The 56,533-nt window shown below is 60.1% G+C and carries 53 protein-coding genes (1 of these 53 running past the window's edge); 36 read left to right on the top strand and 17 right to left on the bottom strand.

From position 1 onward, the window contains the following. Positions 1–38 precede the first annotated feature (38 nt). On the bottom strand, positions 39–797 hold the full coding sequence (locus FHR87_RS04215) for an RsiV family protein (RefSeq protein ID WP_183165477.1): 759 nt from the start codon (positions 795–797) through the stop codon (positions 39–41). Between the two features lie 218 nt (positions 798–1,015). Here FHR87_RS04215 and FHR87_RS04220 point away from each other — a divergent pair, with 218 nt between their 5' ends. The 8 genes from FHR87_RS04220 (at position 1,016) to FHR87_RS04255 (ending at position 10,101) form a co-directional block, all read left to right on the top strand. Beyond that, positions 1,016–1,633: an NUDIX domain-containing protein gene (locus FHR87_RS04220; protein WP_183165478.1), complete on the top strand. Its 618-nt coding sequence runs from the start codon at positions 1,016–1,018 to the stop codon at positions 1,631–1,633. Beyond that, complete coding sequence (locus FHR87_RS04225; protein WP_183165479.1) at positions 1,630–2,076, top strand: DUF1249 domain-containing protein; 447 nt, start codon at positions 1,630–1,632, stop codon at positions 2,074–2,076. The genes FHR87_RS04220 and FHR87_RS04225 overlap by 4 nt, the downstream gene beginning before the upstream one ends. Before the next feature lie 202 nt (positions 2,077–2,278). Continuing rightward, positions 2,279–3,094 (top strand): 3',5'-cyclic-AMP phosphodiesterase, encoded by an 816-nt coding sequence (cpdA, locus tag FHR87_RS04230; protein WP_183165480.1) that lies wholly within the window; start codon positions 2,279–2,281, stop codon positions 3,092–3,094. An 85-nt stretch (positions 3,095–3,179) separates the two neighbouring features. Further along, on the top strand, positions 3,180–3,800 hold the full coding sequence (locus tag FHR87_RS04235) for a YqiA/YcfP family alpha/beta fold hydrolase (RefSeq protein ID WP_183165481.1): 621 nt from the start codon (positions 3,180–3,182) through the stop codon (positions 3,798–3,800). Positions 3,801–3,816: 16 nt separating this feature from the next. Further along, a complete protein-coding gene (gene parE / locus FHR87_RS04240; protein ID WP_183165482.1) occupies positions 3,817–5,703 on the top strand; it encodes a DNA topoisomerase IV subunit B in 1,887 nt (628 codons plus the stop codon). Further along, positions 5,700–6,686 carry an esterase-like activity of phytase family protein gene (locus FHR87_RS04245; RefSeq protein WP_338021220.1) on the top strand — a complete coding sequence of 329 codons (987 nt, stop codon included), beginning with the start codon at positions 5,700–5,702 and terminating at the stop codon, positions 6,684–6,686. Before parE ends, FHR87_RS04245 begins: the two co-directional genes overlap by 4 nt. Positions 6,687–6,783: 97 nt before the next feature. Beyond that, positions 6,784–9,036, top strand: a complete 2,253-nt coding sequence (gene parC, locus FHR87_RS04250; RefSeq protein ID WP_183165483.1) for a DNA topoisomerase IV subunit A — start codon at positions 6,784–6,786, stop codon at positions 9,034–9,036. Between the two features lie 336 nt (positions 9,037–9,372). Beyond that, positions 9,373–10,101 (top strand): PqiC family protein, encoded by a 729-nt coding sequence (locus tag FHR87_RS04255; RefSeq protein ID WP_183165484.1) that lies wholly within the window; start codon positions 9,373–9,375, stop codon positions 10,099–10,101. Between the two features lie 25 nt (positions 10,102–10,126). Here the strand turns inward: FHR87_RS04255 and FHR87_RS04260 are convergent, their stop codons facing one another. Continuing rightward, positions 10,127–11,662, bottom strand: coding sequence for a histidine kinase (locus FHR87_RS04260; protein WP_183165485.1), 1,536 nt, complete (start codon positions 11,660–11,662; stop codon positions 10,127–10,129). Positions 11,663–11,764: 102 nt separating this feature from the next. On the opposite strand from FHR87_RS04260, the gene serB reads away from it, so the two are divergent. Next, positions 11,765–12,994, top strand: coding sequence for a phosphoserine phosphatase SerB (serB, locus tag FHR87_RS04265; protein ID WP_183165486.1), 1,230 nt, complete (start codon positions 11,765–11,767; stop codon positions 12,992–12,994). An 80-nt stretch (positions 12,995–13,074) separates the two neighbouring features. On the opposite strand, the gene FHR87_RS04270 is transcribed toward serB, so the two are convergent. The 3 genes from FHR87_RS04270 to rhdA all read right to left on the bottom strand — a co-directional run bounded on the left by FHR87_RS04270 (position 13,075) and on the right by rhdA (position 16,993). Then, a complete protein-coding gene (locus FHR87_RS04270; RefSeq protein WP_183165675.1) occupies positions 13,075–15,135 on the bottom strand; it encodes an EAL domain-containing protein in 2,061 nt (686 codons plus the stop codon). A 173-nt stretch (positions 15,136–15,308) separates the two neighbouring features. Beyond that, positions 15,309–16,169, bottom strand: coding sequence for an archaetidylserine decarboxylase (gene asd / locus FHR87_RS04275; RefSeq protein ID WP_183165487.1), 861 nt, complete (start codon positions 16,167–16,169; stop codon positions 15,309–15,311). Positions 16,170–16,177: 8 nt separating this feature from the next. Beyond that, entirely contained in the window at positions 16,178–16,993 is an 816-nt protein-coding gene (gene rhdA / locus FHR87_RS04280) for a thiosulfate sulfurtransferase (protein WP_183165488.1), read from the bottom strand. 231 nt (positions 16,994–17,224) lie between these two features. Here rhdA and motA point away from each other — a divergent pair, with 231 nt between their 5' ends. Then, positions 17,225–18,076, top strand: coding sequence for a flagellar motor stator protein MotA (gene motA / locus FHR87_RS04285; protein WP_183165489.1), 852 nt, complete (start codon positions 17,225–17,227; stop codon positions 18,074–18,076). Between the two features lie 5 nt (positions 18,077–18,081). After that, positions 18,082–19,089, top strand: coding sequence for a flagellar motor protein MotB (gene motB / locus FHR87_RS04290; RefSeq protein WP_183165490.1), 1,008 nt, complete (start codon positions 18,082–18,084; stop codon positions 19,087–19,089). A 37-nt stretch (positions 19,090–19,126) separates the two neighbouring features. Here motB and rsgA read toward each other — a convergent pair whose 3' ends face one another. Continuing rightward, the gene (rsgA, locus tag FHR87_RS04295; protein WP_183165491.1) at positions 19,127–20,158 is read right to left on the bottom strand and encodes a small ribosomal subunit biogenesis GTPase RsgA; all 1,032 of its coding nucleotides are present in this window, start codon (positions 20,156–20,158) and stop codon (positions 19,127–19,129) included. A 118-nt stretch (positions 20,159–20,276) separates the two neighbouring features. Between rsgA and orn the strand changes: the two genes are divergently transcribed. After that, the gene (orn, locus tag FHR87_RS04300) at positions 20,277–20,819 is read left to right on the top strand and encodes an oligoribonuclease (protein WP_183165492.1); all 543 of its coding nucleotides are present in this window, start codon (positions 20,277–20,279) and stop codon (positions 20,817–20,819) included. A gap of 8 nt (positions 20,820–20,827) precedes the next feature. On the opposite strand, the gene FHR87_RS04305 is transcribed toward orn, so the two are convergent. Next, positions 20,828–21,469, bottom strand: coding sequence for a Rossmann-fold NAD(P)-binding domain-containing protein (locus tag FHR87_RS04305; RefSeq protein WP_183165493.1), 642 nt, complete (start codon positions 21,467–21,469; stop codon positions 20,828–20,830). Then, positions 21,460–23,103, bottom strand: a complete 1,644-nt coding sequence (locus FHR87_RS04310; protein ID WP_183165494.1) for a C13 family peptidase — start codon at positions 23,101–23,103, stop codon at positions 21,460–21,462. The genes FHR87_RS04305 and FHR87_RS04310 overlap by 10 nt, the downstream gene beginning before the upstream one ends. A 169-nt stretch (positions 23,104–23,272) precedes the next feature. On the opposite strand from FHR87_RS04310, the gene FHR87_RS04315 reads away from it, so the two are divergent. The 10 genes from FHR87_RS04315 (at position 23,273) to FHR87_RS04360 (ending at position 33,442) form a co-directional block, all read left to right on the top strand. Further along, positions 23,273–23,635, top strand: coding sequence for a CidA/LrgA family protein (locus FHR87_RS04315; RefSeq protein WP_183165495.1), 363 nt, complete (start codon positions 23,273–23,275; stop codon positions 23,633–23,635). Next, on the top strand, positions 23,632–24,348 hold the full coding sequence (locus tag FHR87_RS04320; protein WP_183165496.1) for an LrgB family protein: 717 nt from the start codon (positions 23,632–23,634) through the stop codon (positions 24,346–24,348). Before FHR87_RS04315 ends, FHR87_RS04320 begins: the two co-directional genes overlap by 4 nt. 11 nt (positions 24,349–24,359) lie before the next feature. After that, positions 24,360–24,947 (top strand): LON peptidase substrate-binding domain-containing protein, encoded by a 588-nt coding sequence (locus FHR87_RS04325; protein ID WP_183165497.1) that lies wholly within the window; start codon positions 24,360–24,362, stop codon positions 24,945–24,947. 115 nt (positions 24,948–25,062) lie between these two features. Then, the gene (locus FHR87_RS04330; RefSeq protein WP_183165498.1) at positions 25,063–25,515 is read left to right on the top strand and encodes a hypothetical protein; all 453 of its coding nucleotides are present in this window, start codon (positions 25,063–25,065) and stop codon (positions 25,513–25,515) included. An 843-nt stretch (positions 25,516–26,358) separates the two neighbouring features. After that, entirely contained in the window at positions 26,359–28,638 is a 2,280-nt protein-coding gene (locus tag FHR87_RS04335) for a FepA family TonB-dependent siderophore receptor (protein WP_183165499.1), read from the top strand. A 66-nt stretch (positions 28,639–28,704) separates the two neighbouring features. Continuing rightward, on the top strand, positions 28,705–30,219 hold the full coding sequence (locus FHR87_RS04340) for a class I SAM-dependent methyltransferase (RefSeq protein ID WP_183165500.1): 1,515 nt from the start codon (positions 28,705–28,707) through the stop codon (positions 30,217–30,219). Next, positions 30,210–31,163, top strand: a complete 954-nt coding sequence (locus FHR87_RS04345; RefSeq protein WP_183165501.1) for an alpha/beta hydrolase — start codon at positions 30,210–30,212, stop codon at positions 31,161–31,163. Before FHR87_RS04340 ends, FHR87_RS04345 begins: the two co-directional genes overlap by 10 nt. Positions 31,164–31,191: 28 nt before the next feature. Further along, positions 31,192–31,500: a DUF3649 domain-containing protein gene (locus FHR87_RS04350; RefSeq protein WP_420826719.1), complete on the top strand. Its 309-nt coding sequence runs from the start codon at positions 31,192–31,194 to the stop codon at positions 31,498–31,500. Next, on the top strand, positions 31,500–33,107 hold the full coding sequence (locus FHR87_RS04355) for a PepSY-associated TM helix domain-containing protein (RefSeq protein ID WP_183165503.1): 1,608 nt from the start codon (positions 31,500–31,502) through the stop codon (positions 33,105–33,107). The genes FHR87_RS04350 and FHR87_RS04355 overlap by 1 nt, the downstream gene beginning before the upstream one ends. Beyond that, the gene (locus FHR87_RS04360; RefSeq protein WP_183165504.1) at positions 33,107–33,442 is read left to right on the top strand and encodes a DUF3325 domain-containing protein; all 336 of its coding nucleotides are present in this window, start codon (positions 33,107–33,109) and stop codon (positions 33,440–33,442) included. Before FHR87_RS04355 ends, FHR87_RS04360 begins: the two co-directional genes overlap by 1 nt. A gap of 95 nt (positions 33,443–33,537) precedes the next feature. Here the strand turns inward: FHR87_RS04360 and FHR87_RS04365 are convergent, their stop codons facing one another. Next, a complete protein-coding gene (locus FHR87_RS04365; protein WP_183165505.1) occupies positions 33,538–34,857 on the bottom strand; it encodes a phosphatase PAP2 family protein in 1,320 nt (439 codons plus the stop codon). Between the two features lie 132 nt (positions 34,858–34,989). On the opposite strand from FHR87_RS04365, the gene FHR87_RS04370 reads away from it, so the two are divergent. From FHR87_RS04370 to lipA, 12 genes are all read left to right on the top strand, one after another. Continuing rightward, on the top strand, positions 34,990–36,255 hold the full coding sequence (locus FHR87_RS04370) for a glutamate-5-semialdehyde dehydrogenase (protein WP_183165506.1): 1,266 nt from the start codon (positions 34,990–34,992) through the stop codon (positions 36,253–36,255). Then, complete coding sequence (gene nadD / locus FHR87_RS04375) at positions 36,255–36,899, top strand: nicotinate-nucleotide adenylyltransferase (RefSeq protein WP_183165507.1); 645 nt, start codon at positions 36,255–36,257, stop codon at positions 36,897–36,899. The genes FHR87_RS04370 and nadD overlap by 1 nt, the downstream gene beginning before the upstream one ends. Positions 36,900–36,919: 20 nt before the next feature. Continuing rightward, positions 36,920–37,279 (top strand): ribosome silencing factor, encoded by a 360-nt coding sequence (rsfS, locus tag FHR87_RS04380; RefSeq protein WP_183165508.1) that lies wholly within the window; start codon positions 36,920–36,922, stop codon positions 37,277–37,279. Positions 37,280–37,288: 9 nt separating this feature from the next. Next, positions 37,289–37,756 carry a 23S rRNA (pseudouridine(1915)-N(3))-methyltransferase RlmH gene (rlmH, locus tag FHR87_RS04385; RefSeq protein ID WP_183165509.1) on the top strand — a complete coding sequence of 156 codons (468 nt, stop codon included), beginning with the start codon at positions 37,289–37,291 and terminating at the stop codon, positions 37,754–37,756. A 44-nt stretch (positions 37,757–37,800) separates the two neighbouring features. Next, on the top strand, positions 37,801–39,690 hold the full coding sequence (gene mrdA, locus FHR87_RS04390; protein ID WP_183165510.1) for a penicillin-binding protein 2: 1,890 nt from the start codon (positions 37,801–37,803) through the stop codon (positions 39,688–39,690). Between the two features lie 2 nt (positions 39,691–39,692). After that, the gene (gene rodA / locus FHR87_RS04395) at positions 39,693–40,838 is read left to right on the top strand and encodes a rod shape-determining protein RodA (protein ID WP_183165676.1); all 1,146 of its coding nucleotides are present in this window, start codon (positions 39,693–39,695) and stop codon (positions 40,836–40,838) included. A gap of 47 nt (positions 40,839–40,885) precedes the next feature. Beyond that, positions 40,886–41,893 carry a lytic murein transglycosylase B gene (gene mltB, locus FHR87_RS04400; RefSeq protein ID WP_420826720.1) on the top strand — a complete coding sequence of 336 codons (1,008 nt, stop codon included), beginning with the start codon at positions 40,886–40,888 and terminating at the stop codon, positions 41,891–41,893. Then, complete coding sequence (locus tag FHR87_RS04405) at positions 41,890–42,888, top strand: septal ring lytic transglycosylase RlpA family protein (protein ID WP_183165511.1); 999 nt, start codon at positions 41,890–41,892, stop codon at positions 42,886–42,888. Before mltB ends, FHR87_RS04405 begins: the two co-directional genes overlap by 4 nt. A 52-nt stretch (positions 42,889–42,940) precedes the next feature. Next, the gene (locus tag FHR87_RS04410; RefSeq protein WP_183165512.1) at positions 42,941–44,098 is read left to right on the top strand and encodes a D-alanyl-D-alanine carboxypeptidase family protein; all 1,158 of its coding nucleotides are present in this window, start codon (positions 42,941–42,943) and stop codon (positions 44,096–44,098) included. A gap of 66 nt (positions 44,099–44,164) precedes the next feature. Next, the gene (locus tag FHR87_RS04415) at positions 44,165–44,440 is read left to right on the top strand and encodes a DUF493 domain-containing protein (protein WP_420826721.1); all 276 of its coding nucleotides are present in this window, start codon (positions 44,165–44,167) and stop codon (positions 44,438–44,440) included. After that, complete coding sequence (gene lipB, locus FHR87_RS04420; RefSeq protein ID WP_420826722.1) at positions 44,440–45,096, top strand: lipoyl(octanoyl) transferase LipB; 657 nt, start codon at positions 44,440–44,442, stop codon at positions 45,094–45,096. Before FHR87_RS04415 ends, lipB begins: the two co-directional genes overlap by 1 nt. Further along, positions 45,086–46,063 (top strand): lipoyl synthase, encoded by a 978-nt coding sequence (lipA, locus tag FHR87_RS04425; RefSeq protein ID WP_183165513.1) that lies wholly within the window; start codon positions 45,086–45,088, stop codon positions 46,061–46,063. The genes lipB and lipA overlap by 11 nt, the downstream gene beginning before the upstream one ends. Positions 46,064–46,170: 107 nt before the next feature. Here the strand turns inward: lipA and FHR87_RS04430 are convergent, their stop codons facing one another. The 5 genes from FHR87_RS04430 to leuS all read right to left on the bottom strand — a co-directional run bounded on the left by FHR87_RS04430 (position 46,171) and on the right by leuS (position 52,200). After that, positions 46,171–47,478 (bottom strand): lytic murein transglycosylase, encoded by a 1,308-nt coding sequence (locus FHR87_RS04430; protein WP_183165514.1) that lies wholly within the window; start codon positions 47,476–47,478, stop codon positions 46,171–46,173. Positions 47,479–47,539: 61 nt separating this feature from the next. After that, a complete protein-coding gene (gene arfA, locus FHR87_RS04435) occupies positions 47,540–47,704 on the bottom strand; it encodes an alternative ribosome rescue factor ArfA (RefSeq protein ID WP_183165515.1) in 165 nt (54 codons plus the stop codon). 114 nt (positions 47,705–47,818) lie between these two features. Continuing rightward, on the bottom strand, positions 47,819–48,847 hold the full coding sequence (gene holA, locus FHR87_RS04440) for a DNA polymerase III subunit delta (RefSeq protein WP_183165516.1): 1,029 nt from the start codon (positions 48,845–48,847) through the stop codon (positions 47,819–47,821). 22 nt (positions 48,848–48,869) lie between these two features. Then, positions 48,870–49,478, bottom strand: a complete 609-nt coding sequence (locus FHR87_RS04445) for an LPS-assembly lipoprotein LptE (protein WP_183165517.1) — start codon at positions 49,476–49,478, stop codon at positions 48,870–48,872. A gap of 40 nt (positions 49,479–49,518) precedes the next feature. Further along, positions 49,519–52,200, bottom strand: a complete 2,682-nt coding sequence (gene leuS / locus FHR87_RS04450) for a leucine--tRNA ligase (RefSeq protein WP_183165518.1) — start codon at positions 52,198–52,200, stop codon at positions 49,519–49,521. Positions 52,201–52,476: 276 nt separating this feature from the next. Here leuS and FHR87_RS04455 point away from each other — a divergent pair, with 276 nt between their 5' ends. Together FHR87_RS04455 and FHR87_RS04460 are read left to right on the top strand one after the other, a co-directional pair. Next, positions 52,477–52,887: a TFIIB-type zinc ribbon-containing protein gene (locus tag FHR87_RS04455; RefSeq protein ID WP_246335780.1), complete on the top strand. Its 411-nt coding sequence runs from the start codon at positions 52,477–52,479 to the stop codon at positions 52,885–52,887. 62 nt (positions 52,888–52,949) lie between these two features. Then, entirely contained in the window at positions 52,950–53,726 is a 777-nt protein-coding gene (locus tag FHR87_RS04460; protein ID WP_183165520.1) for a YdcF family protein, read from the top strand. Positions 53,727–53,729: 3 nt separating this feature from the next. Here FHR87_RS04460 and lnt read toward each other — a convergent pair whose 3' ends face one another. From lnt to ybeY, 3 genes are all read right to left on the bottom strand, one after another. Further along, positions 53,730–55,262, bottom strand: coding sequence for an apolipoprotein N-acyltransferase (lnt, locus tag FHR87_RS04465; protein WP_183165521.1), 1,533 nt, complete (start codon positions 55,260–55,262; stop codon positions 53,730–53,732). A 116-nt stretch (positions 55,263–55,378) separates the two neighbouring features. Further along, entirely contained in the window at positions 55,379–56,218 is an 840-nt protein-coding gene (locus FHR87_RS04470) for an HlyC/CorC family transporter (protein WP_183165522.1), read from the bottom strand. 20 nt (positions 56,219–56,238) lie between these two features. After that, positions 56,239–56,533, bottom strand: partial view of an rRNA maturation RNase YbeY gene (gene ybeY / locus FHR87_RS04475; RefSeq protein ID WP_183165523.1) — the 3' portion only. 188 nt of this gene lie beyond the right edge of the window; only the last 295 of its 483 coding nucleotides appear in the window; its start codon lies off the right edge, out of view — the gene reads right to left on this strand; it ends in the stop codon at positions 56,239–56,241.

Raw genomic sequence — 56,533 nt, forward strand, 5'->3', positions numbered from 1 at the left:
CAGTGTATGCGTACATGGCCGAGGTTTGATGAAGCTGCTTAGCCATCCCCCCCCCTATATTCCGACCGTATCACGCCTTCCAGCTTCGCGTAGGGGATGTTCAGCTCCGGGTGGCCGTCGGCGTAGGGGGCGATGGTGGCGACGTCGTATTTGAGCTGCACATGGTTGCGCAGCAGGGCGATGTTGAGCGTGCGCTGGAAGGGCCAGGTTTCCAGGAAGGTAAGTGCCTGGTCGGCATGGTTTTTCCGTACCCATTCGCGGTGGGCTTGCTGGACGATGCGCCAAAATTTGCCTTCTGTGCCGGGAACCAGCATGTCCTGCAGTTTCAGTTCGCGATTCTGTTCCAGTTGATAGTTGATGAAGCCGCGGCCGGGGTGGCCGTGGGCGCCGCCTTCGAACAGGTAGCTGGAGAGTTCGATCACCAGTACCTGGCCATGCCAGTCGCGTACTTTGGCTTGCAGCCAACTGCCCCAGCCGGGTTCGGCGCTGGTCAGGAAGCCGTTCTGGTAGACCGTCAGGGTCGCCGGGATCGGGTCTTCCGGGGCATAGCGGGTCATGCTGCGCAGGCGCTCGTCGATCAGCCGGTCTAGTGCCGGTTCGGTGGGGAACTGCAGCAGGTCCAGGTTCACCAGCGCGCAGTTATCATCCTGGCAGCCGTCTTTTTTCTTTTCGACGAGGCTGCGGCGGAACTCGACGGGAGGGGGATCTTCCGGGGTCAGGCTCTGGCAGGCACTGAGCAGGGTGATGATTGCCAGAACGGCCGTTCCGGCGAGATTTCTTGATGGCCTCGATGGCATGGGGCTTGCCTTGAATCGGAAAAACGAGTTTGAGTAGCAGTGATCCTTCCGCTTCGCAGCGGACCGGTCAAGTGTTTCGAGGTAAATCGCTTGATCGACGGGGCTGCACCGGAGCGGGTAGCGCGCTAGGATGATACCGACAGGCCGCTTGTTCCAGAACGGCTATTGTCTCAATTGCCTGTGCGCTGTTTTGGCGCAATTACAAAAAGCGAGTACCCATGAGCGATACCTTCAAGCCTGCTGCGGACGATGTACAAATTCTGCAACGCGAAGAATGCTTCAGCGGTTTTTATCGTCTTGATCTTCTGCGTCTGCGCCACCGGCTGTTCAACGGTGACATGGGCAAGCCGATCAGTCGCGAGGTGTTCGTTCGCCATGATGCCGTTTGCGTGCTGCCCTACGATCCCATTCGGGATTGTGTGGTGTTGAATGAGCAATTCCGGATCGGTCCATTGGGCAAGACAGACAATCCCTGGATGATCGAGATGGTGGCCGGACTGATCGACAAGGACGAGCTACCCGAAGCGGTTGCCCATCGCGAGGCGAGCGAAGAGGCCGGGCTGGAGCTGAGCGCGCTGTGGCCGGTATCGGTGTACTTTCCTTCGCCGGGTGGCAGCAATGAACAGGTGCACCTGTTCGTCGGCCGCTGCGACAGTGACGGCGCTGGTGGTGTATTTGGCCTGGAGGAGGAGGGCGAGGATATTCGCGTCCACGTCTGGACGTTCGATCAGGCGTTGCAGGCGGTGCGTGATGGCGTCATCGCCAACGCCGCGAGCATCATTGCCTTGCAGTGGCTGGCGCTCAATCGCGAGGAAGTGAGGAGAACCTGGACATGAAGCAGGTTCGTGAACGCTATCGGGTCGATCTGCTGGGGCTGCAGTGCGCCTGCGAAGCCAATTATATGCACCTGATGCGCCTGTTACCCGGCATGCGTAACAAGCCTGAGTTGCGGCGCATCGCCCTCAGTCAGGGTGACCTGCAGTTGGGTGTGCTGGCGCTGGAGGTGCTGGAAGCCTGTCCCTACACCACTACGCTGCAAGTGCGCCACGAGCATTGCATGTCCTGGTTGCCGGTGCCGAAGATGGAGGTGCGCGTCTATCACGATGCGCACATGGCCGAAGTGATCAGTGCGCAGAATGCCCGTCGCCTGCAGGGGCTCTATCGCTATCCGAATGTGCAGATGTACCAGCCGGACGAGAAGACCCAGCTCAATCTCTTCCTCGGTGAATGGCTGAGTCACTGCCTGGTGTTCGGGCATGAGCTGGAGCCGGTAATCTAGCCGGTCGTTGCAAACTACTGCGCTCAGCCAGCCATTTGGACGATTCCCTTTTTCCCCGGTCTATTGCTCAGTCAACACTGCTGTGAGCGTATTTTTTCGGAGCGAACGTTTGTAAATGTGACACACGTCCGCCTGGCCTGTTTACCCAGCGTATTCACCCGGGAATAATTTGTCCGACTGGTTATCTTTGGGGAGAAGCATTGTGCCGGATTCGGCCATTGGAAGGGTCGATCATGCGCTGGAGGTGGTGCAGCTTACCGATAGCCATTTGTTCGGTGAGCCGCAGGGGCAACTGTTGGGGCTCGATACCTACGATAGTCTGCAGCGAGTGATTGAGCTGGTGCTGGCAGAGCGTTCACGCATCGATTTGGTGCTGGCGACCGGGGATCTGTCGCAGGATGGTTCGACAGACTCCTATCGTTACTTTCGCCAGTTGAGCGAGCGGATCGCGGCGCCGGTGCGCTGGTGTCCCGGCAATCATGACCAGCGGGAAAACATGCACGAAGTCGCGCGAAGTTCCGGGTTGATGAATCCGGTCCTGGATCTGGGCAACTGGCGGATCGTCCTGCTCGACTCGCTGATACCCGGCAAGGTGTTCGGTCGCTTGCACGCTGCTCAGTTGGCACTGTTGGACAAGACGCTGGGCGAAGCGCCGGAGCGCCATTGCCTGGTCTGCTTGCATCATCATCCCGTCGTTATCGGCAGCCGCTGGATGGACAGGCTCGGTCTGCGTAACGCTGCTGCTCTTTTCGACATACTGGCGCGCCATGCGCAGGTTCGAGTGTTGCTCTGGGGGCACATTCATCAAGCGTTCGACCAGGTACGCGACGGCTTGCGCCTGCTCGCTTCGCCATCCACTTGCGTACAGTTCGAACCGGGCAGCAAGACTTTCCAGGTTTCCAGCCAGGCACCGGGGTATCGCTGGCTACGCCTGTATGAAGATGGCCGCCTGGATACGGGCGTGTCGCGGATTACGGGGTTCGAGTTCCAGGTCGGCGCGGACATCAAAGGTTACTGACCGATATCCTGCTGCTGGTCCGTTGCGCTTGCGGCTGCGGGCCCCGGTCTGTAGCCTTCCCGCTTCCGTTGCCCCGCAGAGTCCAATGTCCAGCGCGCAGCCTTCCATCCTTTATATCCATGGCTTCAACAGCTCGCCGCATTCGCTGAAGGCGCGCCAGCTCGGCGCTGTGCTTGCGCGATTGGGGCTGGAGGAGTATTGGCGGGCACCCGCGCTGGACAACTGCCCGCGCCAGGCGATCGGCCAGTTGCAGGCGTGCATCGCCGAGCTGGGGCAGCCATTGCTGGTTGGGAGCTCGCTAGGCGGTTACTACGCGACCTGGCTGGCCGAGCGCCATGGCTTGAAGGCATTGCTGATCAATCCGGCGGTCAACCCGCATCTGCACCTGTTTGAAGGACGCCTGGGGCCACAAACCAATTACCATACTGGCGAACGCTGGGTGCTTACCAAGGCGCATGTGACCGCCCTGGCTGCGCTGGCCATAGCTCCCCCCCGCGACTCCAGACGCTACCAGGTCTGGCTGCAGACCGGTGACCAGACGCTGGATTATCGTGAGGCCCTGGCGTTCTATCAGGGCTGTACGCTGCATATCGAGCAGGGCGGCGACCACGCTTTCCAAGGGTTTGCCGAGCGCTTGCCGCTACTTTTGAGCTTTGCCGGCTTCGCACCGTCGCTCTGGCGAGCTATCGACTTTTCCGCTTTGTAAGGACCGACGAGGCGCCATGTCCTATACCGCAGAAGCCATCGAAGTCCTTTCCGGACTCGACCCGGTACGCAAGCGTCCGGGAATGTACACCGACACCAGCCGCCCGAACCATCTGGCGCAGGAAGTCATCGACAACAGTGTCGACGAGGCGCTGGCCGGGCACGCCAGCGCCGTGCAGGTGATCCTGCATCCGGACAATTCGCTGGAGGTCGTCGATGATGGCCGTGGCATGCCGGTCGACATTCATCCGGAAGAAGGCGTTTCCGGTGTGGAGCTGATCCTCTCCAAGCTGCACGCCGGTGGCAAGTTCTCCAACAAGAACTATCAGTTTTCCGGTGGCCTGCATGGTGTCGGCATCTCGGTGGTGAACGCGCTATCCACGCGCGTAGAGGTGCGCGTCAAGCGCGAAGGCAGCGAATACCGCATGGCGTTCGCCGATGGCTTCAAGGCCAGCGAGCTGGAAACCATCGGCACTGTCGGCAAGCGCAACACCGGTACCAGCGTGCACTTCTGGCCGGACCCGAAGTATTTCGATTCGCCGAAGTTTTCCGTCAGCCGCCTCAAGCATGTGCTCAAGGCCAAGGCCGTGCTCTGCCCCGGTCTCTCGGTCAGTTTCGAGGATCGCGGCAGCGGCGAGAAAATCGAGTGGCATTACGAAGATGGCCTGCGTTCCTACCTGGCCGAAGCCGTTGCAGAATTTGCCCGTCTGCCAGACGAGCCCTTCATCGGCAGTCTGGCTGGCAGCCGGGAAGCGGTGGACTGGGCGTTGCTCTGGCTGCCGGAAGGTGGCGATGCAGTGCAGGAAAGCTACGTCAACCTGATCCCTACTGCCCAGGGTGGCACCCATGTCAACGGTTTGCGCCAGGGGTTGCTGGATGCCATGCGCGAGTTCTGCGAATTCCGCAATCTGCTGCCGCGCGGCGTGAAGCTGGCACCGGAAGATATCTGGGAGCGGATCGCCTTCGTTCTGTCGATGAAGATGCAGGAGCCGCAGTTTTCCGGACAGACCAAGGAGCGCCTGTCGTCCCGCGAGGCGGCGGCCTTCGTCGGTGGGGTGGTCAAGGATGCTTTCAGTCTCTGGCTCAATGCCAACCCGGATCGCGGCTTGCAACTGGCGGAGCTGGCCATCAGCAATGCCGGCCGCCGGCTCAAGGCGAGCAAGAAGGTCGAGCGCAAGAAAATCACCCAGGGGCCGGCGTTGCCCGGCAAGCTGGCCGATTGTGCCGGCCAGGACCCGCTGCGCGCCGAGCTGTTCCTGGTCGAGGGGGATTCAGCCGGGGGCAGCGCCAAACAGGCCCGCGACAAGGAGTTCCAGGCGATCATGCCGCTGCGCGGGAAGATCCTGAATACCTGGGAAGTGGATGGCGGCGAGGTACTGGCCAGCCAGGAAGTACACGATATCGCCGTGGCCGTCGGGATCGATCCCGGTTCCAGTGACCTTACCCAACTGCGCTACGGCAAGGTGTGCATCCTGGCCGATGCCGACTCCGACGGGCTGCACATCGCTACGTTGCTTTGCGCATTGTTCGTCCGGCACTTCCGGCCGCTGGTGGAGGCCGGGCACGTTCATGTGGCCATGCCGCCCCTCTACCGCATCGATCTAGGCAAGGAAGTACATTACGCCCTGGACAAAGCCGAGCGCGACGGCATCCTTGAACGTCTTCTTGCCGAGAAAAAGCGCGGCAAGCCTCAGGTCACCCGCTTCAAAGGATTGGGCGAGATGAATCCCTTGCAACTGCGCGAAACCACCATGGACCCCAACACCCGGCGACTGGTGCAATTGTCCCTGGACGATTTCGAGCAGACTCGCGAAATCATGGACATGCTGTTGGCCAAAAAGCGCGCCGGTGACCGCAAGAGCTGGCTCGAGAGCAAGGGCAACCTGGCCGAGGTCATGGTGTGATTCGGATACTGGCATGTTGCTGTCTGCTGGTCGCATCATTCTGGGCGGCCGCAGCCGCAACAGCGCCCGCCGAGCTGAAGCTGCTTGATGAGCATCCTGTGGCAGGCATGGTTGGCGGCAACCTGTCCGGCCTGGCCCTTTGCGGCGGCACTCTGATGGCCGTGTCGGACCGGGACGATGATCGCCTCTACCGGCTGGATACACGAGAAACCCTGTGGCAGGCGACGGCGGAACCCTTCGTTGCTCCGGCACCGCCCGCTACTGATCTGTCCTGGCGTATTCGTCTGCTGAGTTGGGTTGCTGGTTTCGTCCGCGGCGGCTGGCTGGATCTGGAGGGAATCACCTGCGATGCGGCGGGCAACCGCTATCTGCTTAGCGAAGCCTATATTAGCGTGCTACGGGTCGATCCGGCGGGGCATGCCGAATGGCTCGAATTGCCCGATTACCTGCTTGCTCAAGCCCAGGCCAGGAAACTGCTGCTGGCATTCAACGCCCTGTATGAAGGGCTCGCCATCGATCCGCAGGGTGAGCGCCTCTGGCTGGCGGCCGAGCGCCAGCAGCGTGGATTGTTGCGGGTGCAATGGCAGGGTGATCGCTGGCAGTGCCATGGCCGTTGCGTACTGCTGTCCGAGAGCAAGCGGCAGTTACCGCCGCCCATTTTGGGCAAGACCTCCTGGCAAGCCGACTTCAGTGATCTGGTTTTTTTCAGCGGCAAGCTATTCACTTTAGAACGTGCGGCCCACCTGGTCTGCCGGCGTGATGCCGGCACGGGGCGCGCCGAGCGCTGCTGGTCTTATGCCGATACCGCCATGGCCGAACCGCGCCGCTACGCAGAATTCAATGGCGCCGAGGCTCTGTGGATCGATGCCGACGGGGCCTGGGTCGGCGTAGATAACAATGAGAATAGGCGCAACGACGGTGAAGATCGCCCGATAGTCTGGCACTTCGCCGTGCCTGATGGCGGCTGGGGAGCCAGGCTGTGAGCCTTTTGCCGAGGCCTGGCATGAGTGCCGCGAAATCCATCGAATTCATCCTGTGCGCCGGTACCCGGGTATCGCGCCAATACGCCACGGAACGACCATGAGCCCATCTCCGCAGCTGAGCCTGGAAGGCGTGGAGCGCCGCTCCCTTGCCGACTTCACCGAACAGGCCTATCTCAACTATTCCATGTACGTGATCATGGATCGCGCCCTGCCGCATATCGGTGATGGCCTCAAGCCAGTGCAGCGGCGCATTATCTATGCCATGAGTGAACTGGGCCTGGACTTCGAGGCCAAGCACAAGAAGTCGGCACGCACCGTCGGCGATGTGCTTGGCAAATACCATCCGCACGGCGACTCGGCCTGCTATGAAGCGATGGTGCTGATGGCCCAGCCCTTCTCCTACCGTTATCCGCTGGTGGACGGCCAGGGTAACTGGGGGGCGCCGGACGATCCCAAATCGTTCGCTGCCATGCGCTATACCGAGGCGCGGCTGTCACGCTATTCCGAGGTACTGCTGGCCGAGCTGGGGCAGGGCACGGTGGACTGGACGGCCAATTTCGATGGCACCCTGGATGAACCGGCGACTCTGCCGGCGCGCCTGCCGAATCTGCTGCTTAACGGTACCACCGGCATCGCGGTGGGCATGGCTACCGATGTACCACCGCATAATCTGCGCGAAGTGGCCGCAGCCTGCGTACGTCTGCTGGACGAACCGCAGGCGACGGTGGCGCAGCTCTGCGAGCATATGCCGGGGCCGGATTTTCCCACCGAAGCGGAAATCGTCACACCGCGCGCCGATCTGCTGAAGCTCTACCAGACGGGACGTGGCTCAGTACGCATGCGGGCTGTCTATCGGGTAGAGGATGGCGATATCGTCATCACCGCGCTGCCGCATCAGGTTTCCGGCGCCAAGGTGCTGGAGCAGATCGCCGCGCAGATGCAGGCGAAGAAGTTGCCGATGGTAGCCGATTTGCGCGACGAGTCGGATCATGAGAACCCCTGCCGTATCGTCATCATCCCGCGCTCCAACCGTGTCGATGCCGACGAACTGATGCCACACCTGTTCGCCACCACCGATTTGGAATCCAGCTACCGGGTCAACACCAACGTCATCGGCCTGGATGGCAAGCCGCAGGTCAAGGATCTGCGCACCCTGCTCGGCGAATGGCTGCAATACCGTATCGGTACCGTGCGCCGGCGCCTGCAGTTCCGCCTGGACAAGGTGGAAAGGCGCCTGCATCTGCTGGAGGGCTTGCTGATCGCCTTCCTCAACCTCGATGAAGTGATCCGCATCATTCGTACGGAAGACCAGCCCAGGCCGGTATTGATGCAGACCTTCGGTCTCACCGAGACCCAGGCTGACTATATCCTCGATACTCGTTTGCGCCAGCTGGCACGCTTGGAGGAAATGAAAATCCGTGGCGAGCAGGACGCCTTGGCCAAGGAGCGCGAAAAGCTGCTGGCGCTGCTCGGCAGTGAGCTCAAGCTGAAGAAGCTGGTGCGCAAGGAATTGCTGGACGACGCGAAAACCTATGGCGACGACCGGCGTTCACCGATCGTCGAGCGGACCGAAGCGCGGGCACTGGCGGAAAACGAACTGTTGCCGGCTGAACCTGTGACCGTGGTGCTCTCGGAAAAAGGCTGGGTGCGTTGCGCCAAGGGCCACGAGATCGATGCTGCCGGGCTTTCCTACAAGGCTGGAGACGGGCTCAAGGGTACGGCGCCCGGGCGCTCGAACCAGTTGGCCGTTTTCATTGACAGCACTGGGCGCAGTTACTCGCTGGCGGCGCACTTGCTGTCCTCGGCCAGGGGGCAGGGGGAACCCCTCACCGGGCGCCTGACGCCACCGCCGGGAGCCACTTTCGAATGCGTGCTGATGCCGGATGACGACGCTTTCTACGTGATTGCTTCCGATGCAGGCTACGGCTTCATCGCCAGAGGTGCGGATCTGCATGCACGCAGTAAGGCCGGCAAAGCCTTGCTGAGCCTGCCGGCAGGGGCTCGAGTCATGGCACCGAGGCTCGTTGCCGAACCTGAGCGGGATTGGCTGGCAGCCATCACGAACGATGGCCGGCTTTTGGTGTTCCGGATCGCCGACCTGCCGCAACTAGCCAAGGGTAAAGGCAACAAGATCATCGGTGTTACGGGTGAGCGGGTGGCCGGTCGCGAGGAATTCCTGCTCGATCTGGCTGTACTGGCCGAAGGTGCGACCCTGACCTTGCAAGCCGGCAAGCGCGTTCTCTCCCTCAAGCCCGCTGACCTGGAACACTATCAGGGCGAGCGGGGGCGGCGTGGTAACAAGCTGCCGCGAGGCTTCCAGCGCGTGGATGCCTTGGTAGTGAATCTATGACTGGTAGCGAAGCCCAGGGTCAGGTAGGCTCCGGGCGGCCTTTCTTGTCTTGATGATCAATGTATGACCGCTGGATATAGACCGGCCATACAGGAGTAAGTTCCGATCACTGGACAAACCAAGCGACAAAATTCGATGGTCCGGCATAATCCGAAGCAGGATAATCAACGAATTACTTGATATGGCTTGACTGGTAACGTTGTCTTGGCACTACAAGTTGCCCAGCCATATCCCGAGGCGAACACGCTGTTCAGCATGGCCTCGCCGCGAATCCTCGAAAAGCTTTCGAGCATGTGCCAATAACTTTCATTCTTGGCGAGCAATGGTGATTTTCTCATGCGCTTTTCGCATCTGGCCGTAATGGGTCTTGTTGGTGTATTCAGCTTGACCGGGTGCGTATTTTTTCCGCAGGAGCAGCTTTATCAGCTGCAACCAACCACCGCTACAGAACTGCCCCGCTCGGGAACAGGCGTGGAGGTTCTGCTAGGCCCTTTCAAGCTAGCCGATTATCTACAGCGGGAAACGCTGGTTCAGCGTCAGGGAGATGGCACGCTGGTCGTCAACGATAAGGCCCGCTGGGCGGGGGATCTGCAAAAGGACATGGCCCAGTTGATACTGCGCCAACTGGCCAGCGATCTCGACAGCAGTCGCCTGGTGCTGTACCCGGACGATACTGGCTTCAAGCCGGAACTCCAGATAACGCTGGAAATCAGTCGCTTGGATTCGGGGCCTGAGCAGCCTGCCGTGCTGGAAGCCCAGTGGCGCTTGCTCGACAGCCGGGGCGAGATGCAGAACGGCCGGATTCTGCACTTGCGGCAAAACCATGACGGCTCGCTGAGCGATCAGGTGCATGCCCAGGGTTTGTTGCTGCAACAACTGAGCGATCAGATCGCCAGCTCTACTCGACCGCTGGTAGCAAGGCTGGAGGCCGAGAAAGCACGGGCGGCAAGAGCAGCAAAGGAGCAGGCGGCACTGGCTGCCACCCGCAAGAAAGAGAAGGAAAAGATATTCAAACTACCTGCTTCGGTTCCGATTCGCACCGATATGGAAGTCTTTCGTTTCTGATTCTGGCCCGCGAGCGGGCCATCCATCAGGCTCGCAAATGTTCTTCCTGCAGGTGCGCCAACTGCCGTTCCAGCAATCCGGGGTAGGGGTCGCAGAGGCTTTCGACGCAGCAGGCACCTGTCGGTTTGGCGACGGGACGGGTGCGTACCCGCTGGCGAATCAGACTGTCCTCGGCTACCAAACGCTCCACCAGTAGCAGATTGTGGCTGTGCTGGGCCAGTGTCAGTGCGGATTGCGCGGGCTCACTGAGCAGCAGGTCGATCTGGCTCAGGGCTCCCAGGCCTTCACCCTGGGTCAGCCCGAGCTGCAGTTGCAGGGTCACTCCGTTGTTCATGCCCATTTCCGCCTGCAAGCCATGGTTGAGCGAGCGCAACAATTCACCGCAGCACAGGGCGTGGGTCAGGTAGTTCTGCTCATTGCCGCGCTGGTGAAATAGCATCAGGCTGCTGCCATCTCTGAGGGTATGCAGCTTGGCCCGATAGAGTTGGGCGACCTGTTCCAGATAGTCGGCATGACGTTGCAGCAGATCCAGTTGCCGGGTACGGGCGAGATGCCCGGACGGATCCTGGACCACGAGCCGCACGGCCAGCACGGCGCTTTTGTCGGAAGGGTGGGCTGTTGCTGTGGTTGGAGTGATTCGTTCTGTCGTATCACGCAGGCCGGCCGGCGAAGAGGGGTGATCGATATCGGCGGCGGACAGATCGAAATCCAGATCGTCTTCGTCGAGCGTTTGTTCGGCGCGCAGCGAATGCGACTGTTGCGTACGGGAGTGCCGTGGCTCGTCGTTTTTATCGGAAGTGCCGGTTGCCGACATCTCTTCCTGGCCGAAATCCGGCTCGATATCCTGGCGTGCCGCGGATTTCGCGGGTGCCAGGCGTAATTGCAGCTGGCGCGCTAGTTCGCCTATCTCGTCCTGGCGTTCGGTACTCGGTGCTGGATACTTCGGATCGCGCAGCCACAGGCGCAACTGCAGTAACGGCATGCTGATCTTGCGCCCCAGGCGCACGCTCAGCCACAGCGAGAGAATCAGCAGAGCCAGCATGAGTAGCCCCAAGTTTTGCTCGCTGACGGTCACCGGTTGCTGGAACTGCTGCATGTCGAGATCGATGCTCAGGCGGCCTTCCGGCACATCCTGGATGACGATAGGCGCAGCATACGAACCCTGGTTGTCGTCGCCCAGGATGCTCCGCCGGGGCGTCACGGTGCCGGCTTCGGCGAGCAGGCGGTTGTCCTTGCCATGAATGGCCGCATGGGCCACCAGCGGATTCTCCACCAGATCGGTCAGCAAGATGTTCAGGCTCAGCAGATCCTTGGCGACCAGCAGTTCGCTGGCCGAGTTCGTCGTCTGCTGCAAGAAACTCTGGCCAAGTGCATCGGCATGCTGGCGCATGGCGTACTTGAATTGCATGCCCATCGACCAGGCATGGATGAGCAAGGCGAGCACAACCAGCAACAGGGTATGGCAAACGATGCGTAAAACCAGCGGTAGGCGCCGTTGGCGCAGGGCACGATAGGGCATGAGGATGATGTTGTCGGGTCTGACCGATGCGGGCCGCTTCATGGAGCGTGGCTCTTTTGAAGTGGGATTGCGTTGCAGTATAGCGAGCAGCCAGTGGCTGGCAAAGCGGGTAGAATCATCAGCTTTTAATAAGGGAGTTGCGCCTTGCGCGAAATTGTCCTGATTAACATCACCGGGGAGGATCGCCCCGAACTGACCGCAGCCATTACTGGCATCCTGGCTGAGGCCCGGGCGAACATCCTCGATGTCGGCCAGACGGTACTGCATAAGGTTGCGTCGCTCGCCATCCTGGCGGAAGTTCCCGACTGCATCGACGAATCGCCACTCCTGAAGAAAGTGCTGTGTGTCGCCCATGAATTGGGCATGCAGGCACATTTCACGCCGTTTTCCGCTGCCGATTACCGCCAATGGATGGATGCTCAAGGCAGGTCTCGGCATATCATCACGCTGCTGACCCGGCAGATGACGGCGGAACAGTTGCAGCAGGCCAGCGCTGTGGCTACCCGCCATGGCCTGCATATCGAGCGCATCGAGCGCCTGTCCGGCCCCGTGATCGCAGGCTCTGCCGAGGCCGGCCGCACGGGCTGCGTCGAGCTTACGGTGTGCGGCGAACCGGCCGATCCGCTGACCATGCGGACCGAATTCCTCCAGGTGGCGCAGGAGTCGCAGGTCGATATCGCTTTCCAGAGCGATTCACTCTTGCGCTGCAATCGTCGCCTGGCCGTCTTTGATATGGATTCGACGTTGATCGAGGCCGAAGTGATCGACGAGCTGGCCAAGGTAGCCGGTATCGGCGAGCAGGTGGCGGCGATTACCGAACGGGCGATGCGCGGCGAGCTGGATTTCCAGGCCAGTTTCAGGGAGCGCCTGGCTCTGTTGAAAGGGCTGCCGGAGACGGCCCTGGCCGAGGTCGCGGCCAGCCTGCGGCTGACCGAGGGCGCCGAGCTGTTGTTCGCCGAGCTGCGCCGGCTCGGTTACAAGACGGCGATTCTTTCCGGTGGCTTCAATTATTTTGCCCGTCAGGTGCAGCAGAAGCTGGGCATCGATTATGTGTTTTCCAACGAGCTGCAAATCGTCGATGGCAAGCTGACTGGCGTGGCCGTGGAGCCGATTGTCGATGCCCAGCGCAAGGCTGATTTGCTGTGCAAACTGGCGGAGCAGGAAGGCCTGTGCCTGGAACAGACCGTCGCCGTCGGCGACGGCGCCAACGACCTGCCGATGCTGGGATTGGCTGGGCTCGGTGTGGCCTTCCGGGCCAAGCCGCTGGTCAGGCAGTCGGCCAGGCAGGCGATTTCCACGCGAGGGCTGGACGGTATTCTCTATCTGCTCGGGTATCGGGACCGCTACCGTGATTTCGATAAAGACTGCCGATGACCGTGTGGGCGGGCCTGCCGTTGGTCAGGTTCGCCTTTGCGCTTGCGGCTTTCGACAGGTATGGCCGATCTGGCCGGCGGTCATCGATTTTCGGCACCGAAGTCATAGTTCATCGAATGACTGGGTTCCTGTAGGTAATATCCCTGGATGTAGTTGACGCCGGACTGCCAGAGCGTAGTCAGGACGGTAGCGCTTTCGACGCAGGGAACAATGCTCCGCTTGCCCTGTTCATGCAGGCTGCCCAGCAGGTTCTGCAAGGCTTCCTTGTTCTCGGGGTTCGCCAGGTCCTGTATGTAGGCACTATCGATTTTGACGAATTCGACCGGCAGGTGCCTGAGGGTATTGAAGGGATTGAACTCCCGGCCGAAGTGACTCAGCGTGATCCGGCAGCCGAGCTTCACCAGGCTTTGTACCAGGGTTTGTACTTGCCTGAGATAGGTTGTCGCATCTGCTTCGTCTATCTGGAATACCAGTGATGAGGCAGTCGGTTGCACATTGTTCAACTGATCTTCCAGCCAGCCCGGAAACGTCTGGTCCTGCAGGCTGGCGCCGGATAGGTGCAGAAACAGCTGAGGGTCATGTCCCTTGGATAGCTGCTCTGCCAGATGCTGGAGCGAATGGCGGATTACCCAGCGATCGATGGTCGTGAGCATGCCGGTTTCACTGGCTGCGTCGAGGAATTCGGCCGGAGATATTTCATCTCCTTGCGGATTGATCAGGCGCAGCAGTACTTCGTAGCGTTCGCGCTCGTCGTCGCCACGAAGGCTGATGATCGGCTGGAAGAGCAGGCGGAATGCGTTGCTCTCCAGGGCCTGCTGGACTATCGCCTGGAGGTTGCCGCGACTGGCTGCGGCCGCGAGCTCATGGGCCGGATCGTAGCGCATGAGCGCATTTCCCGCCGCCTCATCACAGCAGCGATAGGCACGATCGAGGGCTTCCTGGAGGCAGGTATTCGTCTTGTCCAGCCCGGCAACGCCGATACTCAGGGTGATCTGTATCGTACGGCCGGATATGTCGAAGAGATGGCCTTCGACCTTTTTCAGCAGTTCCTTGAGTATCGGCTCTGCCTGCCGGGTGGAGGTATCCGGTTGCAGGAAAGAGAACAGATCATCGCCGAAACGGCCCAGCAAGATCTGTTCGGGAACATGCTTGCGCAACAGCCCGGCCAGGGCAGCAAGCAGCGAATCGGTATCGCGCATACCGATTCTGGACTGCAGTGCGCAGAAGCGGTCGATGCGAATGAGCGCCAGGGTGATTGCGTGATTCTGGGCAAGCGCTTGTTGCGCCACGTCGATGAAACCATTGCGAGTAGGCAGGTCGGTTACTGGATCCCGCTTGTCGCCGATCGTCGGCGGTTGCTCTTCCAGTGTCGCTGCGTTGTCTGCATGCGGACGAATCACGATCTGAGTGCAGGGTTCGCCGTCGTAGTGGGCCGAGGAAAAGTGCATCCTGACCGTGGGTCGGGTACCGTCTGCCCTGATGACGGCACACGCCAGCTCGCCGGTATTTTGCTTGCCGCTCTGGTTTTTCAGGTGCTGCTTGATTTCCCGGTGGGCTTCCGGCGCGATCAGGTCAATTACCGGCGTGCCTGCCAGTTCTTCGGTATCCAGGTGGCCGAACAGCTCCAGATAGGTGCGATTGGCATGGATATGCATGCCGTCATGGACATAGGCGATGGCATCTACGGAGCTTTCCAGCAGTAGTTGGCAACGTGCCCTGGCTTCCTGCAAGGCTTGCTCGGCGGCGTGACGAGCCCGGTATTCTGCCAGATTGGCCAGTTCACGGTTGGCTACCAGAATCAGACGTTCGTCCTCTCCCCTGGGGAGCGCATCTTGCGCGCCTTGCAGCAAGGCACCGGTGATGAGTTCGGGGTCGTTGCTGGCAGCAAGTTCTATCAGCGGAGTCTCTTGTGTGGCATGCCGGACCTGGCGGATGGCCTCGGCAGCGGCGATATCCTCGCAGCTGGTGACGAGGATCAGATCCCAGTCTTGCCGGAGTGCCTGCTCCAGTTCCGCTCCCGAAGTCGAGCGCTGTACTCGGGTTGCATAACCGGCGTTACGAAACAGGCCTGCCAGCCGCTCTGCCTCATTCTGAGAGTCTTCGACGATCAGCAGGCGCAGGGGTTTTTTATCCAAGGTAATTACGCGCCTGGCCGGAAAAATCCATGGGTGCCGGAAATCTACAAGCACTTGCGCAGTGAGTCAAAGCCTTCGCTCTGGCTTGCCAGCTTGTCTGGCAAGGGTGTGATCGGTGTCTCTTGCCATGCCTTTCGGTTCGCTGCAATTCGGGGTGACATGGCACAAGGCACCCTGTTTCACCGGCTGGTATGTCCCATGCCTTCGCCCATGCGGACGGGTTCGAGAGTCGCCAGTTTTTCGGCCCAGGCCACTTGCTCGGCGCCGAATAGCAAAATGACCGTCGAACCGAGCTTGAAGCGACCCATCTCCGCGCCTTTTTCCAGGTGAATCGGCGCTCGTGCAGCTTCATCGTAGCGGACGCTTTTGAGGATGCGCCTGGGCGGTGTGACCAGCCCGGCCCAGACGGTCTCGATGCTGGCGACGATCATCGCCCCCACCAGCACCATGGCCATCGGGCCGTGCTCGGTATCGAATAGGCAGACGACTCGTTCGTTGCGGGCGAACAGTTCCGGGACATTATCGGCGGTCACCTGGTTGACCGAGAAGATGCGTCCAGGGACGTAGACCATTTCGCGCAGCGTGCCTGCCAATGGCATGTGTACGCGGTGGTAATCCTTGGGTGACAGGTAGATCGTGGCGAAGCTGCCGCCCATGAAGGGCTCGGCGAGTCGGTGATCGCCGCCGAGCAGGTCGGTCAGGCCGAAACTGTGTCCCTTGGCCTGGAAGATGCGCCCCTGCTCGATACGGCCGATCTGGCTGATCGCGCCATCGCAAGGATTGAGGACGGCGCCGGGCGTTTGATCCAGCGGTCGGGCATCTTCCTTCATGGGGCGGGTGAAAAAGGCATTGAAGTGTTCGTAGCCGTCGGCATCCTCGATCAGGGCTTCATGCATGTTTACCCGGAAGTAACGGATGAATGCCCTGATGAGGATGTTCTTCAGCCAGCGTACCCGGCATTCTGCCAGGCCGCCGACCAGGCGCGAGATCAAGTGGTGGGGAAGCACATATTGGCTGAGGATGAACAAGCGATCTTTCATGCAGGGGGTCATTGCTCGATGGGTGTGTCGGCCATATTACCCCATTCGCCCCAGGATCCGGCGTACCCCTTGACTCGTGGATAGCCGAGGGCCTTGGCCACCAGGTAGGTGAAACCCGAGCGGTGGTGCGTCTGGCAGTGGGTGATGATTTCCTTGTCCGGCGTGATGCCGAGGCTTTGCAGCTGTTGTGCGATATCCGTGCGGATGCGCATGGCGCGAGCCGGGTCCATGCCGGCGGTCCATTCGAAATTGATCGCACCGGGGACATGTCCGCCGCGGGCGGCCAGTACCTTTTCCCCTCGGTATTCCTGTGGCGAGCGGGCATCCCAGATCGCCAGGTCGGCGGCGCCGAGGCGTGTCTGCAGGTATTCGCGGGTCGCAGTGGGCTGCTCGTGCAGGGTCAGCGGTACGCTGGAAGCCACGGCAGGCGGGACTTCCTGGCTGAGTGGACGATTTTCGGCGAGCCAGGCATGCAGCCCACCGTTCAGATAGTGGTAGTGGCGGTGGCCGATTACGTCCAGCAGCCAGATGAAGCGTCCGGCCCAGCCGCCGCCTTCGTCGTCGTAGACGACATAGACGGCTTCGGGGCGATGGCCAAGGGCGCCGAACAGCGCTTCGAGGTTTTCCCGGGAGGGCAACAGCCCGGGTGCCGGAGGCTGGCCCAGCTGGGTTTGCTTGGGGTCGACGAAACGTGCGCCGGGAATATGCCCTTCTGCGTAGCGGGCAGCGCTGGTCAGGTCGACAAGAATGAGTTCGGGAGCATCGAGACGTTCGGCCAGGGCGGCAGGCTCGATAACCAGTGGCAGATCGGAAAAGACGGACACGGCAGGCCTCTGTTCAGTCTTGCTGAAAGTAATCGGAGTGTAGCTAAAAAATCGGGCCGGGAGTTTGCCGCCATCGCTCAAGACGCGTTCGAGCCATTACGCGATTCGGGCGAAAAGCTACCCATGAGATTCGCCGATAGCGGCGTTCGGTCAGCTTTTCATCGGAATGCTCTTCAGTCTGGCGCACAGCGACCGATAACGCAGGGATATCGTTCGAGTCGGGTAGTCCGGATGGCAAAAATCATAGGCATCATCGTCATATTCGCTGCGGTGCTGGGCGGCTATGTGCTTTCCCATGGCAAGCTTGGCGCGCTGATCCAGCCTTTCGAGGTCATGATCATCGGCGGCGCTGCGCTTGGCGCTTTCCTGCAGGCCAATCCTGGCAGCACTTTCATGCAGGTCTTCAAGAAGTCGTTGAAAATGTTCGGCCACCGTTTCAGCCATGCCTTTTATCTGGAGGTGCTGAAACTGATCTACGACATTCTCAACAAAAGCCGTCGCGAAGGCATGATGGCCATCGAAGTGGATATCGAAGACCCCAAGGCCAGCCCGATCTTCAGCAAATATCCCACTATCCTGCAGGACGAGCGGATGATGGCTTTCATCTGCGATTACCTGCGCATCATGTCTTCCGGCAACATGGCTCCCCACGAGTTGGAGGGGTTGTTCGACATGGAGCTTGCGAGCCTCAAGGAAGAGTTGGAGCATCCTGCTCACGCTGTCACGCGGATTGCCGACGGCCTGCCCGGATTCGGCATCGTCGCAGCGGTACTGGGGATCGTGGTAACCATGGCGCTACTCGGTCAGGTAGAACAAGCCGAACTGGGCGTGCATGTGGCGGCGGCATTGGTGGGGACCTTCCTGGGGATTCTGGCGGCCTACGGCTTTTTCGGCCCCCTGGCGACCTGCCTTGAGCACGATGCCAGGGAGGAGCTCAATCTGTACGAGGCGATCAAGGCCAGTCTGGTGGCTTCCGCTTCGGGCATGCCGCCGACGCTGGCGGTGGAGTTCGGGCGCAAGGTGCTGTTTCCAGCCCACCGCCCGAGCTTCAGTGATGTCGAACAGGCAATGCGTGGCAACTGACGGCCATGGACAATACGCAACCGATCATCGTCAAACGTATCAAGCGCTATGCTGCAGGCCACCATGGCGGCGCCTGGAAGATTGCCTTTGCCGATTTTGCTACGGCGATGATGGCTTTCTTCCTGGTGCTCTGGCTGATGTCTGCGACGACTCCCGAGCAGAAGAAACTGATTTCCGGTTATTTCCAGGACCCCATCGGCTTCAGCGAAAGCGGCTCGCCCTATGTCATCGATCTGGGTGGCACGCCGGTTCCCGCGCCGGATCGTACGCTCAACCCGCAGGCCGATGTGCCAAGTACGGGCCAGTCGCTGGATACACGCAATGCCGAAGCCATTGCCGAAAGGCTCGAGCGTGAAAGACTGGATCTGGTCTTGCAGGAATTGCAGAACAAGATCAACGAAGATCCTGAACTGAAGAAGTTCAAGGATCAGATTCTCATGGATATTTCCCGGGATGGCTTGCGGATCCAGATCCGCGACGCGGCCAATCGGCCGATGTTCGCGCTGGGCAGTGCCCAGCTACAGCCTTATTTCGAGGACATTCTGCTGGCCATGGTGGATACCCTCAAAGGGGTTGCGAACAAGATCAGTATCAGTGGCCATACGGACGCCAAGCCCTATGCCGGCAACGGCCAGTTCGGCAACTGGGAGCTGTCTGCCAACCGGGCCAACGCTGCGCGCCGGACGCTGGTGGCCGGTGGTTACCCGGATGCGCAGATCGCCCGTGTCGTAGGCTACTCATCCACGGTGCTGTTCGATCGGCAGGATCCGTTGAGTGCAGCCAACCGGCGCATCGAAATCCTGGTGCTGACCAAGAAGGCGCAGGAGTCCATCGAAGGCGATTCATCCAGGCCGGATGCGTTGCAGCCAGGCAACCCGTCTCCTGCCGTTCCCGCCAAGCCCGCAGCGGGATCGGTTCGACCGGGAGAGGCCGGGCCACTGTCGGCGACGCAACTGCGGGAGCAACTGGACATCTTCGAGGATGGCGTGCTGAATATGCAGGAGCAGCAATAGCCGTGCGCCTGCGGTACGAGATAATCGTTCTGCAGCCTCAGTATTCCGTTTGCGGCAGGCTACTGAGGATATGCCGATAGCTTTCCATGCGTTGAGGATGGATGCGGCCTTGCTCCAGCGCTTTGAGCAGGGCGCAGCCGGGTTCATGCTCGTGATGGCAATCACGGAAGCGGCAGCGCCCGAGCAGATCGTCGAACTCGCGAAACCCCGCCTCGATTTCGGCGCGGGTCACATGTCCCAGGCTGAATTCGCGAATTCCGGGGGAGTCGATCAGCTCGCCGCCTCCGGGAAAGTGGAACAGCCGCGCCGTCGTCGTGGTATGGGTGCCTTTGCCGGTCAGCTCCGACAGGGCGCCCACGCGGGTATCCAGGCCTGGCAGCAGGCTGTTGACCAGCGATGACTTGCCTACCCCGGATTGACCGACGAAGACGCTGACATGCCCGTCCAGTCGAGCCTTGAGCTCATCCATGCCGCTGCCTTGCCGGGCCGAGACTTCCAGCAGGGGATAGTCCAGCGCTCGATAAACGGCGAGCAGGGTTTCCAGCCGTACCTGGTTTTCCGCTGTTACCAGATCGGCCTTGTTCAGCAGCAGCAAGGGCTGGATTCCGGCGTGTTCTGCTGCAACCAGGTAGCGATCGATCAGATTGGCATGGGGCTCGGGCAGTGGGGCGAAGACAATGACGATTCGATCCACATTCGCGGCCACCGGTTTGAGCTGGCCGCGGCTGTCCGGTCGGCAGAGTTCCGTACGCCGCGGCAGTTGCGCGACAATGACGCCGTTGCCCTGGTTACCGGGGCGCCAGACGACCTGGTCGCCGGTGACCAGCGCAGGCAGGTTCGCCCGTAGATGGCAGCGGAATATTTGCCCGGCCAGTTCGTCCTGGCGGGCTTCCACTTCTACTTGGACCCCGAAATGGGCAATGACCAGCCCTTCCTGTTCGCGGCCAAGGTCACCGCCTTCCAGTTCATCGACAAGGCGCGATTCGCGGCGGGCGGCACGGTTCGCGCGTTCTTCCTGGATCTTCTCGATGCGCCAGCTCTGGCGGCGGTTGAGTTGACGTTTGGCCATGATTGATAGTGGTCGGCTGGAGCGGGAGGCGAGTCTAGCATGGCGGCGCGTTGGATAACGGAATCGGGCACATGGGCTGCTGAGCTACAATGCACCATCACGCCAAGGAGTATCCGCCATGCAAAATCCGCAGAATCTGATCTGGATCGACCTGGAAATGACCGGGCTGGATCCGGACCGGGATGTCATTATCGAAATGGCGACCATCGTTACGGATAGCCAGCTCAACGTCCTGGCGGAAGGGCCGGTGATCGCCGTACACCAGAGTGACGAGATTCTGGCCGGCATGGATGAGTGGAACACTCGTCAGCATGGCGGCTCCGGCCTGACCCAGCGGGTTCGTGAGAGCCGTATCGAAACGGCCGAAGCCGAAGCGGCGACCCTGGCTTTCCTGGAGCAATGGGTGCCGGCCAGGAGCTCACCCATCTGCGGCAACAGCATTTGCCAGGATCGCCGCTTCCTCTACCGGTATATGCCGAAGCTGGAAGCCTACTTCCATTACCGCAATCTGGATGTTTCCACCTTGAAGGAACTGGCTGCACGCTGGGCGCCCCATGTGCGCGATGGAGTCGAGAAAAGCGGCAAACATCTGGCTCTGGATGATATTCGCGATTCGATTGCCGAATTGCGTTATTACCGCGAGCACTTCATCAAGTATTAACTTCAGGCTTATTTCCCAAGCTTTCGCAATTCCTCGGACTCGACGATTCTGGTGCCTTCGCTTTCTTCCAGAGCGAGGCGCCAGAGGGCGCGAGCCAGGACGCTGGCTTCGATGCCCTGGTATTTTCCGGGCAATAGACGCAACAACGGCGCTGTCAGGCGTTCGGTAATACGCAGCTCGCTGCGCGGGCCGAGCAACTGTGCCGGGCGGGTTATGGTCAGTTGCGGCCAGCCCTGTGCTTGTAGCGCCTGTTCCATTGCGCCTTTCACCCGGTGGCAGGGATCGGTGCTGTGCGGGTCCGCCCCCGGCGCGCTGATCACCACCAGATGCCGGGCACCCAGTTTACGGGCGCGGCTGGCAAAAACCCGTACCAGATTGGCATCCAGATCGATCAAGGTTTTCTGGCTATCGGTCTGTCCGCAAGTACTGGCTAGGCAGCAGAATGCCACGTCGACCGGTCCTTCGAGCTCGGCAAGCAGCGCCGCGAATTCTCCGACCGGATTTTGCAGGCGTGGGTGTTCGGCCAATGGCATGTGGGTCGGGGCCTGCACGCGCTGGATGGTCGGCTCGCTGAGCAGGCGGTCGAGTAGTTGTGCGCCGATCAGGTCAGTGGCTCCGGCCAGCAGGATTTGCCGTGGTGTCAGATACATGGTTTTACTCCCGGCAATGGACAGGAGCCGGAAAAGGCCGTGTCTTGCTGCAAACTGCGCCAGCGCCCGAGTACTTCCGGAGGGGCCCAGAGTTGCGGGTCGGATGGAGAGTACCGGGCGGCCTGTTCTCGTTCGGCAATCTTTTTGCGGGCCAGTTCGAAGGCCTGTTTCAGATCTTTCGTTTGCTGCAGTGCCTCGGCGAACAGCGCCTGGCCGAAATAGGTGAGATTGCTGGTTTCCGTGCAGCCAAAGGAGGCACGGTCGGTGCGGGCGGAAGTCATGATCAGGGTATGGCGGTTTTTCAATGGATTGATGAAGCCGCCGGAATAGCAGGCCGAGACAATGATTACCTTGTCCCGGTCGGCCAGTGGTTCGAGCAGGCGGGCCAGTCCGTTTGCCGGCAGGTTTTCCAGCGCCAGACGGGGTTGCTCCAGCGTCAGTTCGTGATCTTCCGAGCCATGGCTGGTGAAGTAGAGGAAAATCAGATCTTCTCGTCCGCTGCGCTCGGCCAGAGCCTGGATGGCTCGCGCCAGGCTTTGGCGGGTTGCCATCGGCCGGTCGGCCAGGTGCTCGCGATGGTTGATCAACGTGATCGTGCCACGGGCGGCGAAACGCTCATGCAGGAGCTTGGCGACGTAGTCGGCTTCGCGCAGAAATACGCTCTGTTGCCCATCGCCAGCCAGGGTCAGGGCATAGAGTTCGCGAGCCGGCGTTGAGTGTGGCAGCCTGGCGATGGCTTCTTCGAGCAGGCGGCCCTGTACCAGCAGGCCGACTTCCAACGGGTCGGGCAGAGACTGGCCGCTGGCATCGGCAATGCGCCGGCCGGCGCGCCATTGCCCTTGCTGCGCGGTGCCGTCGGCGAGCTGGAGTTCGCCGAACCCATCGAACAGACCGTCGCGGAATTCGCCCTGGTAATGGCTGCCATCCGGCAACTCCAGATAACCCTGGCCGTGATAGCGCCATTGGCGGAACTGGCCCTGGTAGAGCGTACCGTCCGTTCCCTGATGCTGTCCTGCGCCATCCAGCGTACCGTCGCGAAAGACCCCGGTCCAGACGTCGCCGTCGGCTCCTTCATAACGGCCCTGGCCCTGGAAGCGATCATTCGCGAAACGACCTTGATAATGGTCCCCCGCAGCGTTGCGATATTCGCCTTCGCCATTGAGCACGCCGACGACGAAATTGCCTTCGTAGCTTTCGTCGCTGTATTCCAGCCGGCCATGGCCGTGGTAGCGGTCTTTCCTGAATTCGCCGGTGTAGCGGACTTCGCCTTGTCTGAAGGTACCCAGGCCGTACATGTGCCCTTCCTGGAAATCACCTTCATACCAACTGCCATCGGCGTAGGTGAAACGGCCATGCCCATGGAACAACCCGTTGCGGAATTCGCCGGTGTAGCGGTCGCCGGTCGACCCTTGCCAGTGGCCCTGGCCGTGCCAGTGGCCGTTCTGGAAGTTGCCCCGGTACCAGCTACCGTTGGGGTAGTCGATACGGCCGACCCCCTGCAGCAGTCCGTTTTCCACAGTGCCCCGGTAGCGGCCGCCATCCGGTAGGATCGCATCGGGCAGGCTCAAGGGCTCTGTGTCGCCGCAGGCGCAGAGCAGGCAGAAGAAGATGAACAATAAAAGATGGTGCCGCATAGCGCTCCCCGAGACATGCTCGCAATGAACGGGGTTTCGTTGAACACGCCCGCGTAACTGTCGGTCGCAGTATGCCGAATAGGGAGCGTTCCCTGCAGTCGCCATAGGTTGGGTCGCATCCTGCGACGGACCTCTGCTATAAAACCACCCATGTCTCAGGAGGCGTGCCATGTTGCTACGCGGTTTGTCTTTGCTGGTGCTGTTCCAGTTGCTGGGAACGGCAATCAGTGTGTTATTCATCCCCTTGCTGCCAGGGCCGATTGTCGGAATCCTGCTGCTGTTCGGCTTTCTGCTATGGCGTGGCCGGGTCGGCGAGCCGATGCAGCAAGCCGCTACCACTCTGCTGCGCTTTCTACCCTTGTTGCTGGTTCCGCCTGCAGTCGGGGTAATGGCTTATGCGGCGGAAATCCTCGACCATTTCTGGGCGATTGCCGGCACGATGACGCTTTCGCTGATCATCTCGCTGGTCTTCACCGGCTGGCTGATGCAGTTTCTTATCCGGCGTCAGGCAAACCGTCGGGGGCAGGCATGACTCTCCAATGGCAGGCGGCCTGGGTGGCCGTGACGACTCATCCCCTGTTTTCCGTGGGGGTTACCCTGCTGGCTTATCAGTTGGGTATGACCATTTACGAGCGCGCCCGGAAAGTCTATTTGCAACCGTTCCTAATCTCGGTCGTGACAGTGATCAGCGTGCTGCTCGCCTGTGGCGTTCCCTACGAGCTCTATCGCACCAATACCACGTTGCTGACTCTCCTGCTGGGACCGGCGACGGTCGCGCTGGCCGTTCCTCTGTTTCTTAATCTCGAGCGTATCCGGCAGTTGTTCGGACCGATCATGCTGACTTTGCTGGTGGCCGGTACCGTCACTACGCTGCTGGGTGTCGTGCTGGGTTGGTTGTTCGGCATCTCTGAGCAGCTGTTGATGACCCTGACACCAAAATCGGCGACTTCCCCCATTGCCATGCTGGTGGCAGAAGAGATCGGCGGTATCGCTGCGCTGGCGGCGGTTTTCGTCCTGCTGACCGGGGTGTTGGGAGCCATTCTCGGTCCGGTGCTGTTGACGCGTTTCGGCGTTCAGCATCCGGCAGCAAGAGGCATGGCACTGGGGCTGACCGCCCATGCCGTGGGAACCGCCCAGGCACTGCAGGAGGGTGAGGAGTGCGGCGCCTTTTCTGCCCTGGCCATGAGCCTGATGGGCGTAGCCACCGCAGTTCTGCTGCCATTGGTCGTCACTCTGCTGCGTTGATGGAGCTTTCTATGTCGCTTCCCCTGTTTGCGCTCAATACCGTGCTCTTTCCCGGTTGCATGCTGGACCTGCAGGTTTTCGAGGTGCGCTACCTCGATATGCTCAAGCGCTGTTTCAAGGCTGGACATGGCTTCGGTGTGGTGTGCATCCGCGAGGGCAGCGAAGTGGGCGAAGCGGCACAGTCCTTTGCGTCGATCGGCTGCGAGGCGCTGATTGGTGACTGGCAGCAGCAGCCCAATGGGCTGCTCGGCATTCGTGTCGAGGGTGGGCGGCGTTTCGAGGTGGTCAACTCGAAAGTGCAGGACGATCAACTGATCGTCGCCGATGTTCGTTGGTTGCCTGCCATCGATGAGTTGCCGCTGGAGGACCGGCATGCCGATCTGGCTGCCTTGCTGGATGCACTCGGGCAGCATCCGATGGTCGAGTCCCTGGGCCTGGGTGGCTCGGTCGGTGGGCAGGATGCGCTGGCTAATCGCCTGGCTTATCTACTGCCGTTCTCGCCCGAGCAAAAGCTGTCGCTACTGGCAACCGCCATGCCCGGTGAGCGCCTGGAAACGATACAGGCACTGCTCAAGCGGTTGAAGGATGGCGAACCCTGAGATCTTCAAGGCCAGTCGGTTAATTCTGCAAACTGAATTATTGGGCACTTTTATTGTCCAACGATGCCCGTTGTCTTTTAACGAGACGGAGCAAGCAGATTGGAGGATCTCAACCATGCTTAAACGACTATTTTTAGCATTCTTGCTGGTCTCGCCGCTGACATTGGCAATTTCCCTACCGGTTTATAGTGCAAGCGCACAAGGTAATTCACCAGCACTTGCCACCTCTAATAACGCGACGACGCTAACCACGCCCTTTACCCCACAGATCTGTACCACGCTGCTGGGCATTACCTATGAGATGAGCCAGCAATGGCAGATCACCCCAGACCCTGAAATGCTCAAATCGCTGGTCGATGAGCATTTGGCCATGGAACCTGAACAGAGCACCTATTTCTGGGCGGCGACCTTCGCGCGTGACTCGGTAATCTCGGCTATCTATGAGCGCGATATCGAGAGGCCGCATACGCCCGAGCAAGATATCAAGGATGCCCAGAAGCTATGCAATAACCTACAGCAGTCTGGTAAGACCTATACCACCACGCTTTACCGTAATCCTGCCCAATGAGTAGGGCCAACGGGAATGGATAGCCATGCTTTATCGGCAGACGAGCTATCGCAGCCAACGGCCAGAACCTTGAGGTAATACAGCCTGAACTTGGGGGGGTTGCCCCGCCAGGGTGTACTGCATTTTCTGCATGGATAACAACGTCTTTGGGGCTGTCTTGGATTAAAGCTCAACGTTCCAACCAATCCCGTAGCGTAGCCAGTTGCTGTTTGGGCGTTCCGTCGCTGAATCGGAACTCCCATTTTCTGAGTCGACAACGACTTAGTTGCCATCTTGGATAATGTCAGTGATCCAGGACAACCCCTGAAACACCAATGATCATCCATGCGCCAGCCGGAGCGGGTCAGGGACTATCTGCTGCGCATCGAGCGTAAACCTGTAAAGGATTTGGGCCGCTGCTTGATGAGTTTATGCGTGCTAAGTGCGAGCGCTATATATGCTATTGCGGTTATAACCAGTCGGGCTGAAAACATTTCAGAGATTGTTGTTATTTATTAGTAAAGTTTTTATATATCAATTAATTATGATTTATTTTTCTGGTTGAAAAAACATCGTAAATCCTTACTTATCTATTCTTTATAAATCAATTAAGGATGGTATTTAGTTATATCGACCTGCTTGGCTATTCCTCAAAGTATCTAGTGTAAAGACTGTAAATGCATCTTTGGATCATTTGATAGTGCTTATCATTTAAGTTATTTTTGCGCCTCGCCTCTGCATGGATGCTGGTTCTGTCGGATGGAGAGATGGAGTCTGAAGCCAAGCGCTTTTTCCTCTTCTCAGGCAACACCACCTCCTCGTCGCAGGTTGTCATCGTTCAGCGAATGGATCGAGGTAAGGATCATGTATTTGCGCTTCAAACTTAATCATCTGACTTTGTCGCTTCTTACAGCATCCTCGCCAGCCATGGCTCAGATAGTTGTTGAAGAAAAGAAAGATGATCCCCTGGTCGAGAAGACATTAGAGATAACCAATGAGCAGTCCAATAATTCACTTGAAATAGGACAAGTAGTGGTAACTGCTCAGGAGGAGCTTAAGCAAGCTCCCGGGGTTTCCATCATCACTGCCGATGACATCAAGAAGCGCCCACCGGCTAACGATTTGTCCGATATCATCCGCAAGATGCCGGGTGTGAACCTTACCGGCAACAGCTCCAGCGGCCAGTATGGTAACAACCGCCAGATCGACATTCGCGGGATGGGCCCGGAAAACACCTTGATCCTCATCGACGGCAAGCCGGTCCGCTCGCGCAACTCGGTGCGCATGGGGCGCAGCGGCGAGCGGAACACTCGTGGTGATACCAACTGGGTGCCTGCGGAGCTGGTGGAGCGCATCGAGGTGCTGCGCGGTCCGGCGGCGGCGCGCTACGGCTCGGGTGCGATGGGTGGTGTGGTCAACATTATCACCAAGGCACCCACCGAGAAGACCAGCGGCTCGCTTTCCTGGTACACCAACCAACCGGAAAGCGAATACGAAGGCTACAGCCGGCGCTATAACTTCAGCTTGTCCGGCCCCATCGTCCGCAGTCTTTCCTATCGTCTGTACGGCAATATCAACAAGACCGATGCCGACGACCTGAAGCTGAACCAGGCCTATGTCGCCGACGGTGCCACTACCGCCCCGGCTGGTCGTGAAGGGGTGCGTAACCGTGACTTGGGTGCCATGCTGCGCTGGGACATGACGCCGAACCAGGTCTTTGAACTGGAAGGTTTCTACAACCGCCAGGGCAATATCTATGCTGGTGATCGGGCGGTTTCCGGTACCGGCTCGGAGTTGCTGACCACCTTGGCCGGAGGCGGACGGGAAACCAACATCATGTACCGCCGGGGCTTTTCGATCACCCATCGCGGCACCTGGAGCTGGGGTACCTCGAACCTGATCTACGCCTACGAGAATACTCGCAACCGCCGCCTGAACGAGGGGTTGGCCGGTGGCAGCGAAGGCAGTATCAACTCGAGCGACATGACCACTTCCGAGTTCGACAACTATTCCCTGCAGGGCGATGTGAACATCCCCTTCAAGTTTCTGTTCGACCAGATCGCCACCCTGGGTTTCGAGTACACCAAGGAGGTACTGGACGATCCTTTCTCGATCACCCAGGGAATTTCCGGCAACCAGACCATTCCCGGCTTGTCCGGTGAGCGCAAGCGCGAATCGACCCAGGAGAATGGTGCTCTTTTCGTCGAAAGCAATATCAGCCTGACCGATCGCTGGACGCTGACTCCCGGCATACGCTATGACAATCACAGTCAGTTCGGGATCAACTGGAGCCCGAGTCTGAATACCACTTACAAGCTGACCGATGCCGTCTCGCTGAAAGGCGGTATTGCCCGGGCCTTCAAGGCACCCAACCTGTACCAGTCCAACACCAGCTACCTGTACTACACCATGGGTAATGGCTGCCCGACGGATTATCCAAGCCTGAATGGAGGCTGCTACGTCATGGGTAACGACGACCTGGATCAGGAAAAGAGCTGGAACCTGGAACTGGGCGTTTCCTATGTCGATGCCGGCTGGAACCTTGGGGTCACTTACTTCCGCAACGAATACGAAGACAAGATTCAGGCTGGCTATGTTCCGATCGGCACCACTACTGGGGGGTCGACCACCGGGCGGATCCTGCAATGGGAGAACGCCTCCAAGGCAGTGGTGGCGGGTTGGGAGGGCACCATCAATATCCCGCTAATGGGGAATGAGGGGGACGTGCTCAGCCTGAATACCAACTTTACCTACATGATCGAGAACAAGAACAAGAGGACCGGGGAACCGCTGTCGGTGATTCCCAAGTTCACTGTCAACTCGATCCTGGACTGGCAAGCTACCCAGGCGCTCAACCTGAACCTGAGCATGACGCTGTATGGCTACCAGGACCCGCGTACCTTCAGCAGCCAGTCCGGCTCGTCGGTCACCAGCGAGGATGCCTTGAAACAGCGTGGCGGCTACACCCTTTGGGCGGTCAACGGCAATTATGAGCTGACCAAGAACTGGAGCTTTGGGGCTGGTATCAACAACATGTTCGACAAGGAGCTCAAGCGTGAAGGCACGAACGCCGGGAGTGGCGGGGCGGGTACCTATAACGAGCCGGGCAGGTCTTACTATGCTTCAGCCAAGTTTACGTTCTGAGCTGATGGTGGCGAATTGCCCGACTTATCGCCGGCGATTTTCGCATGGACGCGGATCCGTTTCAGCATGAGCCGACAAACCGGATATATACAGGATGTACCTTATCCCCATCACTATCAGCGGGAGTCCACGCCACTCTGGCTAAGCTTCATCACGGCTGCCTTGGGCATTCAGGGGCCGGATATCACTCGGCCTTATTCATGGTGTGAGCTGGGTTGCGGGCAGGGGTTCGGCGCGGTAATCAATGCCGCGACCAATCCGTTGGGGCAATTTACGGCCATCGATTTCAACCCGCAGCATATTGCCCACGGTCGCGATCTTGCGCAGGCGGCCGGGCTCGATAATCTGGCTTTCATCGAAGCCGATTTCTCATCCCTGATCCAGATCGCACGCGAGCAAGGGCCGCAGCACGATTTCATCGTGTTGAACGGAGTGTATTCCTGGATTTCCGCCAGTGACCGGCAAGCGCTGCATCAATGCATCGAACACTGGCTCAAGCCGGGCGGCATTCTTTTTCTGGGCTATATGTGCCAGCCCGGCATGGCGTTTCTGGCCGGCGCGCAACGTTTTCTGCGTTGCCATGCCGAGCATGCTGCCGGCGATGCGGTGCAACAACTGCTGGCGGGCATGGCAATGCTGGAGCGTATGGAGCAGGGGGGGGCCGGATTTTTCCAGCATTACCCGCTGGCCGGGCAGTACCTGCGCCTTGGAAAGACACAGGATCCGCGTTACCTGGTCCATGAATTGCTCAACGAGCACTGGGAGTCGCTGCACGTTGCCGATGTCATGGCAAACATGGCAGCGTGCGGCTGCGACTATATCGGCACGGCTACGCCACTGGAGAACATCGACGCCTTGTCCTTGCCGGGCAATCTGCTGCCTATTCTCGACGCATTGCACACGCCAGCCGAGCGGGAAACCTTCAAGGATCTGGCTCGCAACCAGTCCGAACGGCGCGATCTTTACCAGAAAGGTATCCGGCGGCTGGATAATGAAGCCCATCGTCAGGTATTGCTCGATCAAGTGGTTTCGGTCCTGCCCGGAGCACCGTCGAACGGCGGTCTCACGTTCGATACGCGGATCGGCCCAGTCCAGGGGGATGCGAGCCTGTTCGGCCCGTTGCTTGAGAGTCTGGCGACAGGCCCCTGTGCATTTGCTGAACTGCTGCGCCTGCCCGCGTTGCAGGCGCAGGCCAGCCTGATCAATCCTGCATTGCAGATGCTCGCCTGGGCAGGTTATCTCCACCCGCTGTTGCCGGGGGAGGTTGCACTTGAGCGTTGTCGGGTCTTGAACCGAGTCATCGCCGGGCGCGCCATGCGTGGCGAAAGCTATGCCCATCTGGCCGCGCCTACTTTGGGGAGCGCATTGGGCGCTGAGCCGTTGCACATGGTCGCTATGCGGGTGGTGCTGGAATATCCAGAGATCGGCGGCCGCCTGCTACGGGAAACGATCCTGGCAGTCTTGCGGGATAACGGTATCGCTGCCGGCGATGATCTTCAGGCACGCCTGGATGCTTTTGTACGGATAACCCTGCCGGCCTGGCAGCAAATGGGGATAGTGGAGATACAGCGATGCGAGTAGTTCTGTCCGCTCTGCTGGGCGCGTTGCTGATCCTGCTAGCCGACGCCTTTTGCCAGGCGAAGCCTGACCTGGGACGCAAACTTGGTCCGACCATCGCCGATAGCGGTTCGGCGGTGTACCTGTTCACATCGCTGGATTTCACGAGCAGCGATGGTGAGCGCAGGTATCGGGTGAGTGTGGCCATTCCTCGCCGGACCGCTCCGGAAAAAGGCTATCCGGTTATCTACATGCTCGATGGCAATGCCGTGCTCGCTGCTCTGGACGAGCCACGTCTGCGGGCCCTGGCTGCCGACGAGCCACCGGTCATTGTCATGTTGGGCTATGAGACCGATCTGCCTTTCGAGGTGCGGGCCCGGGCTTTCGATTACACGCCAGCGCTGGCGGACGGTCGCCCTATGGAGGACGCACTGGCGCCTGATCGCAAGAATGGTGGTGCCGATGATTTTCTCGCCTTGATCGAGCGGCGTATCAAACCTGCCGTCGGTGAGTTGGCCAGGCTCGACCCCTTGCGCCAGACTTTGTGGGGGCATTCGTATGGCGGACTGTTCGTGCTGCACGTTCTGCTGTCCCAGCCGCACGCCTTCCAAACTTACGCTGCCGCCGATCCGACACTCTGGTGGCGGCAGGGCGCGCTGATCGAACGCGCCCGTGCCATGTTGGACGAATCGTCCGAGCTGAAGGGCATTCGCCTGTTGGTCATGCGCAGTGGTGAGGGGCGTAATGGTCCGCCGCCACCGAATGTCGATCCCGCCGTACTTGCCGCCCGGCAAAAGGCTATGGCCAGTGTGCCGGAAGATGCGGCTTTGCAACTGACACGCAGTTTGTCCCATGCCCCTGGCATCGCGATTCAATACCGGGAATATCCCCAACTGACCCATGGTCCCTTGTTGCCGATGTCCATCGGTCCGGCGCTACGGTTGGCCATGGGTCACTGGGTTGATTGATCCATTTCTTGTCGATGAGGGAATTATCTTGATCCGTCGATTGCGCGACAATCCAGCCTGGCAAGCCCGGCTGGATATCGGTTTGCGGGTTGCTGCGGCGACTATCGGAGGTTATTTTTTCACCTATGCCTGCACGGCTGCCATGGCTCGCCTGCTGCCGTTGGCCAGGTTCGATGCCGTGATGGTTTCGTCGCTGCTTGCCTTCGCTGTCTATACCGCCGTGATTGTCTGGGTGTTCGCCGCCGCTTCTGCCTGGCGGGCTTGGCTTGGGATTGCGCTGGCCTTGCCCTTGGCCATCATCGGCTTCTGGCCGGGCCTGTTCGGGAGCGGAGCTTGATGCCGAGAGTCAAAAGCTTTACCCAATCCATGGCCTGGTTGCATTCCTGGGCGGGGTTGATCCTGGGCTGGCTCTTGTTCGCCATTTTCCTGACCGGCACCTTGACGATCTTCGACAAAGAGATCAATTGGTGGAGCCAGCCGGAGCTGCGCGATCAGCAGGTGACTCAACAGGAGGCGGCACGGGCCGCCTGGAACTGGCTGGCGCGTGAGCATGGCGATGCCGAGGTCTGGAACATCTCCTTGCCTACGGAGCGCGCGCCGGTGATGAGCGTTTCGATTGGCGACAATCGGCGCAGTGGCGGCAAGGTGCTGGACCCGCACAGCGAAGCGTTGGTGCCGGTGCGGGAAAGTGCCGGTGGCAATTTTCTGTACCATTTCCATTACACGCTGCATATGCCGCGTACCTTCGGGATCTGGGTGGTGGGCCTGGCAGCCATGGCCATGTTGACGGCCCTGGTTACCGGCATCGTCATTCACAAGCGAATCTTCAAGGATTTCTTCACCTTTCGGCCAGTCAAGGGCAGGCGTGCCTGGTTGGATGGGCACAATGCCTGCGCCGTGTTGATGCTGCCGTTTCATCTGATGATCACTTATACCGGGCTGGTGATCTTCGTCATGATTTATATGCCGGCGGCGGTGGATGCGCTCTACGACGGCAATCGTGAAGCCATGTTCCGTGAGGCCCGGCCGCTGGCGGAGAAAGGAGCTGAACCTCGTCAGGGCAATGAGCGGCGAGACGGCGGGCGTCAGGGCAATGAGCGTGGACCGCGTATGGTTGAGCAAGCGCCTGCGGCTGAAATGCTGCCATTGGAATCTTTTATCGGCAAAGCTGAAAGCGTGTTTGGCCCGGGCATGGTCGCGTCCATGACTATCAGTCATCCGGGGCGAGCGAACGCCGTTGTTTCGCTGCGGCCCTTACTGGGTAGCCGGATCGCGCTTACCAAAGGTGTGGAGGTGCGCTTCGATGCAGTGAGCGGCAAGTTGTTACAGGCTCCGCTGGAGCCGCGGGCCAGTGCCTTGACCCAGCAGGTAATGACTGGGTTGCACTTTGCCCAGTTCGGCGGTTATCCGATGCGCTGGCTGTATTTCCTCTGCAGTGGTGTCAGTTGCGCGATGATCGCGACCGGGCTGGTGCTGTTTGCCATGAAGCAGCGACTCAGAACTGCCGAGGTGAACCGGGGCCACACGTTCTTGCGAGTCGTCGACGTGCTGAATATAGCGGTGGTGGCCGGTCTCGTGCTCGGCTGTATCGGTATGCTCTGGGCCAATCGCCTGCTACCGGTTGAGCTGGCTGGGCGTGCCGGTTGGGAAGAAAGCCTGTTCTTCGGCATCTGGGGAGTGTCCTTGCTGCATGCCGGGTGGCGTCAGCCAGGGGCGGCCTGGCGGGAACAGTTGGGCGTTGCAGCCCTGTTGTGCCTGGGATTGCCATTGCTCGGTTTCCTGACCCAGGATGCTGGCGCGATGGATACGACTCGCCTATCACTGGCACTGGTTGCCGTGCTGATCGGCCTCATGCTGGCCTGGACAGCCTGGCGGGTAGGCCGACCGGCAGCCACCAATGGCGTGCCCCATGAACCCACTCAACATCTGGCAGGAGCAGGCTGATGCTGGCAGCATTCACTGCGGGCATGACGCTCGCCTATACGGGCATGCTTGCCCTATGCCTCGGGTTGGAACGCCATTACCGACAAATCTGGCGGGAGACGCCACCAGTCTGGCTGCGTCGCGGGCTTCGCGTGGGCGGCTGGATGGTGTTGGTCATGGCATTTCATGCCTGTAACCTGGCCTGGGGCGCGGCGATGGGGGCGGTTGGCTGGTTCGGGTTGGTTTCCCTGACCGGCTTTGTCCTGTTGCTGCTGTTGCCCTACGCGCCGCGCCTGGCCGTCTGGTTGCCCGTGGGTGGTGGATTGCTCTGGATAGGGGTGCTGGTCACTATGTAGCTATGGCTTGTGGGTTGCCATGGCTGCCCATGCGCAACCTCGGCAGGCCATGGCGAAACCCGATGCTGTCGAGGCCTATTCTGGCTTGCAGCTCTTTATTTATACCGATATAGCTCTGCTCCCGTCGGCAGTTGCCACAGCGCATAGGCTACCAGCAGCCCCAGGCAGGCCGGCAAGATCAGCGACCAGGCTCGGTGGCTCGGTGGTGGCAGAGGGGTACGCCATTGCAGCAAGGCGAGGGCAGTAGCGCAGAAGGTGGCGGACAGTAAGGCGCCACCGAGAATATCGGTGGGCCAGTGCACGCCAAGATAAATGCGTGAAAGGGCGATCAGGCAGGCCGGCAGACAGGCCAGAAGCAGGCAGATCATGCGCAGGCGGGTCGGTTGTTCACGCCCGGCAAGAGTCCCGAGTACCAGAAAGAAGGCAAAGGATGCCGAGCTGTGACTGCTGGGAAAACTGTAGCTGGTCAACGGGTCGAGCAGGATCTCCGGGCGGCTGCGGGCGAAGGTATGTTTCAGCGCGCTGTTGGCCAGCGCCGAGCTTAGCAGCACTATGCTCGCGAACAGGGCCGGTCGCCATTGCCGCAAGGCCAATAGCAACACCGCCAGCAGGATGCCGGCAGTCATCTGAATGTTGCCATCCCCGAAGCGGGTAATAAAAATCATGACTCTATCCAGCGTGACAGTGCGCTCCTGCTGGATGACGGCCATCAGCCCCTGGTCAAACTCGGTCAGGTGAGGCCAACTGATGGTCAGCACCAGCAGGCTGCTGCCACACAGGCCAGCTATCAATAGCGTCACCCTGCGTAATTTGTGCAGGCTGCAGTAAAAACTGATACCTATCAGGAGCACGAGAACGGTGGCAATGATACCTGCCTCGCGCCAGAAGCCTTCCGGCAGCGGCAGGCGGATCGCCGCTCCTGTTGCCCAGCCGGGCATCAGATAAATCAGAGGCCAGCCGGCGGAAGCAACCAGGGACGCTGCCAGGAAGCGGCCGAACGACATGTCCAGCATGCCGGCGGCCAGTGGCAGCATGGGGCGCAGGGGGCCGATGAAGTGTCCGACGATCAAGCTTGTCGCGCCATACCTGTCGAGATAGAGCTCGGCGCTCAATAGCCATTCGGGGTGATCGCGCAGCAGCGGCAGTTGCCGGATTGTCTGGTGGTAGCGCCGCCCGAGGGCGTAGGAAACGAGAACGCCTGCCAGGCTGCCGATGAAGGCCAGGAGCAGGGCAGTACTCAGATTCAGGACACCGCTGCCGGCCAGTGTGGTAACCGGGAACAACAGCAGCGTACCGGGAATCAGCAAACCAACCATGGCCAGGCATTCGCCGAAGCAGATCAGCAGCAGGACCAGCCCCAGCCATTGCGGATGACCGGCCAGCCACTGACTGATCGCATCGAACCATTCACTCATGTGTGTTTCCCTTACGGTGGCGAGCTGTGGATGATAACAATAGCTGTATGGTTCCGATGTGTTCGCAACGGTGCGCTGGCTGGCCGGGAAGGCTATAATCGCGTGCTTTTCCCACAGCAGGGTCGCAATCCGATGACCGAGTCCGTGCTTGATTACATGACCCGCCTGGGCAAGGGCGCGCGTGCGGCTTCGCGTGTGCTGGCCCGTGCCACTACCGCGCAGAAGAACATCGCCCTGCAGGCCGCTGCCGAGGCGCTCGACAAGGCGCGCGACGAACTCCTCGCCGCCAACCGGCTGGATCTGGAAAACGGCCGCGCCAATGGTCTCGACGAGGCCATGCTGGATCGTCTGGCGCTGAGCACGAAACGGGTGGATGAAATGATCGAGGGGTTGCGGCAGGTTGCGACGCTGCCCGATCCGATCGGTGCCATCCGCGATATGCGGTTCATGCCTTCGGGTATCCAGGTGGGCAAGATGCGGGTGCCGCTCGGTGTGGTCGGCATCATCTACGAGTCGCGGCCCAATGTGACCATCGATGCTGCCAGTCTGTGTCTGAAGTCCGGCAATGCGACCATCCTGCGTGGCGGCTCGGAAGCCATCCATTCCAACCGTGCCATCGCCGTCTGCATCCAGCAGGGGCTTGCCACGGCGGGACTGCCAGCCGCCTGCGTACAGGTCGTCGAGACCACCGATCGGGCTGCCGTGGGAGCGTTGATCACCATGCCCGACTATGTCGATGTGATCGTCCCGCGCGGTGGCAAGGGCCTGATCGAACGCATCAGCCGTGATGCCCGGGTGCCGGTGATCAAGCATCTGGATGGTATCTGTCACGTTTATATCGACCAGGCCGCCGATCTGGACAAGGCGATCCGCATTGCGGACAACGCCAAGACCCAGCGCTTCGCACCTTGCAACACCATGGAAACCCTGCTGGTGCACGAAGGGATTGCCGCGCAGGTGTTACCGCCGCTGGCGCAGATCTATCGTGAGAAAGGTGTCGAGCTGCGTGGCTGCGCGCGAACCTGCACGTTGCTGGGCAATGCTGTCCTGGCGGCAAGCGAGGAGGATTGGGCCACCGAATACAATGCACCGATTCTGTCGATCCGCCTGGTGGACTCGCTGGACGAGGCGATCACCCATATCAACCGCTATGGCTCGCAGCATACCGATGCCATCGTCACGGAAAACTTCACCGATGCGCGGCGTTTTCTGACCGAGGTGGATTCCAGCTCGGTGATGGTCAACGCCTCGACCCGTTTTGCCGACGGCTTCGAATTCGGCCTGGGGGCGGAAATCGGCATCTCCACCGACAAGCTGCATGCTCGTGGTCCGGTCGGCCTTGAAGGCCTGACCAGCGAGAAGTATGTAGTCTTCGGTGACGGCCACGTGCGTACCTGATGAGTCGACCCCGGCGCATTGGCATTCTCGGCGGCACTTTCGATCCTGTACATATCGGTCATCTGCGCGCGGCGCTGGAGGTGACCGAACTGATGGAGCTGGATGAGCTGCGCCTGATTCCCAGTGCCCGTCCGCCGCACCGGGACACACCCAGCAGTTCGGCGCAGGACCGCCTGGCCATGGTGCGCTGCGCGGTACAGGATTTACCCCTGCTCGATGTGGATGCCCGCGAATTGGCACGCGACAAGCCTTCCTACACCCTCGATACGCTGGAATCCCTGCGCGCAGAGCTGGGGGCTGAGTGCCAGCTTTATCTGCTGCTTGGCTGGGATGCCTTTTGCGGCCTGCCGACCTGGCATCGCTGGGGAGAATTGCTCGATCACTGCCATATCCTGGTGCTGCAACGCCCGGACGCCGATAGCGAAGCGCCGGAAGCCTTGCGTAACCTGCTGGCAGGCCGCAGTGTGGCCGATCCACAGGCGTTGGTGGGGGCCGGTGGGCAGATCGCCTTCGTCTGGCAGACGCCCATGGCTATTTCGGCTACGCAGATCCGCCAACTGCTGGCCAGCGGACGTTCGGTCCGCTTTCTTGTTCCAGATGCCGTACTGGCCTATATCACAGCGCACGGACTCTACCGGGCCTAGCACAGAGGTTTCTTCCTGATATGCACAATGAAGTATTGGTTCAAATAGCGGTGGATGCACTCGAGGAATTGAAGGGCAAGGATATTCTCACGATCGATGTGCGTGGCAAGACCAGCGTTACCGATTTCATGGTGATCGCCAGCGGTACTTCCAGCCGGCACGTCAAGTCACTGGCCGAGAATGTCCTGGAGAAAGCCAAGGCGCAGGGCAAGCGCGCGTTGGGTAGCGAGGGCCTGGATGGCGGCGAGTGGGCGCTGCTCGATTTGGGCGATGTGGTGGTGCATGTGATGCAAGTCCCGACCCGCCAATTCTATGATCTGGAGCGCCTCTGGCAGGGGGCCGAGCAGAGCCGCTCCCAGCATGGCCTGGATACGGAATAGGCCAGCCTTGTGCGCATCAGGTTGATCGCTGTCGGCTCACGGATGCCGCGTTGGGTGGAAGATGGCTGGCAGGAATATGCCAGGCGCCTGCCACCGGAGCTTGCGCTGGAGCTGGTCGAGATACCGCTGGGGACGCGTGGCAAGAATGCCGATGTAGCGCGTCTGATGCGCCAGGAGGGCGAGGCCATGCTGGCCAGGGTGCAACCAGGCGAACGGATCGTCACACTGGAAGTGAACGGCCGTGCCTGGAGTACCGAGCAGCTGGCTGCGCAGCTGGAGCGCTGGCGGCTGGATTCACGTACCCTGAATCTGATGGTCGGGGGGCCGGAAGGCCTGGCGCCGGAAGTCTGTGCCCGCAGCGAGCAGCGCTGGTCGCTATCGCCTTTGACCTTGCCGCATCCTCTGGTCCGTATCCTGGTCGGTGAGCAGCTTTACCGTGCCTGGACCTTGATTTGCGGTCATCCCTATCACAAGTAGCGCCATTCGCCGCAGTACGCGGTCCGCGTCAACAGACCTTAACGATGCCACAACCGATACCGCTCAAGGATCACGAGAAGGACGCCCGCCTGGTGCGCCAGCGCGCCCTGGTCGGCAGTATTGTCGTGCTGGTACTGGTGTTGGTGCTGATTGCCCGGATGTATTACCTGCAAGTTATCCAGTATGACCATCACGCCACACTGTCGGAAAACAACCGCGTTCATGTCCAGCCGATTCCGCCCAGTCGTGGGTTGGTTTTCGATCGCACAGGGCGGATTCTGGCCGACAACCGCCCCAGCTTCAGCCTGACCGTTACGCGCGAGCGCACCGGCAACCTAGCGCAGGTACTGGATACATTGGTCGAGTCGCTGGGCATGACCGAGGAAGATCGGGAGTTGTTCGAGAAGCGCGTGCTGCAAGGGCGGCGGCCTTTCGAGCCGGTGCCCGTGCTATTCGAGCTGACTGAAGAACAGATCGCCCTGGTAGCAGTCAACCAGTTCCGCCTGCCGGGGGTCGAAGTTTCCGCCCAGTTGGTGCGCCATTATCCCTACCGCGAGCATTTTGCCCATTCGGTCGGCTATGTCGGACGCATCAACGAGCAGGAGCTGAAGACCCTCGACCCAGTGGACTACAGCGGTACCCATCACATCGGCAAGACGGGCATCGAGAAATTCTACGAGGCCGAACTGCATGGCAAGGTCGGTTACGAAGAGGTCGAGACCAATGCCCGGGGCCGGGTATTGCGCGTGCTCAAGCATACCGACCCGAAGCCGGGAGCGGATTTGGTACTGACGCTGGATCTGGGCCTGCAGCAGGCTGCTGAAGCAGCGCTGGGCGATCATCGTGGTGCAGTGGTGGCGCTGCAACCTGCGACCGGCGAGGTACTGGCGATGGTCAGCCTGCCGAGCTACGACCCCAACCTGTTCGTTACCGGCATCAGTTTCAAGGATTACAGCATGCTGCGCGATTCCATCGATCGCCCGCTCTATAATCGCGTACTGCGCGGTCTCTATCCGCCCGGTTCAACCATCAAGCCGATGATGGCCATCGCTGGCCTGGATGCCGGGGCCGTCACCCGGACCAGCCGGGTATTCGATCCAGGTTTCTATCAGTTGCCTAATGTCGACCACAAATACCGCAACTGGAACCGCCGTGGCGATGGCTGGGTAGAGCTGGAAACGGCGATCATGCGTTCCAACGATACCTATTTTTACGATCTGGCCCATAAGCTGGGCATCGACCGCATGCATACCTACATGACTCGCTTCGGCATCGGTCAGCATGTGTCGCTGGACATGAATGAAGAATCTTCCGGGTTGATGCCTTCGCGCCAGTGGAAGCGTACTCGCTACAAGCAGGCCTGGTATCCGGGGGAAACCGTGATCCTTGGCATCGGCCAGGGTTATATGCAGACCACTCCGCTGCAACTGGCCCAGGCTTGCGCCCTGATGGCCACTCGTGGCAAATGGATTCGTCCGCATCTGGCGCACAGTATCGACGGACGTTCACCGATCGACCCCAACCCGGTGCCGGATATCCAGCTGCGCGATCCGAATTTCTGGGAATACGCCCGTCGCGGTATGGAAATGGTGGTACATAGCCCGCGCGGCACGGCCAAGCGGGTCGGTGACACAGCGGCCTATCGCATCGCGGGCAAGAGCGGTACGGCACAGGTGGTTGGCATCAAGCAGGGCGAGCGCTACGAACGCGGCAAACTGGCCGAGCGGCACCGGGACCATGCCTTGTTCATCGCTTTTGCCCCGGTGGACAATCCGCAGATCGCTGTGGCGGTAATGGTGGAAAACGGCGAATCAGGATCCGGTGTGGCTGCTCCGATCGTCAAGAAGGTGATGGATGCCTGGTTGCTGGATGCGAATGGCAAACTCAAGACCGAATACGCGATGCCAGTGGAAGCGGAGGTATCCCGGCGATGATGATGACGGCGAATTTCGACCGTACGCTGTCCGACGAAGATGTATTTCGCCGGCGTGCCACTTTCCTGCAGCGTATTCATGTCGATGGCCCCTTGCTGTTGCTGCTGCTCATTCTTGGCGCAGTGGGCCTGACGGTTCTCTATTCGGCCAGTGGCAGGAACTGGGATCTGGTAAGCAAGCAGGCCATGTCGTTCGGCCTGGGGATCGGATTGATGCTGCTCATCGCCCAGATTGAACCGCGTTTCATGGCGCGTTGGGTACCCCTGGGTTATCTGGGGGGCGTTGTCCTGCTGATTGTCGTCGATATCATGGGGCACAATGCCATGGGGGCGACACGCTGGATCAACATTCCTGGGGTGATTCGTTTCCAGCCTTCGGAGTTCATGAAAATCTTCATGCCGGCTACCATCGCCTGGTATCTGTCCGGGCGCAATCTGCCGGCCAGCCTGAAGCATACAGCCATTGCCTTGGCGCTCATCCTGGTGCCTTTTGTATTGATCGTGCGCCAACCCGATCTGGGAACCTCGTTGCTGATCCTCGCTTCCGGCGCATTCGTACTGTTTATCGGCGGTCTGCGCTGGCTCTGGATCGGTGGGGCGGTGGCAGCGGTGGTGCCGGTGGCCATCGGCATGTGGTATTTCGTCATGCACGACTACCAGAAACAGCGAGTGCTGACCTTCCTCGATCCGGAAAGCGATCCGCTGGGCTCGGGCTGGAACATCATTCAGTCCAAGGCCGCCATCGGTTCCGGAGGCATCTTCGGTAAAGGCTGGTTGATGGGCACTCAGTCGCACCTGGATTTTTTGCCCGAAAGCCATACGGACTTTATCATTGCCGTATTGGCTGAAGAATTCGGTATGGTCGGTGTCAGTCTGCTGGTGCTGCTGTATACACTGCTGATCGCCCGTGGCCTGATAATTACCGTGCGAGCCCAGACCTTGTTTGGCAAGCTGCTCGCGGGGGCGTTGACCATGACATTTTTCGTCTATGTCTTCGTCAATATCGGCATGGTCAGCGGGTTGCTGCCGATTGTGGGTGTACCATTGCCCTTTATCAGTTATGGCGGGACTTCTTTGGTGACCCTGTTGTCAGGGTTTGGGGTTTTGATGTCGATCCACACCCACCGCAAGTGGATTGCGCAGGTTTGACGAGAGAGATTTTCTTGACTGGAATAGGGCAAAGCTGGAGGAAGCGAGTGCTGTTGGCGGTGGGCATCATGGGTGCTTTCGCCTGCACCGGAACGGCACTGGCAGGGTATCAGGGAGCTGCGGTCGACGAGTTCATTGCGGAAATGACTCAGGAGTACGGGTTTGCCGGGGAGCAGCTGACCGAGTTGTTCGACCAGGCACAGCGCCAACAGGCGATACTCGATGCGATTTCCCGCCCGGCCGAACGAGTCAAGCCCTGGAAGGAGTACCGGCCGATATTCCTGACCGAATCACGCATCGGACAGGGCGTGGATTTCTGGCGCCAGCATGAAGAGGCGCTTGCCCGTGCCGAAGTGGAATTTGGCGTGCCGGCCGAATTCATTGTCGCGATCATTGGCATCGAGACTTTCTACGGCCGTAATACCGGCAATTATCGGGTCATTGACGCACTTTCCACGCTGGGTTTCGATTATCCGCCACGCCAACCTTTCTTCCGGCGCCAGCTCAAGGAATTTCTGCTCCTGGCTCGCGAAGAACAGACTGATCCGCTGGCCGTCAAGGGCTCTTATGCCGGTGCCATGGGCTTGCCGCAGTTCATGCCGAGCAGCTTTCGAGCCTATGCCGTGGATTTCGACGGGGATGGTCATATCGATATCTGGAACAACCCGACGGATGCCATTGGCAGTGTGGCCAACTACTTCAAGCAGCATGGCTGGAAGACGGGAGAGAAGATCGCCGTGCAAGCTGGCGGCAATGGCGAGCGCTTTGCTGAGGGTTTGACCCAGGGGCTCGAGCCGGTGAAGAATGCCGGCGAATTGAAGGCGCTCGGCTGGAATGCGCGCGAAACCGTGCCTGATACGGCTGCCGTGCTGGCCTTCAAGCTTGAAGGCGCCGAGGGTGACGAGTACTGGATGGGGCTGCCCAACTTCTATGTGATCACTCGCTACAACCGCAGCGTAATGTACGCAATGGCAGTGAACCAGCTCGCCGGCAAGCTGGTGGATGCTCGAGGCACGCCAGCCCGGGGCACGCCAGCCCGGGGCGCGAAGCAATGAAGCTGGAGCGAGTCGCTCACCGCCTGCTTCTGTCCGGCGTGGCGCTAGCCATTGTTGCCGGTTGCTCTAGCAGCAGCCGTGCCCCGCGCTCGGATGCAACTGTCAACAACACCGGCAAGACGGGCAACTATCAACCTTCCCATCGCGACGGTGCGCCCTGGTGGGATGTGGATGTCTCGCGTATTCCGGAGGCCGTGCCTACGCCCTATTACGGCCAGGTGAAAGCCAACCCTTATACGGTGCTGGGGCAGACTTATTTTCCGATCAGCGATGCCAGGGGATATTCCGCCGTAGGTACCGCGTCCTGGTATGGCACCAAGTTCCATGGCCAGGCGACTGCCAATGGCGAGGAATACGACCTCTATGGCATGACCGCTGCGCATAAAACCCTGCCGCTGCCCTGTTATGTCAAGGTGACCAATCTCGATAATGGCCGCAGTGTCATCCTGCGGGTCAATGATCGTGGCCCGTTCTATTCCGAGCGTGTCATCGATCTTTCCTTCGCCGCCGCGAAGAAGCTCGGTTACGCCGAACGTGGCACTGCCCGGGTCAAGGTCGAAGGTATCGACCCGCAGCAATGGTGGGCCGAGCGAGGGCAGCCGGTCCCCATGGTTCTGGCGCAGCCGCAACGAATTACCCAGCCCGCGACGATCGTCGCTGCCAGCCAGCCGGTAGAGTCCTATACGCCCCCGCCGCAACAGCACGCGGCAGCTATATTACCCGTGGAGGTACACAACGCAGCCGCCCAGCCGCAGTCCGACGGCCTGTTCATCCAGGTGGGAGCCTTTGCCAACCCGGATGCAGCAGAGTTGCTTAAGGACAAGCTCAGTGGCATGGTCAGTGCTCCGGTTTTCATCAGTTCGGTGGTGCGTAACCAGCAGGTTTTTCACCGGGTCCGGTTGGGGCCTGTGGATTCGGTCGCCCAGGCGACTCAGCTGGAGAACAGTGTACGTCTGGCCCGGCTCGGTGAGCCGCATCGAGTGAAATCCGACTGAAAACCATTCCAAGCCCGAAAGGGCTGTCAGCCCATCGACAACTTGAGACACGATGAATATCAACCTTTTTGCGAAGCGCTTCGCTCTTGTCGTTCTATTCGCTGCCGCACCGACCGCCTGGGCCGATACGGTCATTCCTTCACCGCCGCAACTGGCAGCCAAATCCTATGTCCTGATGGATGCGGCCAGCAGTCAGGTCCTGATCGACAATAACGGCGATGAGCGTCTGCCGCCCGCCAGCCTGACCAAACTGATGACAGCCTATATCGCTACCCTGGAAATCAATCGGGGGCATATCAAGGAAAGCGATCTGGTCACGGTCAGCGAACACGCCTGGCGTACCGGTGGTTCGCGGATGTTCATCCAGGTCAATACCCAGGTTTCGGTCGGTGACCTGTTGCATGGCATCATCATCCAGTCGGGCAACGATGCCAGCGTGGCGCTTGCCGAACATATCGCCGGTAGCGAAGACGCTTTCGCCGATCTCATGAACACGACGGCACAGCGCCTGGGCATGACCAACAGCCATTTCATGAATGCTACCGGCCTGCCGCATCCGGAGCACTATTCCTCGGCTCATGACATGGCCAAACTGGCGCGCGCGATCATCTATGAAGACCCGGCGCACTACGCCATCTACGCGCAGAAAGAGTTCTTCTGGAACAATATCAAGCAACCCAACCGCAACCTGCTGCTATGGCGCGATAGTACTGTCGACGGGCTCAAGACCGGGCATACCGAAGAAGCTGGCTATTGCCTGGTGGCTTCTGCCCTGCGTGAAGGTTCGCGCATGATCACGGCGGTCTTTGGCACCCATAGCGAGCAAAGCCGTGCGGCGGAAACCCAGAAGCTGCTGACCTATGGTTTCCGCTTCTTCGAAAGCCGTACCTTCTACAAGAAAGGTGTGGAACTGGCAAAATCCCGAGTCTGGAAGGGGGCCTCCGACGAGGTCCAGGCTGGATTGGCCGAAGACCTGACCGTGACCCTGCCGCGGGGTCAGCTGGACAAGCTGGAGGCGAGCATGACCCTGAATCCGCAGTTGATCGCGCCCATCCAGCAGGGCGATGTGATCGGCCGGGTCGACATCAAATCGGGTGAACAAGTGGTAAGTAGTACTGGCCTGATCGCCCTGCAGGCTGTCGAGGAGGGTGGCCTGTTCCGCCAACTCTGGGATAGCATCCGCCTGTTCATCTATGGTTTGTTCAACTAACGATCTTTTGAGCGTGCTACGGCTTACCTGGCTGCGGTGCGCTTGCGGATCACGAGTCCGCTGCTCATGACTGAAGATATCCAGGCCCCGAAAATAGAATTTCCCTGTCCACGCTATCCGATCAAGGTGATCGGCGATGCCGGAGTCGACTTCGCCGATCTGGTGATCGACGTGGTTGAGCGCCATGCACCCGATCTGGATCGGGCGAACCTGGTCGTTCGCGACAGCCGCAACGGCCGCTTTCTCTCCGTCCAGGTCATGATCACCGCTACCAGTGTCGAGCAATTGCAGGCGATCCACGTCGACCTGCGTGCTACCGGCCGTGTGCATATGGTGCTCTGATGGATGAGATAGGCATACGCGAGCTGGGCCTCGTGGACTACCAGCCAACCTGGCAGGCCATGCGCCATTTCACCAATACGCGCGATTGCGCGACACCGGACGAAATCTGGTTGTTGCAACATCATCCCGTTTTTACCCAGGGCCAGGCTGGCAAGGCTGAGCACGTACTGTTTCCCGGTGATATCCCGGTGGTGCAAGCTGACCGCGGCGGACAGGTGACCTATCACGGCCCTGGCCAATTAGTGGCGTATCTTTTGCTTGATGTCCGTCGCCACGGTATCGGTGTGCGGGAGCTGGTCAGCCTGATCGAGCAGAGTCTGGTAGAGTTGCTGGCAGGTTATGGCGTCGCGGCGTATGCCAAGCCGGAGGCGCCAGGCGTCTACGTCGATGGCGCGAAGATCGCCTCGCTCGGCCTGCGTATTCGCAACGGCAAGTCCTTTCACGGGTTGGCGTTCAACGTGGATATGGATCTAGAGCCGTTCCGGCGTATCAATCCCTGCGGTTATGCCGGTCTGTCCATGACCCAGTTGCGCGACCTGGTCGGGCCGGTAGACTTTTCCGAGGTGCTTGGCCGGCTGCGCGAACAGCTGGTCCGGCGTCTGGGTTACGCAGTACAGAAGACCCTAGCGGGCGGAATCGAAGCATATGAGCACTGAAACGGTAAGCAAGGGCCCGGGCAAGGTCGAGGCAGGCGTCAAGTTGCGTGGCGCCGAGAAGCTGGCACGGATTCCGATCAAGGTCATTCCCACCGAAGAGCTGCCGAAGAAGCCGGACTGGATTCGTGTGCGCATTCCGGTTTCGCCCGAGGTCGAGAACATCAAGCAGCTGCTGCGCCAGCACAAACTGCACAGCGTCTGTGAGGAGGCTTCCTGCCCCAACCTCGGAGAGTGTTTCTCCGGCGGTACTGCTACCTTCATGATCATGGGCGACATCTGTACCCGGCGCTGTCCGTTCTGCGATGTCGGCCATGGTCGACCGCAGCCGCTGGATGCGGACGAGCCGAAGAACCTGGCCATTGCTGTCGCCGATCTGCGTCTGAAATATGTGGTGATTACCTCGGTAGACCGCGACGACCTGCGCGATGGCGGTGCCCAGCACTTCGCCGATTGTCTGCGCGAAATTCGCCAACTGAGCCCGGGTATCCAGCTGGAAACCCTGGTTCCCGATTACCGCGGTCGCATGGAAATCGCTATCGATATCACCGCTACGGAACCGCCGGATGTGTTCAACCACAACCTGGAAACGGTACCTCGGCTGTACAAGGCCGCACGCCCTGGGTCGGACTTCGAATGGTCGCTGGATCTGCTGCAGGCGTTCAAGAAGCGCGTGCCTGCGGTGCCAACCAAATCCGGCCTGATGCTTGGCCTTGGCGAGACCGATGATGAAGTGCTGGAAGTGATGCAGCGCATGCGTGAGCACGAGATCGACATGCTGACTCTTGGGCAGTACCTGCAACCATCGCGTAACCATTTTCCTGTGCAACGCTTCGTCCACCCGGATATCTTCGCCATGCTGGCCGAAGAGGGGACGAAGATGGGCTTCAAGAATGTGGCCTCAGGCCCGCTGGTACGCTCTTCCTACCATGCTGACCAGCAGGCACATGGCGGTAAGGTTGGCAGTTAATTGAGTGTGGCAATAAGGCAAAAGGCGACCTGCGGGTCGCCTTTTTCATGGTGTGTTACAAGGTTTCGCTACGCACATAACCGGCTGTTGAAAAGCGCAGGCGGTTTTCAACGGCCGGTCAGAGAACTCAGCCGCAAGCGTCCAAGCAATTCCTGGGTAGGATAGCCATCGGCTGGCCAGCCTTGCTTCTGCTGGTAGGCACGAATGGCCTGACGGGTATTGGCCCCGATGATGCCATCCGGAGTACCAGGGTCGAATCCCTGGTCGGTCAGTCGCTCCTGCAGTTCCATACGATCCGAGCGGCTCAGCGGCAGTTCATCGCGCGGCCAGTTGCCACGTATTTCGCCGCCACCCTGGAAGCGATCGGCCAGCAGGCCGATTGCCAGGGCATAGGATGACGAGTTGTTGTAGCGCAGTACGCTGCGAAAATTGTCCAGCACCAGAAACGCTGGGCCACGATAGCCGGCTGGCAGCAGCAGGCTGGCCGACGTGTTGTCGTAGCCTGGTGGGATGCCGCGTAGCCCCAATTGACGCCACTGTGCAAGCGGCTTGCGGATGGCTTGATCGGCCTGGGCGTAATCGAAGCTTTGCGGTAACTGGACTTCGAAACCCCATGGCTGGCGACTCTGCCAGCCGGATGCCTGCAGGTAATTCGCCGTCGAGGCCAGGGCGTCGGCCGGGTTGTCCCAGATATCGCGGCGGCCGTCGTCATCGAAATCGACGGCATATTCCTGATAGGTTATCGGAATGAACTGGGTCTGCCCCATGGCTCCGGCCCAGGAGCCGAGCATGCGCTCGGGGCGCACATCGCCATGCTGGAGAATCCGTAGTGCCGCCAGCAACTGGTTCCTGGCGAAATCCGGCCGCCGTCCTTCGTGGGCAAGGGTAGCCAGGGAGCGGATCACCGATTTGTTACCCGTGATCTGGCCAAAACTGCTTTCCATCCCCCAGACAGCGACCAGGGCGTAACGGTCGACGCCGTAGCGGTTTTCCAGTTTCTGCAGCAGGTCTGCATGTTGGCTCAGCAACTTCTGGCCGTTAGCCACACGCTGGCTGGACAAAGCCGTCTCCAGGTATTGCCAGACCGGTCGGGTGAACTCGGGCTGGCTGCGATCGGAGTTGATAACGCTGGGGTCCGGTGTAACGCCGGCGAACGCCTGGTCGAAGACTTGTGCAGATATCCCGGCGGCCAGGGCTTCGGTCCGGAAGCCATCTCGCCACTGGTTGAAATCCGGTTGGCGCAACGGGGCCGGAACTGCCATCACGGCTTCGACGCTAGCGGTTGGTGGTACCACCGAAGAGGGTTGTGGAGCACTGTTCTGGAGCGGTTCCGCGGAACAGGCCGCTACGAGAGTGAGCGTTGCGCCGGCGATCAGGGTACGTTTGGGCAGGCTGGGGAAATCGATGTGGAGCATGAACCGCTCTCGATAGTGGTATCGGTCTGCGACCTTAACATGCTTTGGCCAGCTTGGCTTTTCAGGCACATAAAAGAACTGAAGCCTCCCGGTCGTTGGACCGGAAAGCTTCGCGGCGGTAGCTGCCTTTACCCTTGCCGGGTATTTCCAGGCGGCTGCGGAACAGTGGCTGTGCCACCAGGGATTTGGCCTTGTTCGGCCTTTTCTGCTTCGATTTTTTCGCCATGCTGCGTCCTCGATAGCGAACAGGGACGAGAGAGATGATAGGGGTTGTACAAAAAATGTCCAGAGCCCTGTCGAACCGTTTGGCAGCGGCTTGATAGGCCTATGCAGATGATCTTCAGAAGCTGATTCTCTGCCCGGCTATCCGCAGGCAAAGACTGGTGAGACCGGCCCAGGCGTCGCCTTCGGCTTGCCCCTTGATTTGGGCATCAATGGCCTGGGCATCCACCAGTAGCTGGCTCCAGCGTGAAGCAGAATGACGCTGCAAGGCTTTGCCTAGCGCCTGGCGACGTTTCTCGTGCAGCGGTGGCCGGGCCTGGCTGAAGACGCGCTCCAGCGGGATACCCTGAGCATGTTGCTGGGCCAGGTTGGTCAGTAGGCGTAATTCACGGGCCAGCGCCCAGAGGATAACCGGCGGTTCCACACCTTCGCTGCGTAGTCCGCCGAGCATCCGCAACCCATGTGCGGCTTGTCCGGCCAGGATTGCGTCAATCAGGCCAAACACGTCGTAGCGGGCGCTTTCCGCAACGGTGGTCTGCACCGTCTCGACGGTGATCTGGGTACCTTCCGCCAGCAATTTGAGTTTTTCGATTTCCTGTGCGGCTGCCAGCAGGTTGCCTTCGACACGGGCACCAATCAATTCGAGTGCCTCGGGCGTGGCAGTCAACCCAGCCTGGGCCAGACGCTGGGCGATCCAGCGGGGTAGTTGGTGATACTCGACAGGCCAGATCTGGACGAATTGCACCTGCGGGCTTTCGAGCAGGGTCTTGGCCCATTTGCTCTTCTGGGTAGCACCATCCAGCCTGGGCAAGTTGATCAATAGCAGATCGTCTTCGGCGGGCCGCGCCAGATATTCGAGTAGGGCACTGGCACCTTTGTCGCCTGGTTTACCGTTGGCGATCCGCAGTTCGATCAGGCGTCTGGATGAAAACAGCGACAGGCTGGCACCCGCTTCGTTCAGTTGATTCCAGTCGAAACTGGCATCGGCGTTGAATACCTGACGTTCGTCGAAACCTTGCTGCCGAGCGGCCTGGCGAATGGCATCGCTGGCTTCCTGGGCCAGCAGTGGTTCGTCACTGCTGATGACATAGATGGGTGCCAGCGTCTCTTGCAACTGCTTACCGAGCTGGGCCGGTGGTAGTTTCATAGAGTATGGGCCGTGCTGCCGCTCATGGCATGGGCGGTGGTTCGACCGGCGACTGCTGGGGCGTACCCTCCCGGAGTCGGCGCTCCGCTTCCTTGGCCTGGGCTTCGGCCTGGGCCTTGGTTTCGGCATCCTGATGCAGCTTGTCAAGCTGCTCCGGGGTCACGCGCTGCAGGTGAGCCACCATCTGCTGGACCAGTTCGCGGCGCATTTCATCACGCAGCAGGGTCGCTTCCTGGTAGGAGCCGATGATGTTGTTCTCGTCGAACGATTGGATTTTCCTGGCTTCGACGCTGTCCTGTAACAGCTGTAGGCCGTTGCGGTCGCGGAATTCATAGGTAATGGTACTTCTCAGTTGGTACTCGGCCGTTCGTGCCGAGCTGGTATAGCTGGAAGTACGCCTGCTGGTTTGTTCGTCGAGCAGATTAAAGGTGTATTGAGCACCGGGGTTGATCTTGACGCCATTACTTTCCAGCAGCGTTCTCAGTTGGCGAAGGGTTTCGCCATAGGTGTCCCGTGCTTCCAGGTTGAGTTCCCGCAACGAGAACTCGTTGGTGCCGGTGCCACGCAACTGGAAGCCGCAAGCCGTCAACAACAGGCTGAGGCCGAGTATCACCAGGTTTCGTCTGAACATCTCGTTGTCGCTTCTGTGCTGAACGTTTGCGCGGCCATGCTCAATTCGCCACGATATTGACCAGTTTTCCCGGAACCACGATGACCTTGCGAATGGTCAGGTCTTCGGTGAAGCGCAGGACGTTTTCATTTTGCCGGGCCGTCTTTTCGATCTCTTCCCGTGACGCCGTGGCCGCTACGTCGATATGGCCGCGCAGCTTGCCATTGACCTGCACGACCAGACGCAGCGTGTCCTGTACCAGTGCTGTTTCGTCGACTACTGGCCAGGGGGCATCGATGATTGCCCCGTCCTTGCCCAGGTGTTGCCAGATCGCGTGGCTGATGTGCGGTGTGATCGGGGCGAGCAGCAGGACGACGGTTTCCAGGCCCTCCTGCACCAGCGCACGGTCTTCAGGGCTGTCCTGGGCCGCTTTTTCCAGGGCATTCATCAGGGTCATGACTGCCGCGATGGCCGTATTGAACTTGTGATGCTGGCCGATATCCTGGCTCGCCTGGCGGATCGCCAGGTGAATGGCGCGGCGCAGTTCTTTCTGCGCATCGTTCAGTGTCGATATCAGGGCATCGGTGAGCACCGCTTCGGGTTTTCCTGCCGAAACATGGGCATGCGCCAGGCGCCAGACACGACGCAGGAAACGACTGGCACCCTCGACGCCGGCGTCAGACCACTCCAGGCTCATATCCGGCGGCGAAGCGAACATCATGAACAGACGACAGGTATCGGCGCCGTAGGCATCGATCATCGCCTGTGGGTCGACGCCGTTGTTCTTCGACTTGGACATCTTCTCGGTGCCGCCGACTTCCACCGGCAACCCATCGCTCTTCAGCCGGGCGCCGATCACCTTGGCCTTGGCGTCGCGCTCGATTTCCACATCGGCTGGATTGAACCAGTCCTTGCCGCCGTTTTCCAGGGTGCGGTAGTAGGTGTCAGCGACCACCATGCCCTGGGTCAAAAGGTTCTTGAACGGCTCGTTGGAGGCGACCAAGCCCTCGTCGCGCATCAGCTTGTGGAAGAAGCGCGCATACAGCAGGTGCAGGATGGCGTGCTCGATACCACCGATGTATTGGTCCACCGGCAGCCAGTGATTGGCCGCGAGCGGATCGACCATACCCTGGTCGTAGGTCGGCGAAGCGTAGCGAGCGTAGTACCAGGAACTTTCCACGAAGGTGTCCATGGTGTCGGTTTCGCGCTTGGCCGGGGCGCCGCACTTTGGACAGGTGCATTCGTAGAATTCCGGCATCTTCGCCAGCGGGCTGCCGGCACCGTCCGGCACTACGTCTTCGGGCAGCACCACCGGCAGTTGGTCTTCCGGCACCGGCACGTCGCCGCAGGCGTTGCAATGAACGATCGGGATTGGGCAGCCCCAGTAGCGCTGGCGGCTGATGCCCCAGTCGCGCAGACGGAACTGGGTCTTGCGCGCACCGTGGCCAGTGGCTTCGAGGTCGGCGACGATGGCGTCAAAAGCGGCTGTGACATCCAAGCCGTCGTACTGGCCGGAGTTGGTTAGCTCCATATTTGTGGAGTCTTTAGAGGCATACCAGTCTTTCCAAACTGTCGGATCTACATATATAGAGTTGTCCCTAAAATCTCTTGGTGCGCCATACGGCTCATCGACAGGCAGAGGGTTAATTTTATAAACGCCCCGAATAGGTAATCCGTACTTGTTGGCGAACTCGAAGTCGCGCTCGTCGTGGGCCGGCACGGCCATCACCGCGCCCTCGCCGTAGCCCCAGAGCACGTAGTTGGCGACGAACACCGGCAGTTTGTCGCCGGTCAGCGGGTGGATGACGAACTGACCGGTGGAGATGCCTTTTTTCTCCATCGTTGCCATGTCGGCCTCGGCCACCGAGCCGGCCTTGCATTCGGCGATGAAGGCGGCCAGTTCGGCATTCCGCGCGGCGGCGCGCTGGGCCAGCGGGTGTTCGGCAGCGACGGCGACGTAGGTGGCGCCCATGAGGGTGTCCGGGCGGGTCGAGTAGACTTTCAACTGGCCGGCCTCGCCGATGCTGGCGAGGTCGTAGTCGAAAATGATGTCGGCGCCGAAGCTCTTGCCGATCCAGTTGCGCTGCATGGTCTTGACCTGCTCGGGCCAGCCGGGCAGCTCGTCCAGCGAGGCGAGCAACTCTTCCGCATAAGCGGTGATGCGGAAGTAGTACATCGGGATTTCGCGTTTCTCGATCAGGGCGCCGGAACGCCAGCCGCGACCGTCGATGACCTGCTCGTTGGCCAGCACCGTCTGGTCCACCGGGTCCCAGTTGACGGTGCCGTTCTTGCGATAGATCACGCCCTTCTCGAACAGGCGCGTGAACAACCACTGCTCCCAGCGGTAGTAGTCGGGCTTGCAGGTGGTGACTTCACGCGACCAGTCGATCGCCAGGCCCAGGCTTTTGAGCTGGGTCTTCATGTAGGCGATGTTTTCGTAGGTCCACTTGGCCGGGGCGACCTTGTTCTTCATTGCCGCGTTTTCCGCCGGCATGCCGAAGGCATCCCAACCCATGGGTTGCAGTACGTTCCTGCCCTGCATGCGCTGGTAGCGGGCGATCACGTCGCCGATGGTGTAGTTGCGCACATGCCCCATGTGTAGCTTGCCGCTGGGGTAGGGAAACATCGACAGGCAGTAGAAGGTGTCTCTGTCGGGCTGTTCGTGCACTTCGTAGGAATTGTTCTGTTCCCAGTGAGCCTGGGCGGCGGCTTCGGTTTCGCGGGGCTGATACTGTTCGTGCATGGCTACTGGTGTCGGCAGGAGGGCTGGCTATCGCGGAGTACCATCGCCGTGTTCGCCTCTCGCGAGTAAAACGACCGAAGCGCTGTGGCGGGCTCAAGCGGGAGCATGGAAACGTCGTAGCATACATGAGGCGAATCGACCGAGGGAAACCTGTTTTTGCAGGCTGAATGCCATCCATCTGTCGCGGTATGCGACATTCCTGGAGTAAACGGCTAGCCTATTCCTAGTAGTATCCGCGATGCGAGGTGGCGCATGAGGCGATTTCGGGAGGATAAATTGGCTGGATTGTACGGGCATGTATTGCAGCAGCTTTCCCTGGCATTGACGCAAAGCGAACGCGATGGTCATGCAAATGAGGAGGGGGAGCTGGATGTCAATGGTTTGAGCGCTGCCGAAATCGGTCTGCTCCAGGCTTATCTGCGAGGTGATGCGCAATGGCTGTCCGGTTGGCACGCGGCAGCCAGGCAACATGCATTGATCTCCCGACGGCTGCAGGATGCCGACGCCATGCTCCCTCCGGCACCTCACCGACAGCAAGAGCCTCTGCTGGAGCAGCATATTCTGGAGTGCGCATTGTGCGGCTCTCCCGTCGACTGGCCGAAGGAGTCTGGAGAAGCGATCTGCCCGACTTGCGGCTCGCAGTTGCTGCGAGCGCGATATCGGCCGCAAGGACGCTCTCGTCACTGAGCGGTAATCCGCCATCCAGATGATCGGGTAGAGTCTGCGCTGTATTTTCCAGAGGCCAGGACATGCCCATCCGCTATATCCTCAAGCAACTGCTTCTGCCGCCGGGCGCCCTGCTGCTCCTCTTGCTCCTGGCCTGGTGGCTGCGCCGACGGGCTCCGCGTCTGGCGGCCTGCTGTTTTGCCGTGGGTCTTGGTGGGCTCTGGATCATGGCGATGCCGATCACTGTGGAGCTGGGCGCACGTTTGCTGGAACGGGAACCGGCCCTGCCGCCCGAGCGCTGGTCCGGTTTACACACTGAAGCGGGAGCCATCGTCGTGCTCGGTGGCGGCCGGGAAATGGCCGATCCGGCCTGGGGTGCGGATCAGCCCAGTCATATTGCTTTGGAGCGCCTGCGCTACGCCGCACGCCTGGCGAAAGCTTCCGGCTTGCCGATCCTGGCCAGCGGTGGCCTGCATTTCGGCTTGCCGCCCAGCGAGGCCCATATCGCTGCCGAAGCGTTGCGCCAGGACTTCGGGACGCCGACGCGCTGGCTGGAGGAGCGCAGCCGGACCACATGGGAAAATGCCCTGTTCAGTGCACAGATACTCAAGGCTAACGGTGTAGATCGGGTGGTACTGGTCACCTCTGCCTGGCATATGGCCCGCTCACGCTGGTGCTTCGAGCAGAACGGCTTGCAGGTGATCGCCGCTCCCGTAGGCTTTATCGGCGTGCCCAGTGCCCGTCCGCTGGGTGGCTGGCTGCCGGAAGGCAAGGCAGCCTGGCAGAGTGGCCAACTGCTCAACGAGGTGGTGGGGCTGCTCGCATATCCGTGGGTGTATCGGGCAGAAGGCAAGCGATGAGCTTCAGACTCTTGCCGCTTGTTCCTTTTTCCGGCGAACGATTGCCCAACCCAGCAGGACCGTGCAGAGCAGTGCAAGCGGCCAGGATTTCCAGCGGAGATAAGGCGTCAGTCCCTGCATTGGCTCGACGTCACCGTAGAGCACTGCGCGCTGAAACGCCGGAACCTGCTCTGTGATTCGGCCGAAAGGGTCGATCAGCGCAGTGACGCCGTTGTTGGTTGCACGGATCATCCAGCGTCCCGCTTCCAGGGCGCGCATCCTGGCCATTTGCAGATGCTGTAACGGGCCGATGGAATGACCGAACCAGGCGTCATTGCTGATGGTGAGCAGCAGGTCGCTGCGTGCGGCCATTGTGGCGACGAATTCGGGATAGACCACTTCGTAGCAGATATACGGAGCGATCCGGTAGCCTTTGGCTTCGGGCAGCGGCTGGTCCGCTTCGCCACGAGCGAAATCCGACATGGGTAGGTTGAAGAATGCGATCAGGCCGCGCAGCAGATCCTGCAGAGGAACGTATTCGCCGAAAGGCACCAATTTCTGTTTGCGATACTCGCCCTGGCCCTTGCCGACAACGGTCAGGCCATTGTAGTAGCGCATTTCTCCGCGCTCGTTGGGCTGGCGAATCGGCACCCCCGTAATCAAGGCGGCGTCTCGCCCGCTGGCGAAGTGGCCCATCATCGGCAAATAGCCTTCTGCTTCCGCTCGGTCCTTGAGCATCGGTATGGCGGTTTCCGGCCAGATGATCAGATCTGCCGGCCGGCTGGCGAAGGTCAGGTCGCGATACAGCTGCAATTGCCTGTTGCGCTGGTCCTGATCCCACTTCAGTTCCTGCTCGATATTGCCCTGGATGGCCACGACTCGTAACGGCTCGCCCTTGCTGGTTGTCCAGGCGTGGTTTTTCAGCATTGGCGCAATGCTCCAGGGAGCAGCCAGTAAAACCAGGGCGATGGCCAAGCCCTGACGGCGTACTCGCAGGCGTGGCAGGTTGGCCAGCAGGGCGGCATCCAGTGCCAGAATGAAGCCGATCAACCAGATGCCGCCAAGCGGTGCGAAGCCCCCGAGTGGGCCTTCCAACTGGCTATAGCCTTGATAAAGCCAGGGAAAACCGGTGAGGAACCAGCCACGAAAGGCATCCTGGGCTATCCATAACGCCGCAAAGGCTGCGGCATCGGTCAGCGGCGAACCGCTACGACGAATCCAGCGGGCCCAGACCCAGGCCGGCAGACTGAAGAACAGCGCGACGGCGGCGACGAAGGCGAGGATGAGCAGAGCGGCCAGGACCGGTGGGGCCCCACCGAAGGTTTGGATACTGACATAGATCCAACTGGTGCCCGCAGCGTACAGGCCGAAACCATAGAACCAGCCGCGCAGCGCGGCCTGTTTCGACGTCAGCTCGCGCAGGCCAAGGTAATGCAAGGCCATCGACAGGATAGCCAGTGGCCAGATATCGAAAGGTGCCAGCGCCAAGGTAGTCAGCGCACCGGCAGCCAGTGCCAGCAGGTTGCCCGGCCAGCCGGGGCGAAACATCCGATTCATTGAGGGCTCAAGGACAAGGGATTGGTCATGGGGGCCATACGCTACAGACCACCGGCTCCCGGCAAAAGCAAGAACAGCCTGATAGGTCGAAGGCCGCTAAAATGCTGGCTTGCAGCTTAATCTTCCAATTTCGTCATCCGCAGCAGATGTATCCGTCGATTGTCGGCATTGAGTACACGCAGGCGGAATCCGTCGATTTCCGTGCTTTCATTACGTTTGGGCAGGTAGCCGAAGAGGCTTGTCACCAGGCCGGCGACGGTATCGAATTCCTCGTTGGAGAAGTGTCCGTCGAAGAGTTCGTTGAGTTGTTCGATCGGCGTCAGGCCCTTGACCAGATAATCGCCGTTCGGCAGTTGGCGAATCCAGCTGTCGTCCTCGATATCGTGTTCGTCCTCGATATCGCCGACGATCTGCTCGAGCACATCCTCGATGGTGACCAGGCCGGCAACACCGCCGTATTCGTCGATGACGATGGCCATGTGATTGTGGTTGTCGCGAAATTCGCGCAGCAGCACATTGAGGCGCTTGGACTCGGGGACGAAGGTCGCCGGACGGACCAGTTCCTTGAGTTCGGCGCTGCGGTAATTTTCCTGCAGGATCAGGGGCAGCAGGTCCTTGGTCAGCAAGACGCCGAGCACTTCGTCGAGGTTCTCACCAATGACCGGGTAGCGTGAGTGTGCAGCTTCGATGACGATCGGCAGGAGTTCCTGTACGGTCATGCTGGCCTTGATGCTGATGACCTGCGAGCGCGGCACCATGATATCGCGGGCCTGCAGATCGGCGACCTGGATGGCACCTTCCACGATGGACAGCGCGTCGCCGTCCAGCAGTTCGTTGTCATGGGCGTCTCGCAGCAGCTCCAGCAGCTCTTCGCGATTCTTCGGTTCATGGGCAAAAGCCTGGGTGATCTTCTCGAACCAGGATCTTCGCCCGCCAATCGATCGATCTTCACTCATGTCTGTCGACTCGTAGGTCCTCAATGGTCCGCCGATGCTTCATCGGCGTAGGGGTCGGAATGACCTAGTTCCGCCAGCAGCAGGCGTTCCAGGTCTTCCATTTCTTCGGCTTCTGCATCTTCCTGATGGTCATAGCCAAGCAGATGCAGACAACCGTGAATTACCAGATGCGCCCAATGCGCCTGTAATGGCTTGCCTTGTTCGGCCGCTTCGCGCATGACCACCGGCACGCAGATCACCAGATCGCCAAGCAGCGGAATGTCCAACAGCGCAATGCCGCCCGGCCCTTCCGGCACATCGGCCGGGAAGGACAAT

It is taken from the genome of Azomonas macrocytogenes (assembly GCF_014191985.1).
Classification (GTDB): domain Bacteria; phylum Pseudomonadota; class Gammaproteobacteria; order Pseudomonadales; family Pseudomonadaceae; genus Azomonas; species Azomonas macrocytogenes.

What these genes read in the sequence shown, in the direction of transcription:
- FHR87_RS04215 (WP_183165477.1), bottom strand. Translation starts at nt 797, where the DNA reads ATGCCATCGAGGCCATCAAGAAATCTCGCCGGAACGGCCGTTCTGGCA.
- FHR87_RS04220 (WP_183165478.1), top strand. Translation starts at nt 1,016, where the DNA reads ATGAGCGATACCTTCAAGCCTGCTGCGGACGATGTACAAATTCTGCAA.
- FHR87_RS04225 (WP_183165479.1), top strand. Translation starts at nt 1,630, where the DNA reads ATGAAGCAGGTTCGTGAACGCTATCGGGTCGATCTGCTGGGGCTGCAG.
- FHR87_RS04235 (WP_183165481.1), top strand. Translation starts at nt 3,180, where the DNA reads ATGTCCAGCGCGCAGCCTTCCATCCTTTATATCCATGGCTTCAACAGC.
- parE (WP_183165482.1), top strand. Translation starts at nt 3,817, where the DNA reads ATGTCCTATACCGCAGAAGCCATCGAAGTCCTTTCCGGACTCGACCCG.
- parC (WP_183165483.1), top strand. Translation starts at nt 6,784, where the DNA reads ATGAGCCCATCTCCGCAGCTGAGCCTGGAAGGCGTGGAGCGCCGCTCC.
- FHR87_RS04255 (WP_183165484.1), top strand. Translation starts at nt 9,373, where the DNA reads ATGCGCTTTTCGCATCTGGCCGTAATGGGTCTTGTTGGTGTATTCAGC.
- FHR87_RS04260 (WP_183165485.1), bottom strand. Translation starts at nt 11,662, where the DNA reads ATGAAGCGGCCCGCATCGGTCAGACCCGACAACATCATCCTCATGCCC.
- asd (WP_183165487.1), bottom strand. Translation starts at nt 16,169, where the DNA reads ATGAAAGATCGCTTGTTCATCCTCAGCCAATATGTGCTTCCCCACCAC.
- motA (WP_183165489.1), top strand. Translation starts at nt 17,225, where the DNA reads ATGGCAAAAATCATAGGCATCATCGTCATATTCGCTGCGGTGCTGGGC.
- motB (WP_183165490.1), top strand. Translation starts at nt 18,082, where the DNA reads ATGGACAATACGCAACCGATCATCGTCAAACGTATCAAGCGCTATGCT.
- rsgA (WP_183165491.1), bottom strand. Translation starts at nt 20,158, where the DNA reads ATGGCCAAACGTCAACTCAACCGCCGCCAGAGCTGGCGCATCGAGAAG.
- orn (WP_183165492.1), top strand. Translation starts at nt 20,277, where the DNA reads ATGCAAAATCCGCAGAATCTGATCTGGATCGACCTGGAAATGACCGGG.
- FHR87_RS04305 (WP_183165493.1), bottom strand. Translation starts at nt 21,469, where the DNA reads ATGTATCTGACACCACGGCAAATCCTGCTGGCCGGAGCCACTGACCTG.
- FHR87_RS04310 (WP_183165494.1), bottom strand. Translation starts at nt 23,103, where the DNA reads ATGCGGCACCATCTTTTATTGTTCATCTTCTTCTGCCTGCTCTGCGCC.
- FHR87_RS04315 (WP_183165495.1), top strand. Translation starts at nt 23,273, where the DNA reads ATGTTGCTACGCGGTTTGTCTTTGCTGGTGCTGTTCCAGTTGCTGGGA.
- FHR87_RS04320 (WP_183165496.1), top strand. Translation starts at nt 23,632, where the DNA reads ATGACTCTCCAATGGCAGGCGGCCTGGGTGGCCGTGACGACTCATCCC.
- FHR87_RS04325 (WP_183165497.1), top strand. Translation starts at nt 24,360, where the DNA reads ATGTCGCTTCCCCTGTTTGCGCTCAATACCGTGCTCTTTCCCGGTTGC.
- FHR87_RS04330 (WP_183165498.1), top strand. Translation starts at nt 25,063, where the DNA reads ATGCTTAAACGACTATTTTTAGCATTCTTGCTGGTCTCGCCGCTGACA.
- FHR87_RS04335 (WP_183165499.1), top strand. Translation starts at nt 26,359, where the DNA reads ATGTATTTGCGCTTCAAACTTAATCATCTGACTTTGTCGCTTCTTACA.
- FHR87_RS04340 (WP_183165500.1), top strand. Translation starts at nt 28,705, where the DNA reads ATGAGCCGACAAACCGGATATATACAGGATGTACCTTATCCCCATCAC.
- FHR87_RS04345 (WP_183165501.1), top strand. Translation starts at nt 30,210, where the DNA reads ATGCGAGTAGTTCTGTCCGCTCTGCTGGGCGCGTTGCTGATCCTGCTA.
- FHR87_RS04355 (WP_183165503.1), top strand. Translation starts at nt 31,500, where the DNA reads ATGCCGAGAGTCAAAAGCTTTACCCAATCCATGGCCTGGTTGCATTCC.
- FHR87_RS04360 (WP_183165504.1), top strand. Translation starts at nt 33,107, where the DNA reads ATGCTGGCAGCATTCACTGCGGGCATGACGCTCGCCTATACGGGCATG.
- FHR87_RS04365 (WP_183165505.1), bottom strand. Translation starts at nt 34,857, where the DNA reads ATGAGTGAATGGTTCGATGCGATCAGTCAGTGGCTGGCCGGTCATCCG.
- FHR87_RS04370 (WP_183165506.1), top strand. Translation starts at nt 34,990, where the DNA reads ATGACCGAGTCCGTGCTTGATTACATGACCCGCCTGGGCAAGGGCGCG.
- nadD (WP_183165507.1), top strand. Translation starts at nt 36,255, where the DNA reads ATGAGTCGACCCCGGCGCATTGGCATTCTCGGCGGCACTTTCGATCCT.
- rsfS (WP_183165508.1), top strand. Translation starts at nt 36,920, where the DNA reads ATGCACAATGAAGTATTGGTTCAAATAGCGGTGGATGCACTCGAGGAA.
- mrdA (WP_183165510.1), top strand. Translation starts at nt 37,801, where the DNA reads ATGCCACAACCGATACCGCTCAAGGATCACGAGAAGGACGCCCGCCTG.
- rodA (WP_183165676.1), top strand. Translation starts at nt 39,693, where the DNA reads ATGACGGCGAATTTCGACCGTACGCTGTCCGACGAAGATGTATTTCGC.
- FHR87_RS04405 (WP_183165511.1), top strand. Translation starts at nt 41,890, where the DNA reads ATGAAGCTGGAGCGAGTCGCTCACCGCCTGCTTCTGTCCGGCGTGGCG.
- FHR87_RS04410 (WP_183165512.1), top strand. Translation starts at nt 42,941, where the DNA reads ATGAATATCAACCTTTTTGCGAAGCGCTTCGCTCTTGTCGTTCTATTC.
- FHR87_RS04415 (WP_420826721.1), top strand. Translation starts at nt 44,165, where the DNA reads ATGACTGAAGATATCCAGGCCCCGAAAATAGAATTTCCCTGTCCACGC.
- lipB (WP_420826722.1), top strand. Translation starts at nt 44,440, where the DNA reads ATGGATGAGATAGGCATACGCGAGCTGGGCCTCGTGGACTACCAGCCA.
- lipA (WP_183165513.1), top strand. Translation starts at nt 45,086, where the DNA reads ATGAGCACTGAAACGGTAAGCAAGGGCCCGGGCAAGGTCGAGGCAGGC.
- FHR87_RS04430 (WP_183165514.1), bottom strand. Translation starts at nt 47,478, where the DNA reads ATGCTCCACATCGATTTCCCCAGCCTGCCCAAACGTACCCTGATCGCC.
- arfA (WP_183165515.1), bottom strand. Translation starts at nt 47,704, where the DNA reads ATGGCGAAAAAATCGAAGCAGAAAAGGCCGAACAAGGCCAAATCCCTG.
- holA (WP_183165516.1), bottom strand. Translation starts at nt 48,847, where the DNA reads ATGAAACTACCACCGGCCCAGCTCGGTAAGCAGTTGCAAGAGACGCTG.
- FHR87_RS04445 (WP_183165517.1), bottom strand. Translation starts at nt 49,478, where the DNA reads ATGTTCAGACGAAACCTGGTGATACTCGGCCTCAGCCTGTTGTTGACG.
- leuS (WP_183165518.1), bottom strand. Translation starts at nt 52,200, where the DNA reads ATGCACGAACAGTATCAGCCCCGCGAAACCGAAGCCGCCGCCCAGGCT.
- FHR87_RS04460 (WP_183165520.1), top strand. Translation starts at nt 52,950, where the DNA reads ATGCCCATCCGCTATATCCTCAAGCAACTGCTTCTGCCGCCGGGCGCC.
- lnt (WP_183165521.1), bottom strand. Translation starts at nt 55,262, where the DNA reads ATGAATCGGATGTTTCGCCCCGGCTGGCCGGGCAACCTGCTGGCACTG.
- FHR87_RS04470 (WP_183165522.1), bottom strand. Translation starts at nt 56,218, where the DNA reads ATGAGTGAAGATCGATCGATTGGCGGGCGAAGATCCTGGTTCGAGAAG.